The following is a 56,729-nucleotide window of genomic DNA, read 5'->3' on the forward strand; positions in this document are numbered from 1 at the left end:
GCCTTCGTCATGCCAAACCTCCGTTTGGCATAATGAGTCAGAATTCCTCTGATTTGGGAATCCCATCACGAGTCGGCGTCATTGCTCGTTGGTATAATTCCTTGATGTCGCACCGCGTCTTCTTGTGGACGGCCTTCGCCGCTTCCTTGTCCATCTCGGCGCCGAGATAGGTCGGCAGCTTCCGGGCAAGCGGGTTCCAGACCGTGCCGTTGAACCGTTCGATGATGCCCTTTGCCTGGGAATTGTAAGGCAGGGCGTGCATCTTGGTGATGGAAAGCCGGCCCATCAGGCCGTTTACATCGCCGTCGAAGGTCTTGTTTTTGTAACCGGGACCACGATCGGTGTAGAAAATCGCGGGGATGCTATAGTAGCAGCAGGAGTTGCGCAGAGCCTCCGTCACCGAGATGACGTTTTCCTTCAGCGCGATCGAGAAGCCGACACAACGGCGGGTCGCGACGTCGAGAATACTGGTGATCTCGGGTTTGAACGGCCGCTTGGTGACGGGATGTTCAACCTCCGCATCGAAGGTCTTGCCGTCTGCCGTATAGATCGTGGTCGGAAACAGGTTTTCCGTCGAGCGCTGGATATAGGCCATGCGGGACCGCAGCGTTAGCAGTCCTTCGCGGCCGACATTCTTCTCAATGTTATTGAGCTTGGTGCGAAGGGTGTGGCGCACGGCGTCAATTGTGAGGCCACAGAAGGCTTCTTCCTCGCCTTAACGCGCGCGAAACAACGCGTAGATTTCACCTACTGGTCTCGTACGGGCGTAAGAAGCAAGATCGCTACACTGTCAGAGCCGCTGGCAACGATAGGTATCCAAACATTCTCCATGACTTGAATTGGCGGCCTTATCGCCAACTCTCAGACTATTTAGAACGGGCGATCACGCGGCTTCGTCATCATCGCTGTCGTAACGTGCGGCGGCTTCCATTTCGGCAACGTCGTCAGTGAAATCGAGCACTATCTGAATGGGCAATTCAGTGGGGTTTTCATCGTTGAAGTGATCTACATCCTGCTTAACCTGGAAGCAGTCGTCCGCAATGGCCTTACGACGCTGACTAAAAGACTTTTCCATGAACGAGCGCGGTGCGTTGTCGATGTCTGCCCACAGGCTCAATTGAACGCCACCGACATTGGTTCGGACAGAGTGTTTAGCTCTGTACTTCCTGCCCTGAGCGTCGATCCGCTTCTCCTGCCGCAGGCTTTCGGCCAGCGCCTCACGGCAGAGCTTTACCACGTCGCGCGGTTGTGGGCGGTAGAGCCCCTGTTCGATTGCCCACGCAGCAACGTTGTCGAGCGATACCGGAGATGAATCCACCTCCTCGGTGTAGCGATCGAAAATCGCCTGCATTTGCTCAGAAAACTTTGCCATTCATCACCATCATTGAAATCTAGAGATGCGCTTCGGCAACATGGCCCCAGCCATCCGTTACCGCCGAATTCACCACGTAACGCCTCACCGGCACCTGATATTTGCGGAGGTAATCATACCTCTTCATCCGCTTCTGGAGCTGTCCGACCACAATCCCTGGGTGGACGCCCATCAGCGAGGCAAATCCGATCACGTCCCGTTCCGAGAAATACGGATGCTTCCGAGCATAAAAGGAATCCATCTTCTTTTTCGGAACACAGAAATCGGCAGCGGCCGTATTTGCAACGCGCTCTTCATCGCTGTCACTATTCTCATCAGACGAATTATCACCTGAGAGATGGTCCACCATACCAATTGAGCATTTTCCATGCCCTTCAAGGACATGTTCGATCTCGTGCCGCAGAACAAACCAGAAATTATCAAGACGATCATACAAAGTTGACATTCCTATCACTGGAGATTGGTCGTCGAGCCAAGTACACACGCCGTCGATCTTCGCGTTGGGCAGAGTCTCTACAACGACAAATCTTACGCCGCATTCCGCGAGCAAAGCCGGCACAGTTCCGACGGCTTCGGGATCTACCATTAAAGACCGGAGCTTTGGGAGCGCGTCACGAAGCTTGTCGGGCGAAAACGCACGCACGGGAATATTGCTCGCGAGCTGCCGAACCCGAAACACCCAAGCCAACTGATGAGGCGGAGTTTCGTCATAATGCGTTCTTTTGGCAGCAAAGGCGATCGCATTCGGCCCCTTATCGGTGGCGACTTCGAAAAATCGGTCCATCTGAAGTTGAAGCAATGAGGATTCACCATCCTGAATCCAACCTCGGCGGATCATGTCGCGTACAGGATACAGGGTTTGGAGTTCTGCCCTAGTTTTTACGGCCGGATCGGGTTCCTTCGCATTCTGTAAATCATACTGACCTTGGAGGTTCAGAAAGAACTGAGGAGATGCATCGAAGGCGTCGCCAAGCAGCCGCGCCATGTCAGGCGTGATAGCCCGCTTTCCTGACAGCAACGGATTCAACTGTTGTTCGGTCTGCCCGAGAATGAAAGCGAGATCGCGCTGCGACCAGCCACGAACCTCCAGTTCGAGTTTTATGAAGACTCCAGGTGGATCAATAGGGACGGCGTTAGTGCTGGCCATTATGCCGCACCCCTTGTTTGCTCTTCCATCGCCCTTACGATCACTGTCATAGCACTATTCTTTTCCTCAATCCGTAAGACCATCGCCCACTGAGGGGCCAAAACAACCAAATGCTCTGGAGAACCCGCCGCTCGCGCTCTTAGGCCAAGACTCCTCCAGTTCTGCATGGTGCGAACATCAGGGGCGGCTCGGATTATGCTCAACCGCTGCCGGGCAGATTGAATAACGGCAACCGGCAGCCTCGTGTCTGCTGCACGTTCCGTTTCAATCAGGGCTAACTGCTGGTCTGCGAACTCGATCTCCATTGGGCAGATCATAGCTGAGTCGCGCGATGTCGTCAACGCGACTTAACGCAAGGCGTTAAGTCGCTATTTCTGGGTTCCGCGTCCCGTAACCATCTTGGTCCTCTTCCTCGTGCCTTGCCGAGGAGGTGACCTACTGCGGTGACGCGGGAGAATTCGAACCACGCTTAACGGAGGGCTATAGCGTTGATATAGTTCTCGTCTTCACCCGGCGCGGCGCGCCAGTAGGTAAAAAATAACTTATTTTTGAAAATGCGGCCGATCGCTAACTGCGTCGATCTTGATCTGGCTCAAGCCTCCAACGCCTCGCTTGTGGTTTGATAGCCTTGAGCGTCGCACGCCAATCCGTGGCAGCAACCTGAAACATGTTCCGCCATGTGCGTGCCAGGCTCATACAGCTTGGGAGGAAATCATCATGTCTCGTACTCGTGTCTGCTACGTGCCTGTCGTCACCTATCCAGATGTGGTTCCTGACGATGCCGTGCTGGCGGCGATCGACTTTGCGCGTGCCCTGCCCTGCCGGCTGCATGTCACCGCCTTTTCCGTGGATGTTCCGCATATCGCCTCTCCGCTTGGAGATTTGCTGATCGACATACCCGACATGATCCGGACAGTGGAGGTCCGGAGCGCGCATGATTGCAGGCGCATCCAGGAACTGGTCGTCGGGCGCGTGGAAGGTTTGGTGGAAGCCGAATTCAGCATCCAGCCGCAATCCGGCTATCCGGGTTTTGCCGCTGCAAGGGAGGCGAGGTATTTCGATCTCTCCCTTTTGCCGTGGGCCAAGGGTGCCACGTCGGTGCAGCAGGTCGCGCAAACGGTCGTTTTTGAATCCGGTCGCCCGGCGATCATCGTCCCGCCCGGGGCCAAGAGCGAGCCGCTCAACCATGTCACAATTGCATGGGATGGCAGCCGGGTGGCCGCAAGGGCGCTGTCCGACGTGATGCCCTGGCTCAGCGACGAAACCAGATTGACGGTCCTCACCGTGGTGGATGAAAAGCCGTTGGACCGCAAGGATCTGGCCGGCACGCTGGTGACCCATCTGCAGAAGCAGGGGATAGATGCCGATTACCGAGAGTGCTCGCTGTCAGGCCGGACGATCTCCGGCGCCCTGCAGGAGACAGCAATCGAGGCGGGTGCAAACCTCCTCGTGATGGGCGGTTTTGGGCATTCCCGCGTTCGGGATTTCGTGCTGGGCGGCGCGACGCTTGGCGTGTTTGCAGATCTGCGCCTGCCGGTTCTGCTGTCCCATTGAGCGGAGAGCCGGCCGCTGGCTGCCCCTATCGCGGCTCCATGGAGAGATGCAGATAGGTGGGATCGAACTGGGCGATCTCGGTCAGTTTCTCCCAGTTCAGCACGGTTATGGTGCGGTCGGTCCAGGTGACGACATTGTCGCTTCTCAGTTTCTGCAAGGTTTTGTTGACATGCACGACCGAGAGACCCAGCGCATCGGCGACGACGGCTTGTGACAGCGGGAAGTAGAAGCTCTGGTCGGTGACCAACCGCACCACGCTGAGCCGCATGTAGAGTTCGCAGATGAGGTGGGCGAGATGCGCCTTTTTGCTGCGCCGACCCATAGCGACGATCCATTCCCGATGAATGGCCCCGTCGATGACGGTGGAGAGCCAGAGCAGGCGCGTCAGATGCGGCCGTGTCTCCGTGAGAGCCCTGATATCGGCATGATCGGCATAGGCGACCTGACAGGTTGAGAGCGCGACCACGCTGTGGTCCATGGTCTTCAATGGAAAGGCATGCAGGTCGACAAAATCACCGGCGACGTGAAGCGCCGTGATCTGTCGCTTGCCGTCCTCCAAGACCCGGTAGCGCGCCGCGAAACCGGATAGAATCAGGGTGCTGGAATTGGGCCGCTCGCCCTCCACGACCAGGTCTTCCTCCGTCGCAAACTTGCGCTGCCGCACGATGGCGGCCCGCAAGGCCTGTTCCTCGTCGGGTGAAATCACATCACGGGCGCCGAGATTTAGGAGAAGTGGTTCGATCAATTTTGAATGCCCTCACGCCGCTCAAGGACCCTGCATAGCATGCGACCATTGCGGGAACAAAAGCCCGTTGCGGGCGTCTAACAAGAAAATAGACATCCAAATGAGCCGATACTACTTCGATCTGCACAACGGCGAAGGCCCGACGACTGACGATGAGGGGCAAGAGATGCCCAGCCGCGAGGCTGTCGCCCGGGAAATAACACGCACGTTGCTGGACATCGCCAATGAAGAAATCACCGGCTCCGACCGGCTCGTCGTCACACTGACGGTGCGGGACGATCAGGACAGAACCATATCGGTGGCCAGCCTGATCTTCACCAACGAATGGATCAACGACCCGCAATAGGCGGGCCGTCAGGCACCGCTGCCGAGCCACGATGCCTTGAGGCGGGCGCCGATCTTTTCCCGCACCGCGGGCCTGGTTGCAAACAGCCGGGCCATCTCCAGGTAGTCGGATTTTGCCCGTGCGCGATGAAAGGCGGCGATAGCGGCCTCGCGGGTCAGGGACTGCAGCCTCTGCGCAAACGCTTCGTTCTCCGCCGGGGACAGCCGGTTCTCGATGCCCTGCCACAGCTCGGTCAACGCTGCCTTCAGCGGCTGGGTATCGGCGGTGCTGCGGGAATAGGGCGATGCCGCGCGGCTGATCTGCCCGACAGGCATGGCATAGACATAAAGCGGATCGTCCACGTAATAGGCCCGGCCGCCGCGGGAAAGGATGTCGAGGTTGAAGATCAGGTCTTCGCCCACCCGCACGTCCTCGCGATAGGCGATGCCGTGCTGGGTCAAGAAGCTGCGACGCAACAGCGGTTGCAGATAGCCGAAGTCATGGCGGTCGGCAGCGCTGGGCAGGATGAAATCGATGAGGTGCAAGGGGCGGTCGCTGAGGCCCTTGTAGATCGGCCCGGTAAAGGCCCGCGCTACCACGTCATAACCCATGATGTTGTCGGCAATGAAATCGGCTTCATGCGCATGGTCGAGCAGCTTGGCGAGACGCCCCGGCTGCCACACATCGTCGGCATCCAGCAGACCGATCCAGGTGCCCGAGGCGGCGCGAAAGCCGATATTGCGAGCCGCGGATGGACCGCCATTCTGCGCGCGCCGAAGCACCTTCACCCGCCCGTCCGTCGCATAGGTCTGCGCCACGAAATCGGCCGTCCCGTCTTTCGAGGCATCATCGACGACGATCACCTCGACGCTCACGCCCTGCTGATTCAGCGCGCTGTCGATCGCAGCCTTCACGCAGTCGCGCGTATTGAAGGTGGGAATGACGGCCGATACCGTCGGTTCTATGGTCATGCTCAAGCGGCCCGCCCATCATGCACGTGTTTCCGTAGATGCGACATTCCCTGTCCCCATCAACGGTATGATGAAAAACGAATGTGCGGCCTGCAAATTAACAAAAGTGTAACGGTTAGTCTCGAAAACTACTGCAAATGGTAAACTGGGCCAAAGCTGTGCAGTCGGCTATTCAGTCTCAGCACCGAAAATGCTCGTAGATCGTGTCACGAAAGCCCGTGGCCGATGCGGGCAGCCCCTATAGGCCAGGAGCCTGATTCGTGTCCTATCTCGTCAATAACATCAGGCGCTTTGCCCGCGAATTGGCGACCCACCCGCAGGAGATACCGAAAAGGATCGGCGGCGCGCTCAAGGTCAAGCTGGCAACGGGTACGCACGAACTGCTGGCCGCGACAGGCGCTGGAAAGGTGGTAGGCGCGCGCTATCGCGGTCGTGGCATCGCGCTGATGTTCCATGAGATCCACGAGGACGTGGAAGCGGGACTGCGCATGGGATGCAGCCCTGGCCAGTTGCGCCGTGCCCTGGCCGCGATGAGGGCGCAGCGGCGCGATTTCGTGACACCCGATGAGGCTCTCGCGCGCCTCGCGGATCCCGAGGCCAGGGATTTCGTCGTACTCACTTTTGATGACGCCTATCGCGACAACCGAATCCTGGCGCTGCCCATCCTGGAAGAGTTCGGCGCGCCGATGACCCTGTTTACCCCGACCGGCATGGTGACGCGGGAGATCTATGCCTGGTGGCTGGGGCTGCGCGCGCTCTTCCTCCAGAACGAGGCCGTGGATATCGAGGCCATGGGCCAGCGTTTGGTGTGCGGCGATGGGCCGAGCCGCAACGCAGCTTTGCGTCACGTCACAACCTGGATCGGCACCGATCTTGACCGGGCCGAGGCCCTGAAGGCGACATTCGCTCGTTATGGGCTGTCACTTCCACAACTGGTGGCCGAGGTTGCGATGGACGAGACGGAGTTGCGGGCCTTTGCCGCCCATCCGCTCGTCACCATCGGCGGCCACACGACCACCCACCGCTTTCTCTCCAGGCTGGACGACGACACCGCCCGGCGGGATATCGCCGACAACAAGGCCTGGCTCGAAAACCTGCTGCAGAAAACGGTACGCCATTTCGCCTACCCTTACGGATCGGCGGGCGCCTGCGGCGCGCGCGAAGCCGGCTTTGTGCGCGAGGCGGGCTTTGCCAGCGCATACTCCACTCGCACAGGCCATCTGTTTCCCGACCATCTGAAAACCCCATACCTGTTGCCGCGCGAGGATGCCGGGGCGCATCAGTCCGCGGCCCAGTTGAAAAACCGCCTGAGCGGTGTGAACCGCGCCCTCGCCACAGGTTTCGGCAACCCTATTGCCGGCCTCATCTGAACGCACCACGCAGCGACCATGATCGCGTTCGATTGCCGCATGGCGGGGCTGCCGCTTGCCCTTTTCGGTGGCACGCGGCAAAAGGGGACAAACACAAAGGCAGTCCGCGTGAGCGAAGAAACAATCACCCTTTATGAAGCTATTGGCGGCGATGCGACGGTGCGTGCCCTGGCGCATCGTTTCTACGAATTGATGGACACCCTGCCGGAGGCCGCGCGTTGCCGCGCCATTCACCCGGAAGACCTCTCCGGCAGCGAGGAGAAGCTCTACGAATATCTTTCCGGCTATCTCGGCGGCCCCTCGCTCTATATCGAGAAGCGCGGCCACCCGATGTTGCGCCGCCGGCATTTCGTCGCCGAGATCGGACCGGTGGAGCGGGACGAATGGCTGCTGTGCTTCAACAGGGCCATGGACGACACCATCGCCAATCCCAAGCTGCGCGAGATCATCCGCGATCCGGTTGAGAGGCTCGCCCTGCACATGCAAAACAAGGAATGAGCCCGACATGCGCGCTCTTGATCGCTTTCGCCGTCTCATTCTGTTGCTCGCCGGCCTGATCGGCACCTGCGGGGTGGCGTTCGCGGCACTCGCCACCCATATGGGCGGCGTCCTGCTCGGCCCCGCCTCTGCCATGTGCCTCGCCCATGCACCGGCCATGCTGGCGCTCTATGTCGGGCACACCGTCATCCGCACGGCCACGCCGGCCGGCCTGCTGATGGCGGCCGGCACGCTGTTCTTCGCCGGCGATCTCGCGCTGAAACAGTTTCTCGGCACGGGACTGTTTCCCATGGCCGCACCGAGCGGCGGCATCCTGATGATGCTGGGCTGGCTGACAGCCGGCGCCGGTGCGATGTTGCCGCCGCACCGGGATTGAGGACCGTCACTTCGGATTGGGTTGGCCCGCATCGACGGCAAATTCGCCTGCATGCTGATTGCACCAGTGCCGCGGACCAAGACCCTGGTCCGGACCCATCATGGAAAATCCGCCATCCACTGGCAGGTCGCAGCCATTGACCCACGACGCTTCGTCCGAGCATGCAAAGGCCACGACGTTCGCCACCTCTTCCATGCGTCCGACGCGGCCAAGCGGCGTGACGTCGGCGCCGGCCCGGTCCGCCAAGTCGCGATTGTTGGCGGTCATGCCCTCCATCGGCGGCGACCAGGTCCAGCCGGGCGAGACCGTGACGACCCGGATTCCCTGCGGCCCGAGCGCCACTGCCGCCAGGCGGGTGAAATGCATCAGCCCGGCCTTGCCGACGGAATAGGGACCGCGGAAACCGTTGCCGAACTTGCCGGCAACGCTGCCGATATTGACGACCACCCCACCCGGTTTCGGCAGATAGGCCACCGCCTTCTGCGTCAGGATGGCGGCGCCCACGACGTTGACATCCAGCGCCGCCAGCCAGTCGGCTCGTGCGGTCGCAATGCCATTGTCCAGGTAGGAACAGGCGCAGTTGACGATGCCGTCGAGGCGGCCGAAGACCGAAACGGTTTCCGCCAGCCGCGCATCGATCTCCTCATCCGAGCGGATATCGAGATGCCTGTAGGTCGCGCGCGCACCAAGTGTCTCGGCGACCGCCCTGCCCTTGTCATCTTCGATGCCGGTGATCATCACCGCCGCGCCGGCAGCATGAAGACCCCGTGCAATGTATTCGCCGATGCTGTGGGTCGCCCCCGTCACCAGAAACACCCTATTCCTCAGGTCTGCCATGTCCCATCTCCCGTTGCTATAATCAATTTGTCATAACATGATCGAATTTTGTTATAACAAAGTCAAGGCGACCTTTATCCTCCCGCATGGGGGAATCCTGCCCTTGCCGGCATGCGGAAAATCTGCGCACTTAGCGTCCATGGCATCAGGATTTCACAACGAAAATGTAGGCGCTTCATCGGCTTCTTCGTCCGAGACGGAGCTTGCCGCCGAGGGCGGACCGATCTACCGGCAATTGGCCGAAAGGCTGTCGCGCGACATTATCGAGGGCAAGCTGCGACCAGGAGAGCGGCTGCCGACGGAAGCAGAGTTTGGCGAACGCTACGGCGTAAGCCGCATCACAATCCGACAAGCGCTCGCGCTACTGGCAAATGAGGGCCTGGTGGAGCGCTTTCCCGGCAAGGGCTCTTTCGTCACCGAACGCTCCAAGGGCAAAGCCTGGGAAATGCGATCGATAAGCGATCTGGTGCAACTGGGAAACGAGGTACAGACCGAGATTATCAGCTGGGGTCTGGTCAAGCCCACGCTGGAGGCCGGGATTTTCCTAAAAACAAGCGAACCGGTCTATCGGTTGCGGGCCGTCAGATCCCAGGACGGACTGCCTGTTCTCTATGCAGAAAACTATCTTCAGCCGAGCCTGGGCATCAGGCTTTCTCGTGAAGATTTGCGGTCGCACACATTGGTCAACCTTTTGGTGAACCACCTCGCAATCGACGTTGGGCAGGCGAGCGAGGAAATCGAGGCCGGGCTTGCCGATGAGGCTCTGGCCAATCGCCTGGGCATTGAAGCCGGCAAGCCCGTTCTGATCCAGCACATCGATTTGTTCGACAAAGACGGCGCGCCTCTGCAGCGCGGCACCGGTTGGTGGCGCAGCGACCGCTTCACACGCAAATACGTCATGCGGCAACGCAGCTAGGATTTCTGCCATCGGAAACAAGACCTGCTGCGCTATCGGAGCGCAGCGGTGTCTCGGCATCTTGCGCGGACTGTATCAGACCTTACCGTTGCGCACGGCATTCTGCTGCCATCGGGGTGCTGGAAAGGCGACCACGTTGTCGGCGGCCGCATCGCCATGACCACGCAGACCATTGGCGAGATGCTGGCTGCGCGAAACCTTGCGCTCGTGCAGGCCGGGAAGTGCCACGATCTCGGCGCTGTCGCGCTCGCGTTCGGCCAGGTCCTGAAGGCGCTCCAGAAGCTCGGGGATAAGACCGTCGCCGTTCTGAGCCGCAAGCTTGTGCAGGCCGATCAGCATGCCGGTGTCGAACTCGCTCATGAATTCTCATTCCTTTCCGTCATTGTCTGAAGCGCCCGCTCCAGACTGGATTTGCTGCCATTGCGCAGCGGAATGAAGGTCTTGCCGAATTTCTTGCAGCCGCTCTTCACCCGCAGACACGCATCATGGCTGATACAGTCGATGGGGCAGAAGACGCAGTCGACCGAGGGCAGCACGGTATCGATGCGGGAGACCGCCTCTCTCAAACCCCCATCGTGGTGAATGAGTTCCGCGCCGAAATTGCTGGCGATCTGGCGAAGATGGGCCACCTGGCAGTCGCGTCCGCCAACATAGAGGAAGCTGCGCACATCGCGCCGGTCCTGCGCTGCCGGCGTCGCCTCTGCCGACAAGGGCTTCTGGTCGCCGCGCTTCTTCTTTTTCGCCATCTCAGTCCAACTCCCTTCGGTGACGCACGGATCGATTCCGGTCGCCTCAGGAGACGGACACTACAAAACATGAGTATTAAAGACAAGTATATACTTGAGGAAAATTGTCACCTTAAATTCGACCGGCAGCGGACATTGATCCGCCACCGGTCGAGAGTTCAGAAATCCATCAATAGGGAAGCCCGATATAGTTCTCCGCCATGGAGCGCTGCGCCGCCTCGGAGGAGGAGAGATAGGCGAGTTCCGCCTCCTGGATCTTCTGGCCAAACTCGCCCTCGTCGGGGAAGCGATGCATCAGCATGGTCATCGACCAGGAGAAGCGCTCGGCCTTCCAGATACGCGCCAGAGCCCGCGCCGAATAGGCGTCGATGCCGGCATCCGATTTGTCTGCATAGCATTCGCGCAACCCTTCGAACAAGTAAAACACGTCGGAGGCTGCGAGATTGAGGCCCTTGGCGCCGGTGGGCGGCACGATATGGCCGGCATCGCCGACCAGGAACAACCGGCCGAAACGCAGCGGCTCGGCCACGAAGGACCGCAACGGCGCGATCGATTTCTCGATCGAGGGGCCGGTGACCATGGCCTGCGCCACGTCATCGGGCAACCTGCGCCGCAACTCGTCCCAGAAGGCATCATCGGACCATTGCTCGACCTTATCGCTCAACGGCACCTGCACATAGTAGCGGCTGCGTGTCGGCGAGCGCTGCGAACAGAGCGCAAAGCCCCTGGCATGGTTGGCGTAGATGAGTTCGTGATGCACGGGCGGGACATCAGAGAGGATACCGAGCCAGCCGAAGGGATAAACCTTCTCATAGGTCTGAAGTCCTTTGTCCGCGACCGCCGCCCGGCTTGCACCGTGATAACCATCGCAGCCGGCAATATAATCGCAATCCACCCGATGGGTCACGCCATCGCGCTCATAGGTGACGTAGGGATTGGAGCCGTCGAAATCATGCGGTGTGACGTTCTGGGCGTTGTAGATGGTCCGCCCACCCGTCTCCACCCGATGATCCATCAGGTCGCGGGTCAGTTCGGTCTGGCCATAGACCATGACAGAAGTGCCCGTCAGTGCCTTCAGGTGAATGCGGTGGCGCCGACCGGAAAAGGACAAATCGAACCCGTCATGCACCAATCCCTGCTCATGCATGCGCTTTCCGGCACCGACCCGGTCTAGCAGCCCCACCATGCCGGCCTCCAGCACGCCGGCACGGATGCGACCGAGGATGTAATCCCGGTCGACGCGGTCGATTATGAGATTGTCGATGCCGGCATCGGTCAACAATTGACCGAGCAGCAAACCGGATGGACCGGAGCCGATGATGACGACTTGTGTGCGCATGAAACTCCTCCCTGAATTCTTGCGCAATGATAAGCCCCGCGCCCTTGCCGACAATGGAGTAATCGGGCAAGTTCTTGGACATTTCGAACATTGCAACCGGAGACGGCCATGTTGCGGCGCATCCCGACTTACGCGCTTTATGGAGAGCAGGCCGGTGAAATCTCCGAATTCTGGGGCCATTCGGAGACGATCGCCAGCAGAAGCAGCCTCAACGACTGGGAGATCAAGCCCCATCGGCACGATGCCTTGTTTCAGATTCTGCACCTGCGATCAGGTGAAGCCCAGGCGCTGATTGCGGGCCGTTGGCGCGATGTCCCCTCCCCCTCAGCCATCGTGGTTCCGGAAGGACACGAGCACGGCTTCCGCTTCAGCCACGATATCGACGGGGCGGTGATGACCGTGATGTCCAAGCGCCTTCCGGCCAGCCTGCCGGCCCAGGGCGGCTTTGCCGAATGGCTCGCGCGTCCGCGCACCGTCACGCTTGATCCCGACGCGGCCGACAGCGGCTATATCGGCCAGACGCTGGATCGGCTCGAGGCAGAACTCGGCCACGCCACCGGCGCGCAGGCGCCCCTGGTGGAGAACCTGCTGGCCACCGCCCTGCTGTTGATCTTCCGGCTGAGCGGCTCAGAGATCGCGACAGGTGGCGAAGGGCGCGATCACGCCCGACTTCAACAGTTGATGCGGCTGATCGACCTGAACTGCCGCAACCACGAACCGATCGACTTTTACGCGCGCCGACTGGGCATGTCGGCGACTCACCTGAACCGGCTGACACGACAGCTGACGGGGCGCCCGGTCACGCGACTGATCGCCGATCGGCTGGTCTCGGAGGCCAAGCGCGAGCTGGTGTTCACCACCCACGCGATCCAGCAGATCGCCAACCGGCTCGGCTTCGAGGATGCCGCCTATTTCAGCCGCTTCTTCGCCCACCATGCCGGCCTCTCGCCACGCGCCTATCGGGAGCGCGAACGGGCACGGATGACCCCTGCAGGTGTCGAGTAGCTGCCGAATAAAGCATCAGAAGAATCCCTGTTTTGCCGGCTTTTTGAGCAATTCTCGACACGCGGAATCCAAATATTTTACCGTTTGATAAATTTTTTTTCTGCGCTACCATGACCCTCAATCGCACCATAAAAAGAGGGAACTTCGATGCGACGACTGGAACCTGGCCTGAAGGCCGGACGGCTTGACGCTGCCGATTATGTAAAGAATTTCTCCGACCTGCATCCCCGCCTTGGTGATCACGAGGCGCTGGTGGCTTCCGATCGCTGTTACTTCTGTCATGACGCACCGTGCATGACGGCCTGTCCCACCTCGATCGACATTCCCATGTTCATCCGCCAGATCCAGACGGGCAATCCGCTGGGCTCGGCCAAGACGATCTTCGACCAGAATATCCTGGGTGGCATGTGCGCCCGCGTCTGTCCCACCGAACAGCTCTGCGAAGAAGCCTGCGTGCGCAACACCGCAGAAGAGCGCCCCGTCGAGATCGGCCGCCTGCAACGCTATGCCACCGACATCGCAATCGAGCAGGGCCGACAGTTCTACACCCCGGCCGCGGCCACGGGTAAGACGGTTGCCGTCGTCGGCGCTGGCCCGGCGGGCCTTTCGGCCGCCCATCGGCTGGCGCTACATGGCCACCGCGTCACCATCTTCGAAAATCGCGTGAAGGCCGGCGGTCTCAACGAATACGGCATCGCTGCCTACAAGACCCCCAATGACTTTGCCCAGAAGGAGGTCGACTACATCCTCTCGCTCGGCAATATCGATGTTCTCGACGGACAGATGCTCGGCCGTGATTTCACCATCGCCGAACTCCAGCAGAAATTCGACGCCGTCTTCATCGGAACGGGTCTCGGCAACGTCAATGCCTTGAACATTCCGGGCGCCCATACCAATGGCGTGATCGACGCTGTCGAATTCATCGCGCAGCTACGCCAGGCCGATTCCAAGGCGGACGTGCCCGTCGGCCGCGATGTCGTGGTGATCGGCGGTGGCATGACGGCCATTGATGCCGGCGTGCAAGCCAAGCTGCTCGGTGCGGAAAATGTCACGATCTGCTACCGGCGCGGCAAGGAACACATGAACGCCTCGGAATTCGAGCAGGATCTGGCGGCGTCCAAGGGCGTGCATATCCGCCACTGGCTGCAGCCGAAAGAAGTCGCGCACCATCACGGCCATTGCTCAGCCATCACATTCGAATACACCCATCTGGAAAACGGGTTGATGAAGGGCACGGGCCATACCACCGAGATCAAGGCGGACCAGATCCTGGTGGCCATCGGCCAGAAGCTCGACGGCTACGGCATCGAAGGCCTGAAGACCGAAGGCAGCAAGATCGCCGTGGATGCGGAAGGCCGCACCTCGGTACCAGGTGTCTGGGCCGGCGGCGACTGCGCCTTCGGCGGCCAGGATCTGACCGTGTCTGCCGTTGCCATGGGCCGCGACGCAGCCGAATCCATCAATCGCTCTCTCGCCATGTCCATGGCGGGCGTGACCGCAGTCGCCTGATGCAACGCTTCGAGAGGATGTAACCATGGCTGATCTTCGCAATAATTTCGTCGGCATCAAGTCACCGAACCCATTCTGGCTGGCCTCGGCGCCGCCGACAGACAAGGCCTACAATGTCGAGCGCGCCTTCAAGGCGGGCTGGGGCGGCGTGGTCTGGAAGACGCTCGGCGAGGAAGGCCCGCCGGTCGTCAACGTCAACGGGCCGCGCTATGGCGCAATCTGGGGCGCTGACCGCCGTCTCCTGGGCTTGAACAACATCGAACTGATCACCGACCGTCCCCTGCAGATCAACCTGCAGGAAATGAAGATGGTCAAGAAGAACTGGCCGGACCGGGCCCTGATCGCCTCGATCATGGTGCCCTGCGAGGAAAACGCCTGGAAGGCGATCCTGCCTCTGGTCGAAGAGACCGGCGCCGACGGCATTGAACTGAACTTCGGCTGTCCCCACGGCATGTCCGAACGTGGCATGGGCGCCGCGGTCGGGCAGGTGCCGGAATATATCGAAATGGTCGTGCGCTGGTGCAAGCAGTATTCGCGGATGCCGGTCATCACCAAGCTGACGCCCAATATCACCGACATCCGCAAGCCCGCCCGCGCTGCCAAGGCGGGTGGAACCGATGCCGTTTCGCTGATCAACACCATCAACTCCATCGTATCGGTCGATCTCGACAACTTCGCCCCCAACCCGACGGTCGGCGGCAAGGGCACCCATGGCGGCTATTGCGGCCCGGCCGTCAAGCCGATCGCGCTCAACATGGTGGCCGAGATCGCCCGCGATCCGGAAACCTCTGGCCTGCCGATCTCCGGCATCGGCGGCGTGACGACGTGGCGCGATGCGGCCGAATTCCTGGTGCTGGGCGCCGTCAATGTGCAGGTCTGCACAGCGGCCATGACCTACGGCTTCAAGATCGTGCAGGAAATGATTACGGGCCTCAACGACTGGATGGATGCCAAGGGTCATCGCACCCTGGACGACATCACCGGTCGCGCCGTGCCGAATGTCACCGACTGGCAGTATCTCAACCTCAACTACATCGCCAAGGCGCGCATCGACCAGGATGCCTGTATCAAGTGCGGCCGCTGTCACATCGCCTGCGAGGATACCTCGCACCAGGCAATCACCCAGTTCATCGATGGCGTCAGGAAGTTTGAGGTCATGGAAGACGAATGCGTCGGCTGCAATCTCTGCGTCAATGTCTGTCCCGTGGAGAACTGCATCACCATGGTCGGCCTTGAGCCCGGCGTTCTCGATCAGCGCACCGGCAAGCCCGTCGATCCGAACTACGCCAACTGGACGACCCACCCGAACAATCCGATGGCTCGCCAGGCTGCGGAGTAACCTCGCGCCTCCATTTCCTGAACTTGCAATGGCCCCGAAAGGGGCCATTCGTTTTGCTGATGTGTACTTGAGCCTCCGCAATACGGAACGCGGCCCTGCCCAACATCGCCTGTGTCTCGTTTTCAGCCACGGCAATACAACCATTCGGACATTCGATTCAGGGAATCTTCAGTGGTTCAGTGCATCAATCGCGGCTCATTGCGCGGATTTGGGTTGCCAAGGCAGGTTGTGCACAATCAGGATTGTGGGATAAATGGCTGGTTACGGGAAGAAGCAATTCAACTGGACTTCCGCACGCGCGACGGCGCAATTCTACATTCCAGCCGTGATCGTCGTCATAGCCGTCGCCCTTTCCATTCTCTATGCCGAGCAGCAGAAACGCCAGATCTACCGGGAAAACCTGACATCGCAGGTGTCAGAGCAACTGGGTCTGCTCCGGACGAAGCTGGAAGGCAATCTGAATCAGAATATTCAATTGCTGCAAGGCCTTGTAGCGGTTCTATCGACGGAAAAGAACCTCACCCAGGACCGGTTTGCCGAGCTCTCCAGCCGCGTCGCGGAAAACAGCCAGCAGCTTCGAAACATCGCCGCTGCGCCCGATATGGTCGTACAATTCGTCTATCCCTATGAACGCAACAAGCAGTTCATCGGCCGCAACCTGAACTCCACGCCTGAGCGCGCCGAGGCCATAAAGCGGGTGATGGACACCGGTCAACTGGCCGTCGTCGGTCCTGTTGCGCTTGCAAATGGCGGCCAGGGCCTGATCGTGCAGTATCCGATCATCCAGTCCAGCGAGGGTGAGACCAAGTTTTGGGGCCTGCTGAGCGGCGTCATCGACCTGGAAAAGCTCTATGCGGATAGCGGTCTCACCGCCAACCTGCCCATAGACATCTCCATTTCAAAGCCCGCAACGGAGACACGCCCCGCGCAGCCGATCTATGGCGACCTCCGGGCAACGGCAGATGATCCGATCCGCACCGACATCGAGCTGGCGCCCGAAACCTGGCGGATGGAAGCCGTACCGAAAGGCGGCTGGCATCAGTCCGCCCCCGACCTGTGGATCTTCCGGCTGCAAATGCTTGCCGTGGCGGTGATGATCATCGCGCCGGTCCTGTCCGTGGCGCGGTTGCTGCGCGAGCGTCAGGGCAATGTCGCCGTGCTTCGCCAGCGGGAAGACGAGTTGCGTGCGATCTCCCACCGGCTGGAGATCGCGCTGGAGGCATCGAAGATCGGCGTATGGGAAATGGACATCGCCAGCGGTCAGCTGATCTGGGACAACCGTATGAAACAGCTATACGGCATGGATCCCAAGCTGGATGAATGCGATTTCGAAACATGGCGCGCCTCGCTGCATCCCGAGGATGCGGAGGCCGCCATCCGTGACTTCGGTTACGCAATCAAGAACGGCACGGATTATTCGACCGATTTCCGCATCTGCTGGCCTTCAGGCGAAATCCGGCATATGCGGGCCTTCGGCACGATCTATCGCGACGCGCGCTTCCGCAAGAAAATCGTCGGGGTCAACTGGAACGTCACGAGCGACATCAAGCTTCAGCAGGCACTGCGCGATGCCAAGATCCAGGCGGAAATTCACAATCGCGAACTGGAGGAAGCCCGGCGCCACATGGAGTTCAACTCGCTCCATGACGCCCTGACGGGCCTGGCGAACCGGCGATATCTCGATCAGTATCTGGCTGACCTCAATGCGATGAAGGGCAAGTTCAGCATTCTGACGCTGCTGCATATCGACCTGGACCGCTTCAAGGATATCAACGATACCCTGGGTCATGGGGCTGGCGACGAAATCCTCAAACACACGGCCGACAAGCTGCGCGAAAACATTCGCAAGGGCGATTTCGCCGCGCGCATCGGCGGCGACGAATTCGTGGTCGTCTGCAAGGAAATGACCGACGAGGCCGGCGCTGCAGAACTTGCCCGAAGGCTGATCGAGGCGCTGAATACCCCGATCATCTACAATGGCCACGAATGCCGCGTAGGCGCATCAATCGGTATCGCCTCCCGGTCCCAGGCAAGCCAACCGGCAGAGCAATTGCTGGTGAATGCCGATATCGCGCTCTACGAAGCCAAGCGCCATGGCCGCAATCGTGTCGAATACTTTACCGACACCCTGAGATCGGCGACCGTCAACACCAAGCGTACGGCAGACGATATTCTTAGGTCGCTGGAACAGAATGATTTCGTTGCGTATTTCCAGCCCCAGTTTGATGCGAAGACACTGGAGATCAATGGCGTCGAGGCGCTGGCCCGCTGGCGGCATCCCGAAAAGGGGCTCGTTGGTCCGGACGCCTTCCTGAAAATCGCCGAAGGGTTGAATGTCGTCCAGCAGATCGATGCGGCCATGCTCGATCAGGCGCTGTTCCAGCTGGCGCGGTGGAATGCCAACGACCTTGCGATCCCACGCGTCTCCGTGAACATCTCAGCACAGCGACTATTCGACGACACACTGGAAAAACACCTGCGAGATCTGGCCATAAAGCCCGGCAGCCTGTCTTTCGAGCTTCTGGAATCGATCTCCTTCGACGACAAGGACGAAGCCGTCACGGCTGGCATAGAACGCATCAAGAGCTATGGCATCGATATCGAAATCGACGATTTCGGCACGGGCTATGCCTCGATCCTCAGCCTGCTGAAACTGTCCCCGCGTCGCCTCAAGATCGACCGCCAATTGACCATGCCGATCCTGAAATCCGAACCGCAGCGCCGGCTGATCACGTCCATCGTCGACATCGGTCGTTCGCTGGGGATCGAGATCGTTGCCGAGGGCGTAGAAACCATGGAGCACGCCGAGATCCTGCGGGACCTCGGTTGCCACACCCTTCAGGGCTATGCGCTGGCCAGACCGATGGCGGCGGAAGACTTCCTGGAGTTTGCCCTGCGCCATGACCCGCGCCAGAACGGCCAGACGACGATCAGTTCCCAAGCTCGTAGAGGGTCTGCCCGGCGCTGACGGCGAGAAAAGCCAGCACGGCCATATAGACGATCGTCAGCACCACCATCACGTAGCCACCTGCGACCACCGCGCCGTCGCGCTGCGAGATGCCGACAGACATGAGGAGAATGGCCACGCCGGGCAAGGTGTTCGAGAAGGGCACGAAGCCAAGCGGTGCCATCAACAGCAGACCGGCGCCGGTCAAGACGAAGCCGTTGAACCGGTTCATCAGGACGCTGCCAGTCAGGCCCAGCATCCGCGGACGCAGATAGCGATTGACCCGCGTGACAATGGCAAGGCCACGCTCAAGCACCGGCACGAGTTTGCGGCTTTCCAGCTTTCGGTCGGCAATGCGCGCCGGAAGCCAAGGCAGGCTGTTCATCATGATGGCAATACCGATCAGCACGATGCCCGCCCCGAACACGGTCGAGACGCCGGGAATGGAGACCGGAAACAGGAACGGCAGAGACAGCAGAGCGCATAGCAGAAGCAGGCCATTCTCGCCCATCTGCGTGAGAATCGTTCTCAAGGTCACGTGTTCGTTGTTGCCGATCGAGGCGATGACATCGGCAAGCACGGCACTGGTGCTCTTGTCACTATCGGTAAATTCGATCCCCATGCAAACGTCACTCCCGTGTTGGAAAGCCAGATGGAAAGGCCCGACCAAAAAATTTGGGGAACCTATAAAAGGCGCCGCGCTGACCTGCAAACATTCTCTTGGGATCGGCATCAGGGATCATCGGCGCTGAGCCGCGTCACATTGTCGGATACCAGCGAACGTGCTAAGGCCGGACGCATTCAGCCAGAGTTATGACGTGTGCTTATGTTTCCTGTTTTCGCACATGCCTTTGTCCCGCAATATCTCGGGACATGCTCTTGAGGCATCAGTGCGAGCATGATGAATTGAATAAGCCCACCACCCAGGTGACCAGACACAACAGCCACGCCAAGGGCACCGAGAAATTCCTCGCGCACCTCGCCATGCTGTTTTTTGCGATCTTCATCGCCGGATCCTATTCGATCGGCGCGCTCGCCACCCAGCATATGCAGCCGGCCCCGCTGCAGGCCCTGCGTTATGTCGTGAGCGTGATCCTGCTCGGCATCTTGTGCTTCGGCGTGCTGCGGATGCCCATGCGCATACCGGCGCAACCCTGGCGCTTCCTTGTGCTGGGCTTCCTGATGGGCGTCTACATGCTCACCCTGTTCATCGCCCTGCGCTTCACCAACCCCGTGGCGACAGGCGCGGTCTTCACCATCATGCCCTTGCTGAGCGCCGGTTTCGCCTGGCTTCTGCTGCGGCAATACACCCGGCCCGGCGTGCTGGCCGGCCTCATCCTTGCCGCCATCGGCGCGATCTGGGTGATCTTTCGCGGCGACCTGCAGGCCCTGCTCTCATTCGACATCGGCAAGGGTGAACTGATCTTTTTCGTCGGCGTGATCTGCCACGCCATCTATGTGCCGCTGATCCGCAAGTTCAACAGGCAGGAAAACCCGTTCCTCTTCACCTTCTGGGCCGCCGTCGGCACCATGTTTGTCTTGCTGGTGCCGGCCGCGCCGCAACTGCCCGCCATCGATTACCTGCACCTGCCCGCAATCATCTGGATCGCCATCGCTTATCTCTCGATCGTGGCGACCGGGCTGACCTTTCTGCTGTTGCAATATGGGTCGCTGAGGCTGCCAGCCTCGAAGGTCCTGGGCTACGGCTACCTCACCCCGACCTTCATTATCATCATCGAGGGCATGATCGGGCATGGCTGGGCAAGCGCGCCGGTCTTTCTCGGCGCGCTGGTGACCGCCGGCGGTCTTGCGATCATGGCTGTTCTGCCAGACTGATCAATCCGGCTGTCTTGGGCCGGCAATGATGCCGCGCACGAACAGCGCTTCGAGGAAAAGTGCGGCCTCTTCGAAACGCCGCTCGTCGTCCCTTTCCGGCCCCAGCACGGATCGCACCTGCACGTCGAAATCCGCATAATGCTGCGTCGTCGACCAGATGGCGAAGATCAGGTGATGCGGATCGCAGGGCAGGATCTTGCCCGCCCGCGCCCAGCTGCGGATCACCTCCGCCTTTTCATCCACCAGTTCCTTCAGCGGCCCCTTCAGCACGTCCTCGACATGGGGGGCGCCTTGCAACACCTCGTTGGCAAACAACCGGCTTTCGCGCGGAAAGTCGCGCGCCATTTCCAGCTTCCGGCGGATATAGGATTTGAACTCCGCCTGCGGGTCGCCATCCGCATTGAAGGCCTTCAGCGGTTCCAGCCAGGTTTCCAGCACCCGCTCGATCAGGGCCCGGTGCATTGCCTCCTTGGTGCGGAAGTAATAAAGCAGGTTCGGCTTCGACATGCCGGCCACCTCGGCGATCTGGTCGATGGTCGAGCCCCGGAAACCCCGCACCGAAAACACGTCGAGCGCGGCTTCGAGAATCTGCTCCTCCTTCGCCTCCTGGATGCGCGTGCGCCGCTGTGTTCTCGCTGCTCTCGGAATAGCCATTTTCGCCGTCTTGTTCCCTTCGGAAGAACGACGCCGGAACGCCCTTTTCCCGATCAAATTCAACGCCCAAAATTGCAGCATATGCCTGCTATTTTGTCGTGATTTTTCGTGTTTTTCGTCTTGAGTGCCGCCGCGGAAATAGTAATGTTTACCAATCGGTCAAATTATCTGCAAGTTCCCGAGGAAAGGCAACAATGCAGATAATGCCACGGCAAAGATAAACAAAAAGCCGGGCATGGCGACCAGGGAACAACGGGCATGCACCTTGCATGGCCCCTATGAGAGAAGTTGAGGTTTTTGGACATGGTGGCAGCACCCGGCGAGAACATGCGCGTAAACGGCGATCGCCTTTGGGATTCGCTCATGGAGATGGCGAAGATCGGCCCGGGCATCGCAGGCGGCAACAATCGCCAGACCCTGACGGACGAGGATGGCGAAGGCCGCCATCTCTTCCAGCGCTGGTGCGAGGCAGCCGGCATGACCATGGGCGTGGACAAGATGGGCACGATGTTTGCCACCCGCCCCGGCACCGACCCGGACGCCCTGCCCGTCTATGTCGGCTCGCACCTCGACACCCAGCCGACCGGCGGCAAATATGACGGCGTGCTCGGCGTGCTGGCCGCACTCGAAGTGGTGCGCTCGATGAACGACCTCGGCGTCAAGACCAAGCATCCGATCGTTGTCACCAACTGGGCCAATGAGGAAGGCGCTCGCTTCGCGCCGGCCATGCTGGCCTCCGGCGTGTTTGCCGGTGTGCACAGCCTGGACTATGCCTACGGCCGCAAGGATCCCGAGGGCAAGACCTATGGCGACGAGTTGAAGCGCATCGGCTGGCTGGGCGACGAAGAGGTCGGCGCCCGCAAGATGCATGCCTATTTCGAATACCACATCGAGCAGGGCCCGATCCTCGAAGCCGAGAACAAGCAGATCGGCGTCGTCACCCACTGTCAGGGCCTCTGGTGGCTGGAATTCACGCTTATTGGCCGCGAGGCTCATACCGGCTCGACGCCGATGAACCTGCGGGTGAATGCCGGGCTCGCCATGAGCCGCATCATGGAGATGGTGCAGGAGGTGGCCATGTCGGAACAGCCGGGCGCCGTCGGCGGCGTCGGCCAGGTGTTCTTCTCGCCCAACTCCCGCAACGTGCTGCCGGGCAAGGTGGTTTTCACCGTCGACATCCGCACGCCCTCCCAGGAAAAACTGGACCGCATGCGCGCCACGATCGAAGCGAAAGCCGCCGAGATCTGCGCCGCACTCGGTGTCGGCTGTTCGGTGGAAGCGGTCGGCCATTTCGACCCCGTGACCTTCGATCCGGTCCTGGTCGACAGGGTCCGCGATGCCGCCGAACGCCTGGGCTACAGCCACATGAACATCATCTCCGGCGCCGGCCACGATGCCTGCTGGGCCGCCAAGGTGGCGCCGTCCACCATGATCATGTGCCCCTGCGTCGGCGGTCTTTCGCACAATGAGGCGGAAGAGATTTCCAAGGACTGGGCCGCCGCCGGCTGCGACGTGCTGCTGCATGCCGTGCTGGAGACAGCGGAGATTGTGGGGTGACCAAGATCGCGGCGCCTGGCACGTCCACCACCGGGGGATCGAACGGCACCACGATAGACGTGGGGCCCAAGTCTGGTGGCTTGGCCAGGAAGCTTGGCCGCGGCGTACTGATTGCCGTTCAAGTCATCTATGCTGCACTGCTTGCCATGAATGTCTTGATTGCGACGTCGTCGGCAACGGGGATTTGGGAAGGCTTTGTGGCCCTTGTTCTGTGGTTGGTCTGCATACTCCTTGCGAGTTCCACATTGCTGATCCTTGCTGCACCACATCGAATAGCAAATCTCCGGATCAGACGGTTAGTCGCGGGAGTTTCGATTCTCTATCAGACACTTCTCTTGTTCGGAGTCGGCAGCTTTTTGATATCGTTGATGCTGAATTGGGACGCTGCGACCCAATTATACGGCGAAGACGTCACTACTCACGCACTCAAAGGCTTAGTTGAAGTCACGATTTTTGCCGCCCCCATCTTGATGAGCTTGATGCTCATCGTTCCTGTCGCCAGAAGCCGGGCAGAAACATGATCAGAAGTACCGAAGCCTGTATCACCTCCTCAAGGCTCTTCGGCGCAGCCTCAACTCGGCGCGTTTTTGATCTATGGATTATTCGCTTGTGGAACGCAGTCGTCCTTAGGGCGTGCGGCACAATGCTTGAAACCATTTTGGCCGTGGTTGAGGCAAAGGTCGCCAAGCGTTGCGCTGTATTGCCATCCTATCCGGCCCCGAGAGGTGGGAGATGAGCGAGCTTGTGGCATATTGGCAACCAGGACCATCGCACAGCCGTCTGGGTCTGTTCTCGCCCGCGGGGAGAAGGTCCCGGCAGTGTGGCGCAACACGTTGCGCCTGGTATGAAGGTGGCGCAAGCATGTCACAAGAGCTGAACGAAATCGCCAAAAGGCTCCCCGGCAAAACCGCACAAGCACTGCGGCTAAGGCAAGACGAAACGGATGCCGAATATCGTCTCTGGGGACACCTTCGAAACCGTGTGCTGAACGGCCATAAATTCAACCGTCAAATACCTCTTGGTCCGTACGTCGCGGACTTCCTTTGTCGCGAAAAACGCCTTGTTGTCGAAATCGACGGGTCGCAGCATGCCGATAGCCTGTCAGATAAGGTTAGGACAGGGTGGCTGAACGACAACGGCTATTCGGTCATTCGCTTCTGGAACGACGAGGTCTTGAAAGAACGCCGGGCGGTTCTGGAAACCATTCTTGCTGTGCTTGAAGGAAAGATCGTGGATCGCTGCGAGACGTTGCTATTCTATCCGTCAACGCGCCATGGAGACCTGTAGTGTCGATTTGGCTTCGCACCCCCTCATCCGGCTCTTCGAGCCACCTTCTCCCCGCTGGGGAGAAGAGGGAGATTGCCGCAACCTTTCGACCAAAACGCATAGCTGGTGGCCTTGGTCTCTTCTCCCCAGCGGGGAGAAGGTGCCGGCAGGCGGATGAGGGGGTCCCATATCCGCTGATTTTGCGCCACCAAACAAACACGCGCTCAGGATGCTCAGAACAAACAGGGGAACAACAATGACCACAGTCATCAAGAACGGCACCATCGTCACCGCAGACCTCACCTACAAGGCTGACGTCAAGATCGAGGGTGGCGTGATCGTGGAGATCGGGCCGGATCTCAAGGGCGATACAGTGCTGGATGCCACGGGATGCTATGTCATGCCTGGCGGTATCGACCCCCATGTGCATCTGGAAATGCCCTTCATGGGCACCTATTCGGCCGACAATTTCGAGAGCGGCACGCGCGCCGGGCTGTCGGGCGGCACCACCATGGTGGTGGATTTCTGTCTTCCTGCCCCGGACCAGTCGCTGCTCGAGGCGCTGACCATGTGGGACAACAAGACCAGCCAGGCCAACTCAGACTACTCCTTCCACATGGCGATCACCGGCTGGAACGAACGCGTCTTCGACGAGATGAAGACCATCGTCCAGGACAAGGGCATCAACACATTCAAGCATTTCATGGCCTACAAGGGCGCGCTGATGGTGAACGACGACGAGATGTTCGCCTCGTTCCAGCGCTGCGCCGAGCTTGGCGCCCTGCCGCTGGTCCATGCCGAAAACGGCGATGTCGTCGCCGCTATGACCGCCAAATTGATGGCAGAGGGCAATAACGGCCCCGAGGCCCATGCCTATTCCCGTCCGGCGGAAGTCGAGGGCGAGGCCACAAACCGCGCCATCATGCTGGCCGACATGGCCGGCGTGCCGCTCTATGTCGTGCACACCTCCTGCGAACAGGCGCATGAAGCGATCCGCCGCGCCCGGCAGAAGGGCATGCGCGTCTATGGCGAGCCGCTGATCCAGCATCTCACGCTCGATGAGAGCGAGTATTTCAACAAGGATTGGGACCATGCCGCCCGCCGGGTCATGAGCCCGCCCTTCCGCAACAAGCAGCACCAGGATTCGCTGTGGGCCGGCCTGCAGGCGGGCTCGCTCTCCTGCGTGGCGACAGACCACTGCGCCTTCACCACGGAGCAGAAGCGGTTCGGCGTCGGCAATTTCGCCAAGATCCCCAACGGCACCGGCGGCCTAGAAGACCGCCTGCCGATGCTGTGGACCTATGGTGTGGCGACGGGCCGGCTGACGATGAACGAATTCGTTGCCGTCACCTCCACCAACATTGCCAAGATCCTGAACATCTATCCGAAGAAGGGTGCAATCCTGGTTGGCGCGGATGCCGATATCGTGGTCTGGGATCCCAAGCGTTCGAAAACCATCTCGGCCGCCACACAGCAGTCGGCGATCGACTACAATGTCTTCGAAGGCAAGGAGGTCACCGGCCTGCCGCGTTTCACCCTGACTCGCGGCCTCGTCGCAATCGAGGAATCCACCGTAAAAACGCAGCAGGGCCACGGCCAGTTCGTCAAGCGAGAGCCCTATCAGGCCGTCAACAAGGCGCTGTCCACCTGGAAGGAACTGGTGGCCCCGCGCAAGGTCGAACGCACGGGCATCCCGGCAACGGGGGTGTGATGATGGTTGGACGTCGTTTCATCGGCCATGTGTCCGCCATACTGGCGGGTTCACTGGTCATTCTGGCCGGGACGGAAGGGCTCTACTTCGGCCCGATGGGCATTGTTGGCGGTGCGATGAAGTGGACGGGCGGTCTGCTGATCATGCTCATTCTGGCTCTGCTGACAGCACCGGTTGGCCTCCTTGCCAGATATTTCTCCGGCATGCTTCCGTTCGCACCCTTGCCGGTAGCCTGCATACTTGGCGCAATCATAGGCCTGGTTTTGATCCCGACCATCCAGCCGCTAGGCGGGACCGCTCCGGTGAACGAAAATCTTCTCGCCTATTCGCTTATCCATCTGCTTGCGGGAACGGCCGGAGGATTTGTCTGGTATCGCGCCGAATTCCGTTGTCGCCTGCTTGGCACAGGAGTGTGAATGCGTTCCGACCGGCTCGTACAGTGTAGGAGGGCTGCACATGCTGTTGGTGGTCACTGTGACATTCGGCATTACCCTGGCATCCGCATGGGGTGTGGTGTGGCTACTGGGCCGGTTTGTCAGCGCTCGCCTGGCTATTGGCGCGGCTTTGGCTCTGATGGCCTATCTGCTCTACACGGGCATCGACACAATGCTGGTCTGTTCAGCGGAAGCGACCTATGTCGCACCGCTACCTGGAAACAGCGGAGAGGGCAGCATGATCCACGCCTGTGATGGTCCCGGCGGCATGATCGCCTATTTTTACTCGGTTTTCCTGGTACCCACGGCTTTGGTGCTGCTCGGCGTTGTCACCTATCGTCATTGGATTTCAAAGGCAGAGCAGAAGGTACAGTCATGACGCGTTCTTCGCTCCGATGCGTTGACTGCAACTTCGCTCTTGTCTCTGTTGAGCCGCAGCCGCCGGAATCCTTAAGCCGGCAGCGGCATCTCCACCAGCGCGTCCAGTTCCGGCAACAGCACTACGCTTTCCTGCTCGTTCGGATCGGTTCGGGCGATGATGGCCGAGCAAGGCGTGTTCGACAGGTTCGCCGGCAGATGCGGCACGCCGGCCGGGATGTAGAACAGTTCGCCGGCGCGCACGACCACGTGGTTTTCCAGCCGGTCGCCATACCAGGTGTGGGCCTCGCCAGAGAGCATGTAAATCGCCGTTTCGTGGCTTTCGTGCAGATGCGCCTTGGCCTTGGCACCCGGCGGGATCGTCAGCAGATGCATGCAAATGCCCTTGGCGCCAACCGTCTCGGCGGCGATGCCTTGAAAATAGCTGAGCCCTTGCTTGCCGTCATAGGTAGTGCCCGGCTTGACGATGTGGCAGGTGGGTTTTGATGTCTCGTCCATGCGCGCATTCCTCCATTTTCATTGAGCAGGCCGCATGCCGGGATAGGCCCGGTGCGGCCGGTGATGTAACCATACCATGCAACAAGTCCCCGGCTTTTGCCAGAAATCCGATTGGTTCGAATTGAATGACCGCTTCCGATTTTTCCGTCGTCTCCGCCCGTGATCTCTGTCTCACCTTCGAGACGGGGGATGGTCCGGTCCATGCCCTCTCAAACGTCAATCTGGAGGTGAAGAAGGGCGATTTCGTCTCCTTCATCGGCCCGTCCGGCTGTGGCAAGACCACCTTTCTGCGCGTGATCGCCGATCTGGAAAAGCACACGTCAGGCACGATCACCGTCAATGGCATGACACCGGAGGCGGCCCGCAAGGAGCGCTCCTACGGCTATGTCTTCCAGGCGGCGGCGCTTTATCCCTGGCGGACGATCGAGAAGAACATCGCCCTGCCGCTGGAGATCATGGGCTATACCAAGGCCGAAACGCAAAAGCGCATCGAGCGCACGCTGGAGCTCGTCAACCTCTCCGGCTTCGGCAAGAAATATCCCTGGCAACTGTCAGGCGGCATGCAGCAGCGCGCCTCCATCGCCCGCGCGCTCGCCTTCGATGCCGACCTGCTGTTGATGGACGAACCCTTCGGCGCGCTGGACGAAATTGTCCGCGACCACCTGAACGAACAACTCCTGAAGCTCTGGGCGGCCACCAACAAGACCATCTGCTTCGTCACCCACTCGATCCCCGAGGCGGTCTATCTCTCCACCAAGATCGTCGTCATGAGCCCCCGGCCTGGCCGCGTCACCGACGTCATCGAATCGACGCTTCCCGCCGAGCGGCCGCTCGATATCCGCGAGACGCCGGAATTCCTGGAGATCGCCCACCGCGTGCGCGAGGGCCTGAGAGCGGGGCACAGCTATGAGGAGTAGGCCTTTTCCTGTGTTGGTGGCAAGTTCTACCCCCCTCTGCCCTGCCGGGCATCTCCCCCACAAGGGGGGAGATCGGCTAGAAGCGCCGACCTCCAGCATCAGCCAAGCAGTACCGGGCTACCGAATGGCGCGGGATCGCCGCAAGTCGATCTCCCCCCTTGTGGGGGAGATGTCCGGCAGGACAGAGGGGGGTATTTTGCCGTATCGGAGGTCCACCCCATGAGCCCCGCCTTCCTCCTTTGGCTGGGCGCCTCCATGGTGATCTACCTCGCCGCGGCCACGGCCACCCGCACCTATATCGCCAGCAGCAACATGGCCTATCTCATCCTGTCGCTGGCGCTTTATTGCGTCGGCAATCTGATGATGGTGCGGCTGATGCGCGAGGGCGGGCTGGGGCTTGCCATCTCCATCTCCGCCATTGCGCAACTTCTGTTCGTCAATGTCATTGCGGTCGCGGTCTTCGGCGAACGGCTGAGCACGCTGCAACTGGCGGGCGTCGGCCTCGGTGCGGTCGCGATGGTGCTGATGCTGTTTCCATCGCAGGCAAGGGTGTGACCATGGGCACGATCCGTCAAAAACTCCTTCCGGTCCTGACCATCCTCGCGATCATTGTCGCCCTCTGGTATGTCTTCACCATCATCATGAATGCGCCGTTCCAGCGCGACCAGGACAAGCGCGTCGGCGTGACCTCCACGACGATGGAACTCATCGCCAAGACCATGTGGCAGCCCAAGCCGCTTTTGCCCGCACCGCATCAGGTGGCGATCAATGTCTACGAAAACACCGTCAAGCGCAGCGTCACCAGCAAGCGCAGCCTGGTCTATCACGGCTGGGTCACGCTCTCGTCGACGCTATCAGGCTTTGCCATGGGCACGCTGCTCGGCATCGTGATTGCCGTCGGCATCGTCCATGTGAAGTCGCTGGAGCGCAGCCTGATGCCGTGGATCATCGCCTCGCAGACGGTGCCGATCCTCGCCATCGCGCCAATGGTCATCGTCGTGCTCGGTGCCGTCAATATCACGGGCCTCATACCCAAGGCGCTGATCTCGACCTATCTGTCCTTCTTCCCGGTGACGGTCGGCATGGTGAAGGGGCTGCGCTCGCCTGATGGCATGCATCTCGACCTCATGCGGACCTACAATGCCAGCCTCGGCCAAACCTTCTGGAAACTGCGCGTGCCAGCCTCCATTCCCTATCTTTTCACCTCGATGAAGGTGGCGGTCGCGGCAAGCCTGGTCGGCGCCATCGTCGCGGAACTGCCGACAGGCGCCGTGGCCGGCATCGGTTCCAAGCTGCTGGCCGGCTCCTATTACAGCGAGACGATCGACATCTGGGCAGCACTCGTTGCCGGTTCGGTGCTGGCAGCGCTGCTGGTAACACTCGTTGATGTCGCGGCGCGCATCACCACGCGCGCCATGGGCGGGAGGCCGGCATGACGCGGTTGATGAAAGACTGGCAGATCACGCTCGCCCTCCTGCTCCTGATCGGCGCCGCTGGACGACCCCTTACGACGCCGGAAGGCAGCGGCGCGTCCTCCCTGCCCGTATCGGCCTTCCTGCTGCTGACGGCCATTGCCGCCCTGTTCACGCCATACAAGATCAGCCCTGTGAGGAAGGCCGCCGCCCTGCTGGTCGGCTCGCACGGCGCGGCCTTCATGCTTCTGGACGTGCTGGCCGGCAATGAAGGGCGGATGGCAGCACCCTATTTCCTGCTCGTGGCGGCGTCCTGGCTGCTCGCCTGGGCCTGCGTCGCACGGCTCTCGGCGCTGCGACCAACGTCCCAGTCCATCCAGACGGGGCTGCGGCTGTTGATCCCCGCAATCTTCGGCGCCTGGGTGCTGATCCTGTGGGAGGTTATCACACGCGGCTTCGGCGTGCCCTTCGTGCTGCTGCCGCCGCCGTCCGCCATTGGCACGCGGCTGGTCGAATCCCTGCCGATCCTGGCCGCCGATGTGCAGCAGACCATCTTCAAGGCAGTGCTTTCAGGCTATATCATCGGCTGCAGCGCCGGCTTCCTGACGGCGATCCTGGCCGATCGTTTCGACTTCCTGCGCCGCGGCCTGCTGCCAATCGGCAACATGGTCTCGGCCCTGCCGATCATCGGGGTGGCGCCGATCATGGTGATGTGGTTCGGCTTCGACTGGCAGTCGAAAGCGGCGGTCGTGGTCATCATGACCTTCTTCCCCATGCTGGTGAACACGGTCGCAGGCCTTGCGGCATCGGGCGCGATGGAACGCGACCTGATGCGCACCTATGCCGCGGACTACGGGCAGACGCTGATCAAGCTGCGGCTACCCGCCGCCTTGCCCTTCATCTTCAATGCCTTGAAGATCAACTCGACACTGGCGCTGATCGGCGCCATCGTCGCGGAATTCTTCGGCACGCCGATCGTCGGAATGGGCTTTCGCATCTCCACCGAAATCGGACGCTTGAACGTCGACATGGTCTGGGCCGAGATTGCCGTTGCGGCGCTTGCCGGTTCGGTCTTCTATGGCATCATCGCCCTCATCGAACGGGCAGCGACTTTTTGGCATTCGTCTATCCGCACCGGATAGGCGCAAACTTGCGCTTCGTTTCCGGGAGCGCAGGATAACTTCAGAGGGAAAAGGAAAAGAACATGAAGAAACTGATGATTTCCTTGATGGCCGGCGCGATGTCTCTGGCAGCGGCCCAGGCCATGGCCGCCGACAAGGTGACGCTGCAGCTGAAATGGGTGGCCCAGGGCCAGTTCGGCGGCTATTTCGTCGCCAAGGACAAGGGCTTCTATGAAGCCGAAGGCCTCGACGTCGAAATCAAGCCCGGCGGTCCCGACATCGCCCCCGAGCAGGTGATTGCCGGCGGCGGCGCCGACGTCATCGTCGCCTGGATGGGTGGCGCATTGGTGGCCCGCGAAAAGGGCGTGCCGCTCGTCAACATCGCCCAGCCCTACCAGAAGGCCGGCATGCAGCTGGTCTGCCCCAAGGATGGCCCGATCAAGACCGAAGCCGATTTCAAGGGCCACACCCTTGGCGTCTGGTTCTACGGCAACGAATATCCGTTCTTCGCCTGGATGAACAAGCTGGGCCTGAAGACCGATGGCGGCCCCGATGGCGTGACCGTGCTCAAGCAGAGCTTCGACGTGCAGCCGCTCTTGCAGAAGCAGGCCGACTGTATCTCTGTCATGACCTATAACGAATACTGGCAGCTGATCGACGCCGGCTTCAAGCCGGAAGACCTGACAGTGTTCAACTACTCGGCCATGGGCAACGACCTTCTCGAAGACGGTCTTTACGCCCTGGAAGACAAGTTGAAGGATCCGGCTTTCAAGGAAAAGATGGTCAAGTTCGTCCGCGCCTCGATGAAGGGCTGGAAATACGCGCTTGAGAACCCCGATGAAGCAGCCGAAATCGTCATGGAGAACGGTGGCCAGGACGAAAACCACCAGAAGCGCATGATGGGCGAAGTCGCCAAGCTGATCGGCGATGGCTCTGGCGTCCTGAAGGAAGACGTCTATGCGCGCACCGCGAAGGCCTTGCTGGACCAGAAGATCATCAGCAAGGAGCCGTCGGGCGCCTGGACCCACGACATCACCGACGCGGCTGTGAAGTAACGCGCCATTCAGGCGGTATAGAAGGAGGATGTGGGGCCGAAAGGCCCCGCATTCATTTCGGCAGCCCCACAAAGATAAGTATACGCATACATCAATTTTCGCGATTTGATTTGTGTACGGCAGCGTTTTAATAGTTTTGTTGGCGAATCTTTGATATGCGACCTTGTATGGACGAAGGTCGTCACCAACTAGACAAATGGATGAGACCGGAACAGGTGGCGCTGCCGAAGGCGGAAATTTCGGCGGCACCAAGTCAAAGTGATGGCATGGGATACGGGCTGCTGTCGCGCTTGATCTAATCTTCATCAGTCTGCGTAATTGTGTAAGTTTGGAACCTCGGAAGGGACAGATGGCTCCGTATTCGATGAAAACCGCCCGCGCGCTTTTGGCGCTGACGACGGCGACAATGCCTTTCTCCGCCTTTGCACAGGAGACCGCGGCCGTCGCCGCCGCTCCGGCAGCTAACCTCCCGGCAATCGTCGTGACCAAGGCGGAAGCACGTCCGCTGGTGGACAGGGTCGTGGCCACAGGCTCGATCAAGCCGGTCGAAGAGATCTACGTTCAGCCGCTGGTAGACGGGTTGTCGATCCAGTCGCTCGCGGCCGATGTCGGTGACAAGGTCGAGGCAGACAGCGTCCTGGCAACCCTGTCGAACGATACGCTGCTGCTGCAGAAGAGCCAGTACGAGGCCAACAAGGCCCGTGCCGAGGCCGCACTGGCGCAATACAAGGCGCAACTGGCGGACGCCCGGATAACGTTCGATGAAGCTGACCGTCAGCGCACGCGCGCCGAACAGCTCGGCAAGAACGGCACCTTCTCCACCTCCCAGGTCGAGCAGGCCACCACCAATGCGCTGAGCGCGAAGGCCAAGCTCACCAGCACTGAACAGGCGATCAACATTGCCGAAGCCGACATCAAGGTCGTGGACACCCAGATCGCCGATGTCGACCTGAAGCTTGCCCGCACCGACGTGCGCACCAAGGTCGGCGGACTGGTCTCCGCCCGCAATGCCAAGGTCGGCGCCATCGCCAGCGGTTCCGGTACGCCGCTCTTCACGCTGATCCGCGACAATGCGCTGGAACTGGTGGCGGATGTCTCCGAGACCGATATCCTGAAGATCAAGATTGGCCAGGAAGCCCGCATTTCCGTTGCCGGCGGCGTGGAAAAGCTCACCGGCAAGGTCCGCCTGGTGTCTCCGACCGTCGATCCGACGACACGCCTCGGTGCCGTGCATATAGAATTGGATGACGATGACCGCGCGCGGGTCGGCATGTATGCCAGCGCCGAGGTCATCGTGGCCAAGGTCGACGGTGTTGCCCTGCCTCTCTCCGCCGTGACCACCGAAAAGAACGGCTCCACCGCGCGCCGCGTCGAAAACGATGTGGTCAAGCAGGTCAATATCAAGATCGGCATTCAGGACGGCGCCTATATCCAGGTCGTCGATGGCTTGAAGGCAGGCGAGGAAGTCGTCGCGAAGGCCGGCGCCTTCGTACGCGATGGCGATCGCATCAACCCCGTCCGCCAGGCGGACAGCGTCTCCAACTAAGGGCCGGCGTCATGAATTTTTCAGCCTGGGCAATCCGAAATCCGGTCGCGCCGCTGCTTGCCTTCTTCCTGTTGATGGTCGTCGGCACGCAGGCCTTCTTCGCGCTGCCGATCACGCGCTTCCCGAATATCGACGTTCCGCTCGTCTCCGTATCGGTGACGCAGAGCGGTGCATCTCCGGCCGAGCTGGAAATGCAGGTCACAAAGGAAATCGAAGACGCGGTGGCCAGCATCACCGGCGTCGACGAAATCTCGTCCACGGTTACCGATGGCCAGTCCAACACGGCCATCATGTTCCGCATGGAAGTGCCGACGGAACAGGCCGTTCAAGACGTCAAGGACGCAATCGACCGTATCCGCGGCGACCTGCCCGCCTCGGTCGATGAGCCGATCGTCTCGAAAGTCGATGTCGAAGGCAACGCGATCCAGACCTTCGCTGTCACCGCACCCGACATGTCGCTTGAGGAATTGTCCTGGTTCGTGGACGACACCGTCAAGCGCGCCCTGCAGGGCCAGGCCGGCATCGGCCGTATCGACCGTTACGGCGGAGCGGACCGTGAAATCCGTATCGAACTCAACCCGGAACGGCTGGACGCCTATGGCGTGACGGCTGCAGACGTGAACCGGCAGTTGCGCGGCACGAACTCGGACCTCGGCTCAGGCCGCGGCCAGGTGGCCGGCTCGGAACAGACGATCCGAACCCTTGGTGACGCCCGCAGCGTGGCCCAACTGACGGAAACCACGATCGCGCTTTCCGGCGGACGTTTCGTCAAGCTGGGCGATCTCGGCACCATTAAGGACACCTACGAGGAGCAGAAATCCTTCTCGCGCTACAATGGCGAACCGGTCGTCACCTTCGCCGTGTTCCGCGCAAAGGGCGCCAGCGAAGTGTCCGTTGCCGAGACAGTCGCCACGAGCCTCGACCAGGTCAGGGCAGACAATCCGAACGTCGAGATCAAGATGATCGACGATTCGGTCTACTTCACCTACGGCAACTACGAAGCGGCGATGCACACGCTGCTCGAAGGCGCGATCCTTGCCGTCATCGTGGTGTTCCTGTTCCTGCGCAACTGGCGCGCGACGCTGATTTCAGCGGTTGCCCTGCCCCTGTCCGCAATCCCGACCTTCTGGGTTATGGACATGATGGGCTTCTCGCTCAATCTTGTCAGCTTCCTCGCCCTAACGCTCGCGACCGGTATTCTGGTCGATGATGCCATCGTCGAGATCGAGAACATCGCCCGCCACATCAAGATGGGCAAGACGCCTTACCGGGCGGCCATCGAAGCGGCGGATGAAATCGGTCTGGCCGTCATCGCGACGACCTGCACCATCATCGCGGTCTTCGTTCCGGTGTCCTTCATGCCGGGCATTCCCGGCCAGTACTTCATCCAGTTCGGCCTGACGGTTGCCTTCTCGGTGTTCTTCTCGCTGATGGTGGCGCGCTTCATCACCCCGCTGATGGCCGCCTATCTGATGCGTGCCGAAGACGCGATGGACGACCATCACGACAACGACAGCTTGATGATGAAGGGCTATACATGGCTCATCAAGTCAACCACAGGTGAATGGGCACCTGCGTTCCTCGTAAATCTCGTCAACCGAGTGAAGCTTTATGCAGGAAATTCGGAAAATTACGCACTGAAAGGCATCCATTACTTCCTTGACAATGTTGGGTTCAGATGGATTGGGCGTTTTGTGACGCTGATAGCGGCGGTCTGCTTTCTGTATTACTCGGTCGAGGCATTGAGAAAGGTTCCCGGTAGCTTCCTGCCGCCAGAAGATGCCGGTCGTATCGTGCTGTCGATCGAGCTACCGCCGAACGCGTCTCTCGACGATACGGAAGAAAAGACAGATGCGATATACGCGGCTGTGCGCGATCTAGAGGGTGTACAAAGCGTCTTTGTGCTTGGCGGTGCGTCGCCCAAGGGTGACCTGGAACTGCGCCGCGCCAGCGTGACGCTGAACTTGATCAGGATTGAGCACTCTCTGCTGAAGACACTCGTGAATAAGGGCATTGGTAACCTGCCGCTGGTCGGAGAAAGTCTGAAGACTTTCCTGACGGAGGATATCAAGAACCTGCCTCTGGTCGGCCAATACGCGCCCAATATGAAAGTCGAGGGCCGTACAAAGCCTCAATGGGCAATCGAGCAGGAGGTATTTGCCAAGCTGCGTCCGATCCCGGATATCCGGGTGATTAAGCTCAACGACCGCGGCGAGCGCGACATCTCGTTCAACTTCCTCTCCAAGAACGAGGAAGACCTGAATGCGGCCGTCGGCATTCTCGAGGCCAAGCTGCGTCAGGTGCCGGAACTTGCCAATGTCAGCGCCGACGGCGCCCTGCCCCGTCCGGAACTGCAGATCCGTCCGCGCATGGATCAGGCAGCCCGTCTGGGCATCACGCCGCAGGCTATCTCCGAAACCGTTCGGGTGGCCACAATCGGCGACGTCGATTCCGCCCTGCCGAAGATTTCGCTCGATAGCCGTCTGATCCCGATCAGGGTTCAGGCATCGCTGGACCTTAGGGAAGATCTGGCTGCGATCCGTGCCCTGAAGATCCAGACAGCGTCCGGCAGCACTGTTCCGCTGTCGACCGTGGCCGACATCGACTATTCGGAAGGTGTCTCCTCGATCAAGCGCAACAACCGCAACCGCGTCGTATCGATCGGCTCCGACCTGCCCCAGGGCGTGGCACTCGATACCGCAACGGGTGCATTCCGCAAGGCCGTGGCAGACACGCAATTGCCGGCGAGTGTTCGGCTTGCGGAAAGCGGTGACGCCAAGGTCCAGGCCGAAATGCAGCAGAGCTTCGGCAATGCCATGCTGCTCGGTCTGCTCCTGGTGCTAATGGTGCTGATCCTGCTGTTCAAGGACGTGATCCAGCCGTTTACCATCCTGCTGTCGCTGCCCTTGGCGATCGGCGGCGTGGCGGCGGGGCTGATCCTGACCAACAATCCGCTATCGATGCCGGTCTTGATCGGTATCCTGATGTTGATGGGTATCGTCACCAAGAACGCCATCCTGCTGGTCGATTTCGCCATCGAAATGCGAAATCAGGGCATGGCGCGTGGCATGGCCATGGTCGAAGCCGGTCGCAAGCGCGCCCGTCCGATCATCATGACCTCGATCGCCATGTCGGCGGGCATGCTGCCGTCTGCTCTCGGCGTCGGTGAAGGCGGCTCGTTCCGTGCGCCGATGGCGATCGCGGTGATCGGCGGCATCATCGTCTCGACGGTGCTCAGCCTTGTCGTCGTTCCCGCCTTCTTCATCATCATGGACGACCTGTCGCGCCTACTCGGCTGGGTGTTCGGCCGCATGGTCGGCAAGAAGGAAGAGGAACTGCGCACGCTCAGCGGCGAAGAACTGACCGAGCTCTCGGTCCGCAACAACGAAACGCTGACGGAACTTCAGCAGCGTCTGGATGCGATCGAAAATCGCAACCAGGCACGGCGCGAAGGCCCCAAAATCGTCCCGCTGCCGCCGTTGGCTGCGGAGTGATCCGCAAAGCCTTCCATGCCTGAGATCAGAGCCCGGCCATCGTGCCGGGCTTTTTTTGGACTGGGCTTTTTTTGGACTGGGCTTCATTTCCCCGCGAAATATTTTCACCCGCCTTGTCGCCATTGATCGAAATCAAATCGGTGTCCGCCCATCGCGCTATTCTCAGTTTTACTGAGGATCGATATCGACAGCGTCTTGCTGACGGCATGGAGGCGCCCGAGCTATCGCGAGATCACGGCTAAGCGGCGCGTGGCACCCAACAGCCCTTGAACAGGCCATGACGAGGCCGGTTTCAGGTCGATGGCTGCGCACAGCCAAGCGAGCACGAACTCTGCCAATTCTCAGCGTCTGAACGTCGCCGCCAAAAGCGGCGATCATCCGGGGTCAAGGCCGTGAACAAGATTTTGAAGTTGAACACACGCGACAAGAACACTCTGCTGAAGACGCCGTTCATCTCCTCCCTGGGGCCATCAGCCCTTGCGGGCATGCTGGAGATCGCGACCGTGACCAATTACGAAGCGCGCGATCTCCTGTTTCGCGAGGCGGAGCCGGCGGAATACTTCTACTGTGTCCTCAACGGCTATGTCAGGCTCTATCGCCTCAACAAGGATGGACGCGAGGCCGATATCCGCATTTGCGGACCGGGCGACGTCTTCGCAGAATGTCTTCTGGCCGTTGGCGACCAGTATCGCTACAACAGCCAGGCTGCGGAAAACGCAACCGTCGCCCGCTTCGAACTCCAGAAGGTCCGCCAACTGGCCGAACAGGAAATGGACGTGGCCAAGGCCATTATCCAATGCCTGTCCAACTACCTGCAGAGCACGATGGACTGCATAGCCAATGACCGGCTGCAAACCGCGCCGCAGCGCGTGGCGCATTACCTCCTGGACAATTGTCCGGCTGAGGGCGGCTCGGCCTCCATTCGCCTGCCCTTCCAGAAGAGCTTGCTGGCCGGAAAGCTCGGCTTGGCTCCAGAGGCCCTGTCCCGTGCCTTCTCTTCACTGAAGCGCGCTGGCGTGACGGTGCGCGGCCGTGTCATCCAGATTTCAGACATCAGCGCCCTTCGGCAGATCTGACGTCCGCGATACCATCGTCCTGCACAGGACCCGTTGATCCCAAGGCTATCAGGCGTATCATCTGAGCAGTAGCCGGAGGGGGAGACGGGTATGACCGTTCTGCAGGCAGCGCTGTTCTTCGTATCCTTGGGCCTGGGGCTTTGGCTGGTGGCCTGGGGCGCTCTCTATCTCAGCCGCGGCAAGCGATTTGCCTCCCGTCGGCGCGGCACCACGTCTCCCTGGCAGATCATCATCTGCGGCGGGCTGATGATGGTCCTGGCCGGGTTCGTGGCGACCGGTAAGTTCTGAACCCGCCGCCAATCCCGCTGTCAGGCGAGGCCGCCCGTCGTCTTCAGGAACTCGACGATCTCGTCGACGCCCGCCCCACGCTTCATGTCGGAAAAGACGAAGGGTTGGGAAGCGCGCATGCGGTCGGCATCGCGACGCATTACGTCCAGATCGACACCGACATAGGGCGCCAGATCCTGCTTGTTGATGACAAGCAGGTCGGATTTGGTGATCCCTGGTCCACCCTTGCGCGGGATTTCCTCGCCCTGGCAGACGGAGATCACATAGATGGTGATATCGGCAAGATCAGGAGAAAAGGTCGCGGCGAGATTGTCGCCACCGGACTCGATGAACACCACATCGAGATCCGGGAAGCGCTTGTTCAAGTCGGCGATGGCCTGCAGGTTGATCGAGGCATCCTCGCGGATGGCCGTATGCGGACAGCCGCCGGTCTCCACGCCAACGACACGCTCGGAAGGAAGCGCCTGCATACGCACCAGCGCCTCGGCATCCTCCCGGGTGTAGATGTCGTTGGTAACGACCGCGACCGAATACCGGTCGCGCATCGCCTTGCAGAGCTTGTCGGTCAAGGCCGTCTTGCCGGAACCGACAGGGCCGCCGATACCGACACGAAGCGGACCGTTCTGGGCATTCATCACAGTCATATTTTCATCCTGACATTCAAGTTGCGCCGATATTCGAACGCCATGATCGGCAGGTCAACCCGCTCACGACCGAAACAGCCTAACGGGCTGTGTCTCATGGCGGATGGCGGAAATTTCAGCCAGGATGGTGGCGCTGCCGAGATCGTCCAGGGCCGAGCCGGAGGCCCGTTGGGCCGTTGCCGCTATCGCATGTTCAAGGCCCGATAGAAGTGCCACGCCCTGCCGCTGCCCCAGCACGGAGAGCCGGATACCGGCGGAAACCGCCTGTGATGCCAGCGCGTTGAGAAAGGCACCGATCGCTTTTTCAGGCGAAATGCCATGGGCACCGGCCACGGCGCCTACCGCAACCGCATACGGCGTCTCCTTCGGCAATGCCGACAGAACGGGATGCGGCCATGCCTGGGCCGCTTCCAGGAACGCACGGCCCATCCCCAGGATTTCCGCATGCCGCTCCGCCGAACCAGCCAAGGAGACGGCAAGCTCTACCAGGCCGGCAAGCTCCTGCGCGGTCGAGCATCGCATGGCCTCGGCCATCAACACCGCATCATTCCATCCGGTGCCGTTAAGAATGGTCGAGGCGATCCATTGCCTCAGGCCATCGGCGTTTTCGACGAGACCATCGGCAACGGCACGCTCCAGCCCACCCGAATAGGCAAAACCGCCGACGGGAAATGCCGGCGAGAGCCAAGTCATCAGTCGCAACAGGCTTTGGAGGTCCCCGGCCTGCTGCACCTCCTTCGCCAGGAATCGACCATCCGTCTCCGTCATGGCTTCCAGGCACCGTGATCATGGCCGTCATGCTCAGGGGCTGCGTGATTGCCGTGGCCATGGCCACCATGACTGTGATAGGCGCCGCGGACCGGCTGGAATGTCTCGGTGACCTCGTTTACCTCGGCACCCAGCCCCTGCAGCATGGAGCGGATCACCGGATCGCGATGGATCAAAATACGCGTCTGCTCGATTTGCGCTGGCAGATGCCGGTTGCCCAGATGCCAGGCAAGCTCGATCAGATGCTGCCCGTCGCGGGGAATGATCTCGAACAGCTTTTCCTCCGCAGCCCGAACCTCGATCAGACTGCCATCGTCGAGAACCAGCCGGTCCCCGTCCCAGAATTGAACGGCTTCCTTGAGATCGAGCATCACCATATCTCCGTTTTCGAGATGGAGCAGCTTGCGCCTGAGATGGCGAAGATCATGGGGAAGAACCACCGATGCCACCGGCGGATCGGACGGCTGGCCTGACGGAATGTAGGAGATGACGCGCTGCATGATGCTCTCTGGCGGTACGACGGATACTGAAGCGAGCATGCAAAATTCACTGCCGCACCGCAACAGGGAACTTCGATGCGATCGAGTCAGAGAAGCATTCGTCTCTCGGATCAGGCCGCGTCGGTGGCAGGAGATAGGTCCGTCGCCGGTCGGGTCTGCGACATCCGCTCCGGTATCTCGCGCTCATGCACCACCCTGTTTCGGCCGAGCGCCTTGGCGAGATAGAGCGCCCGGTCGGCTAAGGAATAGACCTCGTCTGCACCGCGCCCCGGACAAAATTCCGCAACGCCGGCCGAGATGGTGGTGCGCAGCGCCGCCCCGTTGACCGTCATGACCTGCTGTTCCACCACCTGCCGCAGGATCTCGACCTGCATCAGGCGATTGTCCGATGTACTGTTCTGAATGATCACGCCGAATTCCTCGCCGCCCAGCCGCGCGACTGTGTGCGGCGCCTGAAACACCGTTGTGATGGCGCGGGAAACCGTCTTGATCACCTCGTCTCCGGCGCTGTGGCCGTGGCTGTCGTTGATCATCTTGAACCGGTCGAGGTCGAAGATCGCAAGCGATGCGGACGTCCCCGCATTTTCCAAGGCTTCGGCAAAGGCGCGGCGATTGAGCAGACCGGACAGCGTGTCTGTGCGGCTCAGCCTGCGAAACTCGGCGCGCGATAGCGACAGGTCACGGATCACCTGCCCCATCACATAGGCCAGCGCGCCGGATATGGCGCCACCAAACAGCCAGGAAAACGCGACCGACAAGAGGATCGCCTCTGCGACCGGCATGCTGGTCAAGCCGATCCAGTAGAACATCGGCAGCGCCACGATATTCAATAGGAAGGCCAGGATGACCGCGCGAAACGTCATCTTCAGCGCGAAGGCATAGACGGCGCCGCGCGCGTGAAAACTGTCCAGGTCAACCTGCAGCATGATCCATTTTTTCAGGTACTTCACGTGCCGCTCCTTATTCTTGCAGCACCTACCGAATAGGCCGGTTTTGTTGGGCAATCCTGAATCGAATCGTTAGAATCCGAGGCAATCCGTAGGTTTGCCGTTAGAAAATAGTCGCAACTGCAGGATAAAATTTCAGGTTGTAAAACCCGTTAGCCGCCGCGCGGCAAAAACCTGTTGATCTTATCAAACCATTCCAACGGCTTTACCGGGCAAGAGCTTCCATTCGCAGAATCGACGAGAGACCGCACCAATGCGCCTGCACGCTTGCGTTGAAATTGTATACATCAAACCCAGGTCGGGAAAACCGTGGAGGCACTTGGCAAATGTTAACTTTTGCCGGGGTTGCGTGCGATCGAATCGAATCAATCCCCTTAACGCAAAAGAGGGACGCGGCGTCTGCCGCATCCCTCTTGAAGGTCTGGCTCTGCAAAAATCAGGCGGCGACCTTGGCCTTCAGCTTTTCCAGAATGTTCTGGGGCGAGGAAACGCCGTAGGGATCGCTGTCGCAATTGTCCGAATAGCCTTCTTCTTCGAACCACTGCTCGACCGCACCATCGTTGATGATGGCCGCGTAACGCCAGGAGCGCATGCCGAAGCCCAGATTGTCCTTGGCAACCAGCATGCCCATCTTGCGGGTAAATTCGCCGGAGCCATCCGGGATCAGCTTGACGTTGACGAGGTGCTGCGACTTGCCCCAGGCATTCATGACAAAGGCATCGTTGACCGAGATGCAGTAGATCTCGTCAATGCCCTCGGCCTGGAACTCGCCGAACAGCTTTTCGAAATCAGGCAGTTGATAGGTGGAGCAGGTCGGCGTGAAGGCGCCCGGCAGGGAGAACAGCACGACCCGCTTTCCCTGGAAGTAGTCGTCCGTAGTCATGTCCTGCCAGCGATAAGGATTGGGACCGCCGACGCTTTCGTCGCGGACGCGGGTGCGGAAGGTCACGAAGGGAAGCTTTTTGCCGATCAACATGGTTTGCCTCTTGAAGGAATAGGGGATTGCGCGGCGTTGGGAGCATGCCGGGCGATCCGGAAACGGATGCCGCAAGCTACCCAATTCCCTGGTGCAGTGCAGCACAAAACCATCCGGAAACGCCGGATGCATGACAGGCATGCAGCCGGTGCATGACCAACTGGGGATAACGGGCTTAATTGAAGAGGCGCAGCGAATAATTCAGGCTCTGCGGCAAGGGGTTCCACCAGCCGGTCCGCAGTCCGGCGGTGCGAAGGGCTCCGGCCGTCCAGGTGTTGCAGCCCACAAGGGCATTGAAGACCCCATGAGCCTCATAAAAACGGTCATGCAGGCCGTAGCCGGGACCTGCAACGACCACGGCGACACCGTTCTGCAGAACGAAGCTATCCTTCACATAGGCGATCAGGTCGCGAAACCTTGACTCGCCGATCTCGTAGGGCACGATATCAGGATGGTCAGCGGGGATCGCTGAGGCGACATCCACGCGAAGCACGGCCCGATCAACGGTCAGCGCCCGCAGTACGGGGACTGCCTTCAATTCCGACCAGGTGGGCGTGTTGAGATAGAATTCGCGGCCGCCCCAGCCAATCACCAGCCACTGGATGGCAGGGTCATCCACCGGAATTCCGTCAGCGGCCAGAAATGCGAAGTCCGCCCGCGTCACCTCATCGAGCGGAATGGCGATATCGGTGTGAATTGCCCCTGACAGGACAGCGATCGTGTAGCTGTAGTCGGACCTGGCATCCGCAGGCGCAAGGAAGGGCCTTGGCGTGAAGGTGCCGACGACAGCCGCAATCGCAGCGGCTGCGAGGATGCCGAGCATCCATCTAGCAAACCGCCTCACTTCAAATGCCATGCCCTAAGCCTCACCGTCAGAACAGGAAATAGCGCTGCGTCATCGGCAGCGAGGTCGCCGGCTCGCAGGTCAGGAGCTCCCCATCGGCCCGCACCTCATAGGTTTCCGGATCGACTTCGATATGCGGCGTCAGGCTGTTGTGGATCATCGATGCCTTGGAGATGCCGCCGCGGACATTGCGGACGGGCAAGAGCTTCTTCGCCACGCCGAGCCGCTGCGCAAGGCCGGCATCGAGCGAGGCCTGGCTGACGAAGGTGACCGAGGAGTTGGTCCTGAGCTTGCCATAGGCAGCGAACATCGGGCGGTAATGCATTGGCTGCGGCGTCGGGATCGAGGCATTCGGGTCGCCCATCGGGGCTGCCGCAATCGAGCCGCCGAGCAGCACCATCTCGGGCTTGACGCCGAAGAAAGCCGGGTTCCAAAGGACGAGGTCGGCGCGCTTGCCAACTTCGACCGAGCCGATCTCATGGGACAGGCCGTGGGCGATTGCCGGGTTGATCGTATATTTGGCGATGTAGCGGCGAACGCGGAAATTGTCGTTGTCGCCGGTTTCCTGCGCCAGGCGGCCGCGCTGGCGCTTCATCTTGTCCGCGGTCTGCCAGGTGCGGATCGCCACTTCGCCGACGCGGCCCATGGCCTGGCTGTCGGACGAGATGATCGAGAAGGCGCCGATATCATGCAGAATGTCTTCAGCCGCGATGGTTTCCTTGCGGATACGGCTTTCGGCGAAAGCAATGTCTTCCGGGATCGACGGCGACAGGTGATGGCAGACCATCAGCATATCCAGATGCTCGGCGATGGTATTGACGGTATAGGGACGGGTCGGATTGGTGGAAGATGGCAGCACGTTCGGCTGGCCGCAGATCTTGATGATATCGGGCGCGTGCCCGCCGCCTGCCCCTTCCGTGTGGAAGGCATGGATCGTGCGGCCCTTGATGGCGCCGATCGTATCCTCGACAAAGCCCGATTCGTTCAGCGTGTCGGTATGGATCATCACCTGCACGTCGAAGGCATCGGCGACCGAGAGGCAGTTGTCGATGGTCGCCGGCGTTGTGCCCCAATCCTCATGCAGTTTCAGCGAGGAAGCGCCCGCCAGCACCATTTCTTCCAGCGGCTTCGGCAGCGAGGCATTGCCCTTGCCCGCCAGCGCCAGGTTCATCGGGAAAGCATCGAAGCTCTCGATCATCCGCTCGATATGCCAAGCGCCGGTGCAGGTGGTGGCAAGCGTGCCATGCGCAGGGCCGGAGCCGCCGCCCAGCATGCAGGTCAGGCCGCTCATCAGCGCCTCCTCGATCTGCTGCGGGCAGATGAAGTGAATATGGGCATCCATGCCGCCGGCGGTCAGGATCTTGCCCTCGCCGGCAATCGCCTCGGTCGAGGGACCGACGATGATGGTGACGCCGGGCTGCGTATCCGGATTGCCGGCCTTGCCAATCGCGTGGATGCGGCCGTCCTTCAGACCGACATCCGCCTTGTAGATGCCGGTATGGTCGACGATCAGGGCATTGGTGATGACCGTGTCGACAGCACCCTCGCCCCGCGTCGCCTGGCTCTGGCCCATGCCGTCGCGGATCACCTTGCCGCCACCGAACTTCACCTCTTCGCCATAGATGGTGAAATCCTTCTCCACCTCGATGAACAGTTCGGTATCGGCCAGCCGTACCTTGTCGCCGGTGGTCGGCCCGAACATATTGGCATAGGCGGCGCGGGACATCTTGAAGGACATGGGCTAGGTTCCTTGGGAGAGGGCTAAAGGCTGATGTAGGCGGGTGATCTGGCCGGCGGCCACGTAAGCGTCGACAAGCCGCTTTTCGGCGGCGAAGGGATGGCCATCCCAGCCCTGGTGACCGAAACCGGCAATGGAAATGCTCGACCCGGCATAGACGGGGTTGTTCATGAGTTCAGCGATCACGATCAGACCGCTGCTCGGCACCACATAGTCACCGGGTTCATGCTCGGCCAGCGCCGCATCGACGGCCTCATGGATCGCGCGCGGCACGATATAGTGCTGCTTGCCACGGTCGGCCGCGAACGCACCGAGTTCGACGCTCATATCGTCGCAGAAATCGTCCAGTTCGGGATGGCTGACCTTGAGGAGCGGCCGCATCTCCGCGAATTTCTGCGGATCCCGAACGGACCAGATCGCACCGCAATCGGCAATCGGCTTGCTGCTGCGCCAGTCCTCGGATGCCAGCATGCGCCGTGCCGGCCGGCCGGTGCTGCAAACGGCAACGACGTCAGTGCGGCTGCCGCCCGGACCGAAGGAGCGGGATTCATTAAAGCGGATGACCAGATCGCCGGCATCGATGACCTCGGCCACCCCCTCCGGTATCTCGCCATTGCCGACCACCATGATCCTGCGCCCCATGAATTCCAAACTCAATTTCCCATGTCCGCGGCAAGCCGCTTCAATTCCTCGGTACGCTGCTTGGTCAGCGTCGCCAGACAGGAAGACACCATCAGCGGCTCCGCCGTTCCGCCGCGCATGCTGAAGCCCTCAAGCTCGCATTGCGCATCGCGATAGGTGATCCAGGCCCGCTGGGATGCGAGCAGAGCCTTCTCAGCGCCCTTGAGGTCGTCGCTGAGGTCACTGTCCCAAGCCGCCAGCGCCTTCTTGGTCAGCTTCCACTGTGCGTTCAGTTCGGCATCAGCCGCCTGGTAATCCTTGTCAGCGCAGAAATTCATGTCCTGCTGGGTCTGCGCATTGTCGCAATCCACATCCGGCTCGTCCTGGCTGTAAACAGGCCCATCCATCAGGAGGACGCAGCCGCACAGCAGAAACGACGACAGAAACGTCATGGAACGGCCCTTTCGATCGAAGAGAGACACGATCAAAGCTTTCCCATGACCTGCTGGCGGAAGCCGTAAACCTCGCGCTTGCCGCGCAGCGGAATCAGCGTCACCTCGCGCTTCTGGCCCGGCTCGAAGCGCACCGCGGTGCCCGCGGGGATATCGAGCCGCATGCCGCGCGCCTTGTCGCGGTCGAATATCAGCCCGCCATTGGTCTCGGCGAAGTGATAGTGGCTTCCCACCTGCACCGGCCGGTCGCCCGAATTCGCCACCTCGATCGTGATCGTCGGCAGACCGACATTGAGCTCGATGTCGCCTGACGCGGCAATGACTTCACCTGGGATCATGGCTGCTGGTCCTTCAATTTCTAGGCGGCGCGGAGTGGCGTGCAGCCCTCGGCCTTCACAATGCGTTTCGTCGAGGGCGGATTGTTTGCCAGTTTGGCCGCCGGGCGGATCGGCCGACGCACCAGCTCGCCACCGCAATTGGGGCAGATGCCGGCAAGCGTTCCGCTGGCGCAGTCCGCGCAATAGGTGCATTCGAAGCTGCAGATCATGGCATCGACGCTTTCAGGTGGCAGATCACGGTCGCAGCATTCGCAGTTTGGACGGAGCTCCAGCGCCATGATCTTAGTCCTCAGCGGATGGGTTCGTGCACGGTCACCAGCTTGGTGCCGTCAGGGAAAGTCGCTTCCACCTGCACGTCGTGGATCATTTCGGCGATCCCATCCATCACCTGGGCCCGGGTCACCACATGGGCGCCGGCCTCCATCAACTCGGCCACCGGGCGTCCGTCGCGGGCACCTTCGACAACGAAATCGGTGATCAAGGCAATCGCTTCCGGATAGTTGAGCTTGACGCCCCGTTCCAGTCGCCGGCGCGCCACGATGGCCGCCATGGCGATCAACAGTTTGTCCTTTTCCCTCGGCGTCAGATTCATGAGTGCTCCACTCGTCCTGTTCAGAGATTCCAGACTTTCGGCACAGACGCACCACCGCGCAAGACCGAAATGACCGGGATCAGTTTTTTTCTCAGTTCGAAGCCATCGGCCGCTGTCATGCGCACGATCAGCTTGTCGTTCCATTGGCTGGCGCCGGCCTGCGCCGCGCCTAAGGCAGTCCGCACCCTCGGCAGGTAAACCTCCGACAGCGGCCCGGCATAGATCAGCGTAGCAAAGGCGACCTGCCCGCCCAGCACAGGCGCAAGCGCCGTTAGGCCGGCGACATCCCCCTGCAGCCGCAGTTCTTCCGCATGAATAAGCCGCCCGGCGCGCCTGACGCGCCAACGGTCCCGCACCGTTCCCTGCAGCATGGCCTCGCCCATGGCCTTGCGGCCGAGCAGGACGGCCTCGACGCCGACGAATTCCGCGGTCTCGTCCAGATCGACCTCCAGGCGTCGGGTCAGCGAGGCATTGTCGAACAGGATGCTTTCCTGCGGCAGCCAATGCACGCGCGATCCGGCACCGGCGAGGATGCGGGTCGTGACCTCGGCCGTGCCAAAGGAGGCCTTGTAGATCTTCTCGCAGGCCTGGGTGGTGGCGGTGACGAAGGTGCCTGCCCCCGCGGTGACGGACCATTCCATGCGGTCGCCACCGGTCAGCCCGCCGGCGGTATTGATGATGACCGCCTCCATCTCTTCGGTGAAGGTCTTGGGCAGGCGGATCTTGGCCGCCCCTTCCTGGTAGAGTTCGGCAATGCGGCTGCGGCCATCCAGCGCCTTGGCAACGATCGCCCCGCGCCCCCACGCCCGCTGCTCCAGCCGTTTTGCCAATGCCGTCAAAACCAGATCTCCATGCCGGCCGGGATGTCGGCCGCCGCGATTTGCCGCATTCCTGTCTAGAACGCCAAGCCTTTGAGATAAAGCAATTTTCGTGCCTTGTGCGTTAGCGCATGCAGAAACGACGAAGGCTGGCCTTCGGGAAGGCGGGCTTGCGAACCGCGCTCCCCAGGCCAGCCTTCTTCTGCAGCATTCTGCCTCTTTTGAAGGCACCCCCAGCCCCCGCTGGGCCTGCAGGAACAGGATCTCAAACGGTCAGGTGACGGCGCGCCTCCGGCGTATCCAGGGTTTCGGCAGCCCCCTCATGCACGATCTCGCCGCGATCCATGATGTAGACATGGTCGGCAAGCTCGCGGCAGAAATCGAGATACTGCTCCACCAGCAGGATCGCCATGCCGGTGGAATCCCTGAGGTACTGGATCGCCCGGCCGATATCCTTGATGATCGACGGCTGGATACCCTCTGTCGGCTCGTCCAGCACCAGGATCTTCGGCCGCGTCACCATGGCCCGGCCGATCGCCAGCTGCTGCTGCTGGCCACCCGAAAGGTCGCCGCCGCGCCGGCCGAGCATGCTCTGCAGGATTGGGAAGAGGCTGAAGATATCGTCAGGAATGAAGCGGTCCTTGCGTGCCACGGGGGCAAACCCGGTCTCCAGGTTTTCCTTGACCGTCAGCAGCGGAAAGATCTCGCGGCCCTGGGGTACATAACCGATACCCTGCTTGGCGCGGTTGAACGGCGCCATCCCGTTGAGCTTCGTGCCGTTGAAGGAGATGCTGCCCGCCGAAACGGCATGCTGGCCGGTAACGGCCCTCAGCAGCGACGACTTGCCGACACCGTTTCGACCCAGAACGCAAGTGATCTTGCCCATCTCGGCCTTGATGGTGACCCCGCGCAACGCCTGCGCGGCGCCGTAGTGGAGATTGATGTTGTCGACTGTCAGCATGGTTCGTGCTCCCCGGAATGTTTGCGGGGTTTTGTACCCCCCTCTGCCCTGCCGGGCATCTCCCCCTCAAGGGGGGAGATCGGCGCTGGGCTGGCCGCTCTCCCACCAACTATCCTTGCGGGACGATGCCGCCCGCGAATCCCGAACCTTCGCCTGGATATTGGCAAGGCGGGTTGCCAATATCCGATCTCCCCCCTTGAGGGGGAGATGCCCGGCAGGGCAGAGGGGGGTATGCAGGGCACAACACTCATCCCTCACCGCCCCAGATAGTTCTCGATGACTTTCGGATCGTTCGACACGAAATCGATCGAGCCCTCGGCCAGCACCGAGCCTTCCGCCAGGCAGGTCACTTTCACGCCAAGGTCACGGATGAAGCCCATGTCGTGCTCGACCACCACCACCGAGCGGGTCTTGGCGATCTCGCGCAGCAGGATGGCGGTTTCGGCGGTTTCGGCGTCGGTCATGCCGGCGACCGGCTCGTCGACCAGCAAAAGCTTGGGTTCCTGCGCCAGCAGCATGCCGATCTCCAGCCACTGCTTCTGGCCATGGGAGAGATTGGCGGCCAGATCGTCCTTGCGCGCGGTCATGCGCACGATCTCCAGGATCTCCTCGATACGCGCCTTGTCTTCCGCCGTGAGGCGATAGAACAGCGTGCCGAAGACGCCGCGATCACGGTTGAGCGCCAGTTCCAGATTGTCCCAGACGGTATGGCTCTCAAACACCGTCGGCTTCTGGAACTTGCGGCCGATGCCGAGCTGGGCGATTTCCGCCTCGTCCATCTTCGTGAGGTCGATATCCCCCTGGAAGAAGACCTCGCCGGTATCCGGCCGTGTCTTGCCGGTGATGATGTCCATCATCGTCGTCTTGCCGGCGCCATTCGGGCCGATGATCGCCCGGAGTTCGCCGGGCTCGATGATCATCGACAAGGAATTCAGCGCCTTGAAGCCGTCGAAGGAAACGGAGACACCGTCGAGATAAAGCAGGCTGGTCGGTTTTTTCTCTTTCATGGCGATCACTCCGCTGCCTGTCCGGCCGGCACCCCGGCATTTGCCCCGCGCTCGCCGCGGGCTTGTTCGGCCGCATCGGCAGCCTTCTGCTCCTTGCGGGCGGCGTAACGCTGCTGGATCGTCCCGACGATGCCCTTCGGCAGGAACAGCGTCACGCCGATGAACAACCCGCCCAGGGCAAACAGCCAGAGCTCCGGAAACGCGCCGGTGAAATAGCTCTTGCCGGCATTGACCAATAGCGCGCCGATGATCGGGCCGATCAGCGTCCCGCGGCCGCCAACAGCAGTCCACACCACCACCTCGATCGAATTGGCCGGCGCGAATTCGCCGGGATTGATGATGCCCACCTGCGGCACGAACAAAGCACCGGCAATACCGGCCATCATGGCCGAGACGACGAAGGTGAAGAGCTTGATGTTTTCAACACGGTAGCCGAGGAAGCGGGTGCGGCTTTCCGCATCGCGCACGCCGACGAGCACCTTGCCGAACTTGGAGCGGGTGATGCCGGAGGCAATCAGCAGGCAGAGCGCCAGCATCAGCGCGGAGGCGGCAAACAGCACCGCCCGCGTTCCATCGGCCTGGACGTTGAAGCCGACGATTTCCTTGAAGTCCGTCAGGCCGTTATTGCCGCCAAAGCCCATGTCGTTGCGGAAGAAGGCCAGCAGCAGCGCATAGGTCATCGCCTGGGTGATAATCGAGAGGTACACGCCGTTGACGCGGGAGCGGAAGGCAAACCAGCCGAATACGAAAGCGAGCAGACCCGGCACGAACAGCACCATGACCATGGCAAAGGGGAACATGTCGAAGCCGTGCCAGAACCACGGCAGTTCCTTCCAGTTCAGGAACACCATGAAGTCGGGCAGGATGGGGTCGCCATAGACGCCGCGCGAACCGATCTGGCGCATCAGATACATGCCCATGGCATAGCCGCCGAGAGCGAAAAATGCGCCGTGGCCGAGGGAGAGGATGCCGCAATAACCCCAGACCAGGTCCAATGCAAGCGCCAGCAGCGCATAGCAGAGATACTTGCCCATCAGCGACACGGCATAGGTCGGGATATGCAGCGCGCTGTCGGGCGGCGTCAGCAGGTTGAGCGCCGGCACCAGGACCGCCACGCCCATGAGAATGGCGATGGCGACGAGGATCCTGCCTTCAAGCGCACGGAGAATAAAGGCCGTAATCATGCTTCGATCGCCCTTCCCTTGAGCGCGAAGAGCCCGCGCGGTCTTTTCTGGATAAACAGGATGATCAGCACCAGCACGAGGATCTTGCCGAGGACGGCGCCGACCGAGGGTTCAAGGAACTTGTTAAGGATGCCGAGCGACAGCGCGCCGACAAACGTGCCCCAGAGATTGCCGACACCGCCGAAGACCACCACCATGAAGCTGTCGATAATGTAGGACTGGCCGAGGTTCGGGGAGACGTTGTCGATCTGGCTCAGCGCCACGCCGGCGATACCGGCGATGCCCGATCCCAGCGCAAAGGTGAAGGCATCCACCCAGGGCGTGCGAATGCCCATGGACGACGCCATGCGACGGTTCTGGGTGACGGCGCGCATCTGCAGGCCAAAGGCCGATTTCTTCATCAAGACGAGCAAGGCAAAGAAAATCGACAGCGAGAACAGCACGATCCACAGGCGGTTCCAGGTGATCGTCAGCCCGCCGAGCGGAAAGGAGCCGGACATCCAGGAGGGATTGCCGACCTCCTGGTTGGTCGGTCCGAACATGGTCCGGATCGCCTGCTGCAGGATGAGCGAGATGCCCCAGGTGGCAAGCAGCGTCTCGAGCGGCCGGCCATAGAGGAAGCGGATGACGCCGCGCTCGATAACGAGACCGATGGCGCCCGTGACTAGGAAGGCGACCGGCAGTGCGATGGCAAGCGACCAGTCGAACAGTTCGGGATAGCTGGTGCGGATGACCTGCTGAACCACGAATGTCGAATAAGCGCCGATCATCACCATCTCGCCATGGGCCATGTTGATGATGCCCATGACGCCGAAGGTGATGGCAAGGCCGATGGCGGCCAGCAGCAAGACCGAGCCGAGCGAGACGCCGTACCAGACATTCTGGCCCATATCCCACAGCGCCTGCTCGTCCTCGATCTTGGCGACGGCGGCGTCGAGATCCGGCTTCAGGCTGGCATCGATGGTGGAGGAGACCGACATGAGGATGCCGATCGCCTCGCGGCCACCGAGCGAAGCGACGGTTTCGATGGCGGTGCGCTTTTCCTCGATCGAACGGTCGGAGGCCAGCAGCGACACCGCGCGCGCCTCCTCCATCCGGGCCTTGACCTGCGGGTCGGTTTCCTTGGCCAGCGCCGCCTCGACGAGATCGAGGTTTTCCGCGCTCGGCGACTGCAACACCTGTTGCGCCGCCTGGAGCCGAACGGCCTTGTCTGGGCTCAAAAGCGTCAGCCCCCCGAGCGCGGACCGGATCGCGCGGCGGAGGCTGTTATTGACCTTGATCTTGGTGAAAGCCGATTTCGGCGCATCGCCCAGCGCCTCGCCGGTCAACGGGTCGATGGCCGTCAGGTTCGCGCCGGCCGCCTTGGTGATGACGACGATATTGTCGGACTTGCGGACATAGAGTTCGCCCTCCGCAAAGGCTTCCAGCGCCGGCACCACGCGGGCATCGCCCGTGGCGGCGATCTGGCCGAGCAGCTCTTCAGCCTGCTTGAAATTCGCCTTGCCGAGACTGTTGATCAGGTCCTTCGGATCGCTCTGCGCGAAGGACGGCGCGGCGAAGGTCAGGATGACAAGAGTTAGAAATGCGCGGAGAATGTTTTTCAAGATCATAATGCAGTTCCCCTCACTCGCCTGTTTGCCGCTTGGGTCCCCTCACCTGCAATTTCTAGCACTTAGCAAGCTAAGATGCTGAAATTGCTTCCTCTCCCACAAAGGGGAGAGGTGCAGAGAGGCAAACTCGGCGCCCACCCTCTCCCCTTGTGGGAGAGGTTACAAAATCACGATCTTGGCAAAGCCAAGTCGTAGATTTTGTTGGTGAGGGGACCTCCTGATATCGGAGGTCCCCAATGTTTGAATGATCAGCTGCCCTTGCCGCCGCACTTGCCGGTGGCAACGTTGAAGTTGCCGCATTCCATCGGCTTGCGCCAATCGGAGATCAGGTCCTTGGAGTCCGGCAGGTAGTCGGACCACTCGTCACCGACGACCGAGGGGGTCTGCTGGACGATTTCGAACTGGCCGTCGGCCTGGATTTCGCCGATCAGGACGGGCTTGGTGATGTGGTGGTTCGGCATCACGGTGGAGTAGCCGCCCGAGAGGTTCGGAACTGCAACGCCGATGATCGAGTCGAGAACGGCGTCGGTCTCGGTGGTGCCGGCAGCTTCGACGGCCTTTACCCAGGCGTTGAAGCCGATATAGGCGGCTTCCATCGGGTCGTTGGTCACGCGCTTGTCGTTCTTGGTGTAGGCGTGCCAGGTCTTGATGAATTCGGCATTGACCTCGGCATCGACGGACTGGAAGTAGTTCCAGGCAGCGAGGTGGCCGACGAGCGGCGCGGTGTCGAGACCGGCAAGCTCTTCTTCACCGACCGAGAAGGCGACGACCGGAATGTCTTCGGCCTTGATGCCCTGGTTGCCGAGTTCCTTGTAGAAGGGAACGTTGGCGTCACCATTGATGGTGGAAACAACGGCGGTCTTCTTACCCGCAGAGCCGAACTTCTTGATATCGGACACGATCGTCTGCCAGTCGGAATGACCGAATGGCGTGTAGTTGATCATGATGTCCTCTTCCTTGACGCCCTTGGACATCAGGTAGGCCTTCAGGATCTTGTTGGTCGTCTGCGGATAGACGTAGTCGGTGCCGGCGAGAACCCAGCGTTCGACGCCTTCTTCATTGGCGAGGTAGTCGACGGCCGGGATGGCCTGCTGGTTCGGAGCAGCACCCGTGTAGAAGATGTTGCGCGAGGATTCTTCACCCTCGTACTGGACCGGGTAGAACAGGATCGAGTTCAGTTCTTCGAAGACAGGCAGAACCGACTTGCGCGAGGACGAGGTCCAGCAACCGAACACGGCAGCGACCTTGTCCTGGGAAATCAGCTGGCGAGCCTTTTCGGCGAACAGCGGCCAGTCGGAAGCCGGGTCGACAACGACGGCCTCAAGCTTCTTGCCGAGAACGCCGCCCTTCTTGTTCTGCTCTTCGACGAGCATCAGCATGGCGTCTTTCAGGGTCGTTTCCGAGATCGCCATCGTGCCAGACAGCGAGTGCAGAACGCCGATCTTGATGGTGTCGTCAGCGGCGAGCGCGCCGTGGAAGGCGGTCGTCGACAGCATGGCGCCAAGCAGGGCGCCGGTGAATTTTGCCTTGAGTTTCATTGGATTGAACCCCTCTCCTTGTTCCGCAACACCGGGTTAAAAAAGTCTTTAACCGTTGCTGAAAGGGACTATCCGACGCTGCAGTGCAAAACCGTATACGTCGTTTGACGTAGCCGATGGGGTAAAAAGGGGTGAAACTACCCCCGAGAAGCAGGCCGGGGGGCGAACTTGTCAAAGGTTAGCGGAGCGGCATATATGAATGACGAATTCGGAAGGACTTTGGATGGACAATCCGTCGCGACGCAGCGTTTTGAAGATGCAAACCGCTGCCGCACACCAGGCGCTGGATGACATGATCGGCGGCTTTGGCGATCTTGAAGCCTACAGGCACTATCTCGTCGGCATGGCGCGGTTCAGGCTGCCGCTGGAAAGCTGGCTTAAGCAACAGGATCCGGTGCCGGCCGAGCTTGGCGACTGGCAGCCGGAATATTACGGCGACGACATTCTTGCCGATCTGGATGATCTCGCCATCAGCCCTCCCGATGCCGCGAAACCCTTCGCCCCACCGGCGGGCGAAGGTCTGATCGGCCTGCTTTACGTGCTCGAAGGTTCAGCACTCGGGGCGCGGCTGCTGGCCAAGCGTTCGGAGAATATCGGCCTCTCTGCCAGCCACGGCGCGCGACATATTTTTCGTCAGGCAGGGAACCTTTCCAGCTGGCGCACGTTTTCGGACCGGATGGAACGAATGTGTGTATACGACGACCGGGCCTCATCGGCATGGGCAAATTTCACCTTCGCTTATGCCCGTAACGCCTTCGAGAGCCCCTTTTAATGTCCGCTCAGACTGTCGATCTTTCCAATTGCGACCGCGAACCCATCCATATCCCCGGCAGTATTCAGCCTCATGGCTGCCTATTGGCCTGCGACATGGAAATCAGCCGTGTCCTGCGCCATTCCGCCAACGCCTCTGGCATGCTTGGGCTGGATGACGCCCTCAATGGCCGAACGGTCCTGGAACTGCTCGGCGCGGATGTCACCCATGACCTGCGCAATGCCGTATCCGCCGCGCCGGAGGCGAGCCGCGCGGCGGTAATTGCGCATATGCAACTGCCCGACGGCGGCTATTTCGACATTGCCGTCCATCGGCAGAATGACGTCGCGATCCTTGAGTTCGAGCCATCGCTCCGCCGCACCCAGCCCCTGCAGCTCGCGCGGGAGATGATCGGTCGTGTCAAGGATATCGCCGACATCGACAAGTTGATTTCCACCTCATCCAAGCTGGTGCGCGCCGTGCTGGGCTATGACCGGGTGATGATCTACCGGTTCGAGCAGGACGGCTCCGGCAAGGTAATCAGCGAGGCGCGTCGGGGCGATCTGGAAAGCTTCCTCGGGCAATATTTTCCCGCCACCGACATCCCCCGCCAGGCGCGGGTGCTATATCTGCAGAACCCCTTGCGCATCATTTCCGATGCGAACGGAACGCGGGTGCCCCTGGTGCCGGAGCTTGACGATTCCGGCCAGCCCCTGGATCTTTCCTTCGCGCATCTGCGCAGCGTGTCGCCGATCCATTGCGAATATTTGCGCAACATGGGCGTCGGCGCCTCCATGTCGATCTCGATCATCGTCAATGGCACGCTCTGGGGTCTGATCGCCTGCCATCACTATTCGCCCAAGACGCTCAGCATGTCCGAGCGCATCGCCGCCGAAATGTTCGGCGAATTCTTCTCCCTGCATCTGCTGGCGCTCAAGCAGAAGCGCAAGCTCGACATCGCCAACGAGGCGCGCCGCTCGCTGGACCGGTTCCTGCAATCGGCCTCGAACATTGCCGATGTCGATGAGATGCTGGCCGCCGCACTTCCGGAATTCAGCACACTGTTTGCCTGCGATGGCGTGGGGCTCTGGATGAACGGCCGCTGGACATCGGTTGGATCAGCGCCTCCGGCCGGCGAGGAAGAACCGCTGGCCCGCTTCGTGGCAGACCTGACATCCGGCGGCATCTGGGCCACACACGCGCTGTCGCGCGCTTACCCGCCGGCGGAGCAGTATTTCGAGGAGGTCTCCGGCGTCCTCAGCATTCCCCTGTCGCAGATCCCGCGCGACTACCTGTTTTTCTTCCGCAAGGAGCGGCTGCAAACCCTGAACTGGGCGGGCAATCCGGAAAAATCCTATGAGACCGGACCGCTGGGCGACCGGTTGACGCCGCGCAAGAGCTTCGCGATCTGGAAGGAAACGGTCCAACGCCAGGCGGAACCCTGGCAGGATACCGATTACGAGATCGCCGAGGCCGTGCGTTCGGCAACGGTCGAGGTGGTGCTGCGCCACAACGAACTGATGCAGGAAGAGCGGAACAAGGCCGATATCCGCCAGCGCATGATGAACGAGGAACTGAACCACAGGGTGAAGAACATCCTGGCGGTGATCAAGTCCCTGGTTGCCACGCCGGCGCATAACGACCTGCCGATAGACGACTATATCGGCTCGCTGCGCGGACGCATCCACGCGCTGTCCCATGCCCATGACCAACTGACCCGCGGCGCCGGCGGCGGCCTGCTGGAAGACCTGATACAGGCCGAACTTCTGCCGTTTCGCGTTGGGGCCACAACGATCACCCTGGACGGTCCGCCCGTCACGCTTGATGCACGGGCCAATGCCGTCTCCGCCCTTGTCATTCACGAGCTGTGCACCAATGCCGCGAAATACGGCGCGCTGTCGCGTCCAGGCGGCCGACTCGTCGTGGAGTGGAGCCGGGAGGCCAATGATGACTGTCGATTGCGCTGGGAAGAGGTCGGCGGACCAGCAGTCAAGCCACCGCAGCGCAAGGGCTTTGGCACGGCTTTGATCGAGCGCAGCATACCCTACGATCTTGGCGGCAGCAGCCGTCTGGATTATCTTCCCGATGGTCTGCTTGCCGAATTTTACCTGCCCAGCCGCTTCCTGACCTGGGAAACCACGCCGGCAAAAGCATCAAAGATATCAACAGGACCTGAAACATCGATCGTGAAAAACCTTGAT

58 protein-coding genes (1 of these 58 running past the window's edge) are annotated in these 56,729 nt (G+C 60.7%); 28 read left to right on the forward strand and 30 right to left on the reverse strand.

Translation table 11 applies throughout. The annotated features are described in order from the left end of the window. Positions 1-37: 37 nt before the first annotated feature. The 3 genes from B9A97_RS00005 to B9A97_RS00015 all read right to left on the reverse strand — a co-directional run bounded on the left by B9A97_RS00005 (position 38) and on the right by B9A97_RS00015 (position 2,519). Entirely contained in the window at positions 38-676 is a 639-nt protein-coding gene (locus B9A97_RS00005) for a hypothetical protein (protein ID WP_244564066.1), read from the reverse strand. Positions 677-883: 207 nt separating this feature from the next. Next, entirely contained in the window at positions 884-1,372 is a 489-nt protein-coding gene (locus tag B9A97_RS00010; protein WP_084362942.1) for a hypothetical protein, read from the reverse strand. Positions 1,373-1,391: 19 nt separating this feature from the next. After that, positions 1,392-2,519, reverse strand: coding sequence for a HigA family addiction module antitoxin (locus B9A97_RS00015; protein ID WP_084362943.1), 1,128 nt, complete (start codon positions 2,517-2,519; stop codon positions 1,392-1,394). A 717-nt stretch (positions 2,520-3,236) separates the two neighbouring features. Between B9A97_RS00015 and B9A97_RS00025 the strand changes: the two genes are divergently transcribed. Then, entirely contained in the window at positions 3,237-4,073 is an 837-nt protein-coding gene (locus B9A97_RS00025; protein WP_244564067.1) for a universal stress protein, read from the forward strand. Between the two features lie 25 nt (positions 4,074-4,098). On the opposite strand, the gene B9A97_RS00030 is transcribed toward B9A97_RS00025, so the two are convergent. After that, positions 4,099-4,818 carry a Crp/Fnr family transcriptional regulator gene (locus B9A97_RS00030; protein ID WP_084362945.1) on the reverse strand — a complete coding sequence of 240 codons (720 nt, stop codon included), beginning with the start codon at positions 4,816-4,818 and terminating at the stop codon, positions 4,099-4,101. 100 nt (positions 4,819-4,918) lie between these two features. Between B9A97_RS00030 and B9A97_RS00035 the strand changes: the two genes are divergently transcribed. After that, on the forward strand, positions 4,919-5,164 hold the full coding sequence (locus tag B9A97_RS00035) for a DUF6894 family protein (RefSeq protein WP_084362946.1): 246 nt from the start codon (positions 4,919-4,921) through the stop codon (positions 5,162-5,164). Between the two features lie 8 nt (positions 5,165-5,172). On the opposite strand, the gene B9A97_RS00040 is transcribed toward B9A97_RS00035, so the two are convergent. After that, positions 5,173-6,114, reverse strand: coding sequence for a glycosyltransferase family 2 protein (locus B9A97_RS00040; RefSeq protein WP_084362947.1), 942 nt, complete (start codon positions 6,112-6,114; stop codon positions 5,173-5,175). Positions 6,115-6,374: 260 nt separating this feature from the next. On the opposite strand from B9A97_RS00040, the gene B9A97_RS00045 reads away from it, so the two are divergent. The 3 genes from B9A97_RS00045 (at position 6,375) to B9A97_RS00055 (ending at position 8,358) form a co-directional block, all read left to right on the forward strand. Next, complete coding sequence (locus B9A97_RS00045) at positions 6,375-7,484, forward strand: polysaccharide deacetylase family protein (RefSeq protein WP_084362948.1); 1,110 nt, start codon at positions 6,375-6,377, stop codon at positions 7,482-7,484. A 108-nt stretch (positions 7,485-7,592) separates the two neighbouring features. Then, entirely contained in the window at positions 7,593-7,982 is a 390-nt protein-coding gene (locus B9A97_RS00050) for a group II truncated hemoglobin (RefSeq protein ID WP_084363448.1), read from the forward strand. Positions 7,983-7,989: 7 nt separating this feature from the next. Then, positions 7,990-8,358, forward strand: coding sequence for a DUF423 domain-containing protein (locus tag B9A97_RS00055; RefSeq protein WP_084362949.1), 369 nt, complete (start codon positions 7,990-7,992; stop codon positions 8,356-8,358). A gap of 6 nt (positions 8,359-8,364) precedes the next feature. Here the strand turns inward: B9A97_RS00055 and B9A97_RS00060 are convergent, their stop codons facing one another. After that, entirely contained in the window at positions 8,365-9,195 is an 831-nt protein-coding gene (locus B9A97_RS00060; protein WP_084362950.1) for an SDR family oxidoreductase, read from the reverse strand. A 37-nt stretch (positions 9,196-9,232) separates the two neighbouring features. On the opposite strand from B9A97_RS00060, the gene B9A97_RS00065 reads away from it, so the two are divergent. Further along, positions 9,233-10,111 carry a GntR family transcriptional regulator gene (locus B9A97_RS00065; RefSeq protein WP_084362951.1) on the forward strand — a complete coding sequence of 293 codons (879 nt, stop codon included), beginning with the start codon at positions 9,233-9,235 and terminating at the stop codon, positions 10,109-10,111. Between the two features lie 75 nt (positions 10,112-10,186). Here B9A97_RS00065 and B9A97_RS00070 read toward each other — a convergent pair whose 3' ends face one another. From B9A97_RS00070 to pobA, 3 genes are all read right to left on the reverse strand, one after another. Continuing rightward, complete coding sequence (locus B9A97_RS00070; RefSeq protein ID WP_084362952.1) at positions 10,187-10,471, reverse strand: hypothetical protein; 285 nt, start codon at positions 10,469-10,471, stop codon at positions 10,187-10,189. Beyond that, on the reverse strand, positions 10,468-10,857 hold the full coding sequence (locus B9A97_RS00075) for a DUF2325 domain-containing protein (RefSeq protein ID WP_084362953.1): 390 nt from the start codon (positions 10,855-10,857) through the stop codon (positions 10,468-10,470). Before B9A97_RS00075 ends, B9A97_RS00070 begins: the two co-directional genes overlap by 4 nt. Before the next feature lie 169 nt (positions 10,858-11,026). Beyond that, positions 11,027-12,196: a 4-hydroxybenzoate 3-monooxygenase gene (gene pobA, locus B9A97_RS00080; RefSeq protein WP_084362954.1), complete on the reverse strand. Its 1,170-nt coding sequence runs from the start codon at positions 12,194-12,196 to the stop codon at positions 11,027-11,029. Positions 12,197-12,304: 108 nt separating this feature from the next. Between pobA and B9A97_RS00085 the strand changes: the two genes are divergently transcribed. From B9A97_RS00085 to B9A97_RS00100, 4 genes are all read left to right on the forward strand, one after another. After that, the gene (locus B9A97_RS00085) at positions 12,305-13,201 is read left to right on the forward strand and encodes a helix-turn-helix domain-containing protein (RefSeq protein WP_084362955.1); all 897 of its coding nucleotides are present in this window, start codon (positions 12,305-12,307) and stop codon (positions 13,199-13,201) included. Positions 13,202-13,348: 147 nt separating this feature from the next. Further along, a complete protein-coding gene (locus tag B9A97_RS00090) occupies positions 13,349-14,710 on the forward strand; it encodes an NAD(P)-dependent oxidoreductase (RefSeq protein ID WP_084362956.1) in 1,362 nt (453 codons plus the stop codon). A gap of 25 nt (positions 14,711-14,735) precedes the next feature. Further along, complete coding sequence (gene preA / locus B9A97_RS00095; protein WP_084362957.1) at positions 14,736-16,049, forward strand: NAD-dependent dihydropyrimidine dehydrogenase subunit PreA; 1,314 nt, start codon at positions 14,736-14,738, stop codon at positions 16,047-16,049. A gap of 253 nt (positions 16,050-16,302) precedes the next feature. Then, on the forward strand, positions 16,303-19,017 hold the full coding sequence (locus B9A97_RS00100) for a bifunctional diguanylate cyclase/phosphodiesterase (protein ID WP_084362958.1): 2,715 nt from the start codon (positions 16,303-16,305) through the stop codon (positions 19,015-19,017). Here the strand turns inward: B9A97_RS00100 and B9A97_RS00105 are convergent. Continuing rightward, entirely contained in the window at positions 18,980-19,618 is a 639-nt protein-coding gene (locus B9A97_RS00105) for an exopolysaccharide biosynthesis protein (protein WP_084362959.1), read from the reverse strand. The genes B9A97_RS00100 and B9A97_RS00105 overlap by 38 nt on opposite strands. 284 nt (positions 19,619-19,902) lie before the next feature. Between B9A97_RS00105 and B9A97_RS00110 the strand changes: the two genes are divergently transcribed. After that, positions 19,903-20,832, forward strand: coding sequence for a DMT family transporter (locus B9A97_RS00110; protein ID WP_244564068.1), 930 nt, complete (start codon positions 19,903-19,905; stop codon positions 20,830-20,832). Here the strand turns inward: B9A97_RS00110 and B9A97_RS00115 are convergent, their stop codons facing one another. Further along, positions 20,833-21,486, reverse strand: a complete 654-nt coding sequence (locus B9A97_RS00115) for a TetR family transcriptional regulator C-terminal domain-containing protein (RefSeq protein ID WP_084362960.1) — start codon at positions 21,484-21,486, stop codon at positions 20,833-20,835. Positions 21,487-21,789: 303 nt separating this feature from the next. On the opposite strand from B9A97_RS00115, the gene B9A97_RS00120 reads away from it, so the two are divergent. From B9A97_RS00120 to B9A97_RS00145, 6 genes are all read left to right on the forward strand, one after another. Then, positions 21,790-23,043 (forward strand): Zn-dependent hydrolase, encoded by a 1,254-nt coding sequence (locus B9A97_RS00120; protein ID WP_084362961.1) that lies wholly within the window; start codon positions 21,790-21,792, stop codon positions 23,041-23,043. Further along, positions 23,040-23,564, forward strand: coding sequence for a hypothetical protein (locus B9A97_RS00125; protein WP_084362962.1), 525 nt, complete (start codon positions 23,040-23,042; stop codon positions 23,562-23,564). Before B9A97_RS00120 ends, B9A97_RS00125 begins: the two co-directional genes overlap by 4 nt. 340 nt (positions 23,565-23,904) lie before the next feature. Next, on the forward strand, positions 23,905-24,330 hold the full coding sequence (locus tag B9A97_RS00130; RefSeq protein WP_084362963.1) for an endonuclease domain-containing protein: 426 nt from the start codon (positions 23,905-23,907) through the stop codon (positions 24,328-24,330). Positions 24,331-24,565: 235 nt separating this feature from the next. After that, on the forward strand, positions 24,566-26,020 hold the full coding sequence (hydA, locus tag B9A97_RS00135; protein WP_084362964.1) for a dihydropyrimidinase: 1,455 nt from the start codon (positions 24,566-24,568) through the stop codon (positions 26,018-26,020). Then, positions 26,020-26,436, forward strand: a complete 417-nt coding sequence (locus B9A97_RS00140; protein WP_084362965.1) for a hypothetical protein — start codon at positions 26,020-26,022, stop codon at positions 26,434-26,436. Before hydA ends, B9A97_RS00140 begins: the two co-directional genes overlap by 1 nt. Before the next feature lie 40 nt (positions 26,437-26,476). Beyond that, positions 26,477-26,833 carry a hypothetical protein gene (locus B9A97_RS00145; RefSeq protein WP_084362966.1) on the forward strand — a complete coding sequence of 119 codons (357 nt, stop codon included), beginning with the start codon at positions 26,477-26,479 and terminating at the stop codon, positions 26,831-26,833. Between the two features lie 71 nt (positions 26,834-26,904). Here B9A97_RS00145 and B9A97_RS00150 read toward each other — a convergent pair whose 3' ends face one another. Continuing rightward, positions 26,905-27,330, reverse strand: a complete 426-nt coding sequence (locus tag B9A97_RS00150) for a cupin domain-containing protein (RefSeq protein WP_084362967.1) — start codon at positions 27,328-27,330, stop codon at positions 26,905-26,907. A gap of 125 nt (positions 27,331-27,455) precedes the next feature. On the opposite strand from B9A97_RS00150, the gene B9A97_RS00155 reads away from it, so the two are divergent. The 9 genes from B9A97_RS00155 (at position 27,456) to B9A97_RS00200 (ending at position 38,239) form a co-directional block, all read left to right on the forward strand. Further along, the gene (locus B9A97_RS00155; protein WP_084362968.1) at positions 27,456-28,247 is read left to right on the forward strand and encodes an ABC transporter ATP-binding protein; all 792 of its coding nucleotides are present in this window, start codon (positions 27,456-27,458) and stop codon (positions 28,245-28,247) included. Between the two features lie 219 nt (positions 28,248-28,466). Continuing rightward, a complete protein-coding gene (locus B9A97_RS00165; RefSeq protein ID WP_084362970.1) occupies positions 28,467-28,802 on the forward strand; it encodes a hypothetical protein in 336 nt (111 codons plus the stop codon). Positions 28,803-28,804: 2 nt separating this feature from the next. Then, the gene (locus B9A97_RS00170; protein ID WP_084362971.1) at positions 28,805-29,683 is read left to right on the forward strand and encodes an ABC transporter permease; all 879 of its coding nucleotides are present in this window, start codon (positions 28,805-28,807) and stop codon (positions 29,681-29,683) included. Next, positions 29,680-30,801 (forward strand): ABC transporter permease, encoded by a 1,122-nt coding sequence (locus B9A97_RS00175; RefSeq protein ID WP_084362972.1) that lies wholly within the window; start codon positions 29,680-29,682, stop codon positions 30,799-30,801. Before B9A97_RS00170 ends, B9A97_RS00175 begins: the two co-directional genes overlap by 4 nt. A gap of 62 nt (positions 30,802-30,863) precedes the next feature. Then, complete coding sequence (locus B9A97_RS00180) at positions 30,864-31,835, forward strand: ABC transporter substrate-binding protein (RefSeq protein ID WP_084362973.1); 972 nt, start codon at positions 30,864-30,866, stop codon at positions 31,833-31,835. A 364-nt stretch (positions 31,836-32,199) separates the two neighbouring features. Continuing rightward, positions 32,200-33,381, forward strand: coding sequence for an efflux RND transporter periplasmic adaptor subunit (locus tag B9A97_RS00185; protein WP_244564096.1), 1,182 nt, complete (start codon positions 32,200-32,202; stop codon positions 33,379-33,381). A gap of 11 nt (positions 33,382-33,392) precedes the next feature. Continuing rightward, on the forward strand, positions 33,393-36,875 hold the full coding sequence (locus B9A97_RS00190; RefSeq protein WP_084362975.1) for an efflux RND transporter permease subunit: 3,483 nt from the start codon (positions 33,393-33,395) through the stop codon (positions 36,873-36,875). 392 nt (positions 36,876-37,267) lie between these two features. Beyond that, entirely contained in the window at positions 37,268-37,951 is a 684-nt protein-coding gene (locus B9A97_RS00195) for a Crp/Fnr family transcriptional regulator (protein WP_084362976.1), read from the forward strand. Between the two features lie 90 nt (positions 37,952-38,041). Further along, complete coding sequence (locus B9A97_RS00200; RefSeq protein WP_084362977.1) at positions 38,042-38,239, forward strand: hypothetical protein; 198 nt, start codon at positions 38,042-38,044, stop codon at positions 38,237-38,239. 20 nt (positions 38,240-38,259) lie between these two features. Here B9A97_RS00200 and ureG read toward each other — a convergent pair whose 3' ends face one another. The 18 genes from ureG to urtA form a co-directional block, all read right to left on the reverse strand. Next, positions 38,260-38,874, reverse strand: coding sequence for an urease accessory protein UreG (ureG, locus tag B9A97_RS00205; RefSeq protein WP_084362978.1), 615 nt, complete (start codon positions 38,872-38,874; stop codon positions 38,260-38,262). Positions 38,875-38,946: 72 nt separating this feature from the next. After that, complete coding sequence (locus tag B9A97_RS00210) at positions 38,947-39,651, reverse strand: urease accessory protein UreF (protein WP_084362979.1); 705 nt, start codon at positions 39,649-39,651, stop codon at positions 38,947-38,949. Further along, on the reverse strand, positions 39,648-40,151 hold the full coding sequence (gene ureE, locus B9A97_RS00215) for an urease accessory protein UreE (RefSeq protein ID WP_084362980.1): 504 nt from the start codon (positions 40,149-40,151) through the stop codon (positions 39,648-39,650). The genes B9A97_RS00210 and ureE overlap by 4 nt, the downstream gene beginning before the upstream one ends. A 110-nt stretch (positions 40,152-40,261) precedes the next feature. Beyond that, a complete protein-coding gene (locus B9A97_RS00220; protein ID WP_084362981.1) occupies positions 40,262-41,101 on the reverse strand; it encodes a GGDEF domain-containing protein in 840 nt (279 codons plus the stop codon). 433 nt (positions 41,102-41,534) lie between these two features. Beyond that, positions 41,535-42,071: a peroxiredoxin gene (locus B9A97_RS00225; RefSeq protein ID WP_084363450.1), complete on the reverse strand. Its 537-nt coding sequence runs from the start codon at positions 42,069-42,071 to the stop codon at positions 41,535-41,537. Between the two features lie 178 nt (positions 42,072-42,249). Further along, positions 42,250-42,930, reverse strand: coding sequence for a TIGR02117 family protein (locus B9A97_RS00230; RefSeq protein ID WP_179145181.1), 681 nt, complete (start codon positions 42,928-42,930; stop codon positions 42,250-42,252). Positions 42,931-42,946: 16 nt separating this feature from the next. Beyond that, positions 42,947-44,656, reverse strand: coding sequence for an urease subunit alpha (gene ureC / locus B9A97_RS00235; protein WP_084362983.1), 1,710 nt, complete (start codon positions 44,654-44,656; stop codon positions 42,947-42,949). Between the two features lie 3 nt (positions 44,657-44,659). Further along, on the reverse strand, positions 44,660-45,283 hold the full coding sequence (locus B9A97_RS00240; RefSeq protein ID WP_179145200.1) for a Urease operon accessory protein: 624 nt from the start codon (positions 45,281-45,283) through the stop codon (positions 44,660-44,662). 26 nt (positions 45,284-45,309) lie between these two features. Then, on the reverse strand, positions 45,310-45,729 hold the full coding sequence (locus B9A97_RS00245) for a lysozyme inhibitor LprI family protein (protein WP_084363452.1): 420 nt from the start codon (positions 45,727-45,729) through the stop codon (positions 45,310-45,312). A gap of 32 nt (positions 45,730-45,761) precedes the next feature. After that, positions 45,762-46,067, reverse strand: a complete 306-nt coding sequence (locus B9A97_RS00250; protein WP_084362984.1) for an urease subunit beta — start codon at positions 46,065-46,067, stop codon at positions 45,762-45,764. Between the two features lie 20 nt (positions 46,068-46,087). After that, positions 46,088-46,345 (reverse strand): DUF1272 domain-containing protein, encoded by a 258-nt coding sequence (locus B9A97_RS00255; RefSeq protein ID WP_084362985.1) that lies wholly within the window; start codon positions 46,343-46,345, stop codon positions 46,088-46,090. 11 nt (positions 46,346-46,356) lie between these two features. After that, positions 46,357-46,659, reverse strand: coding sequence for an urease subunit gamma (locus tag B9A97_RS00260; protein ID WP_084362986.1), 303 nt, complete (start codon positions 46,657-46,659; stop codon positions 46,357-46,359). 20 nt (positions 46,660-46,679) lie between these two features. After that, positions 46,680-47,498 (reverse strand): urease accessory protein UreD, encoded by an 819-nt coding sequence (locus B9A97_RS00265; protein ID WP_244564069.1) that lies wholly within the window; start codon positions 47,496-47,498, stop codon positions 46,680-46,682. A gap of 244 nt (positions 47,499-47,742) precedes the next feature. Beyond that, positions 47,743-48,438 (reverse strand): urea ABC transporter ATP-binding subunit UrtE, encoded by a 696-nt coding sequence (gene urtE, locus B9A97_RS00270; RefSeq protein ID WP_084362987.1) that lies wholly within the window; start codon positions 48,436-48,438, stop codon positions 47,743-47,745. Positions 48,439-48,692: 254 nt separating this feature from the next. After that, the gene (gene urtD / locus B9A97_RS00280) at positions 48,693-49,445 is read right to left on the reverse strand and encodes an urea ABC transporter ATP-binding protein UrtD (protein WP_084363454.1); all 753 of its coding nucleotides are present in this window, start codon (positions 49,443-49,445) and stop codon (positions 48,693-48,695) included. A 5-nt stretch (positions 49,446-49,450) separates the two neighbouring features. After that, on the reverse strand, positions 49,451-50,629 hold the full coding sequence (gene urtC, locus B9A97_RS00285; protein ID WP_084362989.1) for an urea ABC transporter permease subunit UrtC: 1,179 nt from the start codon (positions 50,627-50,629) through the stop codon (positions 49,451-49,453). Further along, positions 50,626-52,239, reverse strand: coding sequence for an urea ABC transporter permease subunit UrtB (gene urtB, locus B9A97_RS00290; protein WP_084362990.1), 1,614 nt, complete (start codon positions 52,237-52,239; stop codon positions 50,626-50,628). Before urtB ends, urtC begins: the two co-directional genes overlap by 4 nt. A 248-nt stretch (positions 52,240-52,487) precedes the next feature. After that, the gene (gene urtA / locus B9A97_RS00295; RefSeq protein ID WP_084362991.1) at positions 52,488-53,777 is read right to left on the reverse strand and encodes an urea ABC transporter substrate-binding protein; all 1,290 of its coding nucleotides are present in this window, start codon (positions 53,775-53,777) and stop codon (positions 52,488-52,490) included. 223 nt (positions 53,778-54,000) lie between these two features. Between urtA and B9A97_RS00300 the strand changes: the two genes are divergently transcribed. Then, positions 54,001-54,549, forward strand: a complete 549-nt coding sequence (locus B9A97_RS00300) for a biliverdin-producing heme oxygenase (RefSeq protein ID WP_084362992.1) — start codon at positions 54,001-54,003, stop codon at positions 54,547-54,549. Then, positions 54,549-56,729 carry the 5' portion of an HWE histidine kinase domain-containing protein gene (locus tag B9A97_RS00305; RefSeq protein WP_084362993.1) on the forward strand. The gene runs 351 nt beyond the window's last position, so only the first 2,181 of its 2,532 coding nucleotides appear in the window; it begins with the start codon at positions 54,549-54,551; its stop codon lies off the right edge, out of view. The genes B9A97_RS00300 and B9A97_RS00305 overlap by 1 nt, the downstream gene beginning before the upstream one ends.

This window comes from Rhizobium sp. RU36D, assembly GCF_900176345.1.
Lineage (GTDB): Bacteria > Pseudomonadota > Alphaproteobacteria > Rhizobiales > Rhizobiaceae > Allorhizobium.

Coding starts and splice junctions, on each gene's coding strand:
- B9A97_RS00175 (WP_084362972.1), top strand. CDS start 29,680: ATGACGCGGTTGATGAAAGACTGGCAGATCACGCTCGCCCTCCTGCTC.
- B9A97_RS00130 (WP_084362963.1), top strand. CDS start 23,905: ATGTCACAAGAGCTGAACGAAATCGCCAAAAGGCTCCCCGGCAAAACC.
- pobA (WP_084362954.1), bottom strand. CDS start 12,196: ATGCGCACACAAGTCGTCATCATCGGCTCCGGTCCATCCGGTTTGCTG.
- urtB (WP_084362990.1), bottom strand. CDS start 52,239: ATGATCTTGAAAAACATTCTCCGCGCATTTCTAACTCTTGTCATCCTG.
- B9A97_RS00040 (WP_084362947.1), bottom strand. CDS start 6,114: ATGACCATAGAACCGACGGTATCGGCCGTCATTCCCACCTTCAATACG.
- B9A97_RS00115 (WP_084362960.1), bottom strand. CDS start 21,486: ATGGCTATTCCGAGAGCAGCGAGAACACAGCGGCGCACGCGCATCCAG.
- B9A97_RS00165 (WP_084362970.1), top strand. CDS start 28,467: ATGAGCCCCGCCTTCCTCCTTTGGCTGGGCGCCTCCATGGTGATCTAC.
- B9A97_RS00120 (WP_084362961.1), top strand. CDS start 21,790: ATGGTGGCAGCACCCGGCGAGAACATGCGCGTAAACGGCGATCGCCTT.
- B9A97_RS00055 (WP_084362949.1), top strand. CDS start 7,990: ATGCGCGCTCTTGATCGCTTTCGCCGTCTCATTCTGTTGCTCGCCGGC.
- B9A97_RS00065 (WP_084362951.1), top strand. CDS start 9,233: ATGATCGAATTTTGTTATAACAAAGTCAAGGCGACCTTTATCCTCCCG.
- B9A97_RS00035 (WP_084362946.1), top strand. CDS start 4,919: ATGAGCCGATACTACTTCGATCTGCACAACGGCGAAGGCCCGACGACT.
- B9A97_RS00240 (WP_179145200.1), bottom strand. CDS start 45,283: ATGGTGGTCGGCAATGGCGAGATACCGGAGGGGGTGGCCGAGGTCATC.
- B9A97_RS00170 (WP_084362971.1), top strand. CDS start 28,805: ATGGGCACGATCCGTCAAAAACTCCTTCCGGTCCTGACCATCCTCGCG.
- B9A97_RS00260 (WP_084362986.1), bottom strand. CDS start 46,659: ATGAATCTGACGCCGAGGGAAAAGGACAAACTGTTGATCGCCATGGCG.
- urtA (WP_084362991.1), bottom strand. CDS start 53,777: ATGAAACTCAAGGCAAAATTCACCGGCGCCCTGCTTGGCGCCATGCTG.
- B9A97_RS00105 (WP_084362959.1), bottom strand. CDS start 19,618: ATGGGGATCGAATTTACCGATAGTGACAAGAGCACCAGTGCCGTGCTT.
- urtE (WP_084362987.1), bottom strand. CDS start 48,438: ATGCTGACAGTCGACAACATCAATCTCCACTACGGCGCCGCGCAGGCG.
- B9A97_RS00070 (WP_084362952.1), bottom strand. CDS start 10,471: ATGAGCGAGTTCGACACCGGCATGCTGATCGGCCTGCACAAGCTTGCG.
- B9A97_RS00085 (WP_084362955.1), top strand. CDS start 12,305: ATGTTGCGGCGCATCCCGACTTACGCGCTTTATGGAGAGCAGGCCGGT.
- ureG (WP_084362978.1), bottom strand. CDS start 38,874: ATGAATGCCCAGAACGGTCCGCTTCGTGTCGGTATCGGCGGCCCTGTC.
- B9A97_RS00300 (WP_084362992.1), top strand. CDS start 54,001: ATGGACAATCCGTCGCGACGCAGCGTTTTGAAGATGCAAACCGCTGCC.
- B9A97_RS00090 (WP_084362956.1), top strand. CDS start 13,349: ATGCGACGACTGGAACCTGGCCTGAAGGCCGGACGGCTTGACGCTGCC.
- B9A97_RS00210 (WP_084362979.1), bottom strand. CDS start 39,651: ATGACGGAGACGGATGGTCGATTCCTGGCGAAGGAGGTGCAGCAGGCC.
- B9A97_RS00180 (WP_084362973.1), top strand. CDS start 30,864: ATGAAGAAACTGATGATTTCCTTGATGGCCGGCGCGATGTCTCTGGCA.
- hydA (WP_084362964.1), top strand. CDS start 24,566: ATGACCACAGTCATCAAGAACGGCACCATCGTCACCGCAGACCTCACC.
- B9A97_RS00075 (WP_084362953.1), bottom strand. CDS start 10,857: ATGGCGAAAAAGAAGAAGCGCGGCGACCAGAAGCCCTTGTCGGCAGAG.
- B9A97_RS00185 (WP_244564096.1), top strand. CDS start 32,200: ATGAAAACCGCCCGCGCGCTTTTGGCGCTGACGACGGCGACAATGCCT.
- B9A97_RS00155 (WP_084362968.1), top strand. CDS start 27,456: ATGACCGCTTCCGATTTTTCCGTCGTCTCCGCCCGTGATCTCTGTCTC.
- B9A97_RS00140 (WP_084362965.1), top strand. CDS start 26,020: ATGATGGTTGGACGTCGTTTCATCGGCCATGTGTCCGCCATACTGGCG.
- B9A97_RS00190 (WP_084362975.1), top strand. CDS start 33,393: ATGAATTTTTCAGCCTGGGCAATCCGAAATCCGGTCGCGCCGCTGCTT.
- B9A97_RS00145 (WP_084362966.1), top strand. CDS start 26,477: ATGCTGTTGGTGGTCACTGTGACATTCGGCATTACCCTGGCATCCGCA.
- B9A97_RS00230 (WP_179145181.1), bottom strand. CDS start 42,930: ATGGCATTTGAAGTGAGGCGGTTTGCTAGATGGATGCTCGGCATCCTC.
- urtD (WP_084363454.1), bottom strand. CDS start 49,445: ATGAAAGAGAAAAAACCGACCAGCCTGCTTTATCTCGACGGTGTCTCC.
- B9A97_RS00010 (WP_084362942.1), bottom strand. CDS start 1,372: ATGGCAAAGTTTTCTGAGCAAATGCAGGCGATTTTCGATCGCTACACC.
- B9A97_RS00255 (WP_084362985.1), bottom strand. CDS start 46,345: ATGGCGCTGGAGCTCCGTCCAAACTGCGAATGCTGCGACCGTGATCTG.
- B9A97_RS00150 (WP_084362967.1), bottom strand. CDS start 27,330: ATGGACGAGACATCAAAACCCACCTGCCACATCGTCAAGCCGGGCACT.
- B9A97_RS00015 (WP_084362943.1), bottom strand. CDS start 2,519: ATGGCCAGCACTAACGCCGTCCCTATTGATCCACCTGGAGTCTTCATA.
- B9A97_RS00025 (WP_244564067.1), top strand. CDS start 3,237: ATGTCTCGTACTCGTGTCTGCTACGTGCCTGTCGTCACCTATCCAGAT.
- urtC (WP_084362989.1), bottom strand. CDS start 50,629: ATGATTACGGCCTTTATTCTCCGTGCGCTTGAAGGCAGGATCCTCGTC.
- preA (WP_084362957.1), top strand. CDS start 14,736: ATGGCTGATCTTCGCAATAATTTCGTCGGCATCAAGTCACCGAACCCA.
- ureE (WP_084362980.1), bottom strand. CDS start 40,151: ATGCAGCGCGTCATCTCCTACATTCCGTCAGGCCAGCCGTCCGATCCG.
- B9A97_RS00250 (WP_084362984.1), bottom strand. CDS start 46,067: ATGATCCCAGGTGAAGTCATTGCCGCGTCAGGCGACATCGAGCTCAAT.
- B9A97_RS00100 (WP_084362958.1), top strand. CDS start 16,303: ATGGCTGGTTACGGGAAGAAGCAATTCAACTGGACTTCCGCACGCGCG.
- ureC (WP_084362983.1), bottom strand. CDS start 44,656: ATGTCCTTCAAGATGTCCCGCGCCGCCTATGCCAATATGTTCGGGCCG.
- B9A97_RS00060 (WP_084362950.1), bottom strand. CDS start 9,195: ATGGCAGACCTGAGGAATAGGGTGTTTCTGGTGACGGGGGCGACCCAC.
- B9A97_RS00200 (WP_084362977.1), top strand. CDS start 38,042: ATGACCGTTCTGCAGGCAGCGCTGTTCTTCGTATCCTTGGGCCTGGGG.
- B9A97_RS00245 (WP_084363452.1), bottom strand. CDS start 45,729: ATGACGTTTCTGTCGTCGTTTCTGCTGTGCGGCTGCGTCCTCCTGATG.